Source organism: Marinobacter salinexigens (assembly GCF_008370345.1).
In the GTDB taxonomy this organism is placed as follows: domain Bacteria; phylum Pseudomonadota; class Gammaproteobacteria; order Pseudomonadales; family Oleiphilaceae; genus Marinobacter; species Marinobacter salinexigens.
On sequence record NZ_VTUU01000010.1, the window covers coordinates 1 to 57,671 of the forward strand.

Here is a 57,671-nt window from a genome sequence, read left to right on the forward strand (position 1 = left end):
TTGAAGAAACTGAAAAGCGTTTTCTTCAATACTTTCAATCAGTTACTACCAACAAATCGGGCCGCTTCAAGCGCCGTCCCCGTCAGAAGAGGTGCGCATTCTACAGACCTCCCCGACGGTGTCAACGACAATTTTGAAAAAACTCAAACTTGGTTGAACCAAGCACCTAGCCACCCTTCCACCCACAACCAGGCGGACACAAAAAAAGGCAGCCGAAGCTGCCTTTTTGGCGGTTGCGCCTGAATCCTTTAAGGATTACAGAGCAACAACGTTCTCCGCCTGAGGACCTTTCTGGCCCTGGGTAACGGTGAACTCAACCTGCTGGCCTTCTGCCAGGGTTTTGAAACCGCTGCCCTGAATAGCGCTGTAGTGAACGAATACGTCCGGGCCGTCTTCACGAGTGATAAAACCAAAACCTTTAGCTTCGTTGAAGAACTTAACAGTACCGGTAGTAGTAGACATACTTAAACTTCCTGAAATCAATCATTTAATCTGCGATCTGCCCCAACATTGGCGCAGTCATCGGTTACGGAAAAACAGAACTCGCGGAATCAAAAACAGGACGGTCACTACTTACTGCGAAGGTACGTCTTATTCATGAAGTGCTTTGCTAATCTTTCCTACAGGATTCACTCTACTCTGGAATTCAGGGCTTGCCAAGCTGAATTTCAATAATTTATGTAGGTACAGGTACACACACCGTCGCCGCCAGGGACAACCTTAACCCCGTACCATTCCAAAGGTGTAGATACCCACTGCAGTCATAATTAGCGAACCGGCCACATGAGCCAATATGCCAACCAGCGCCATGGCAAATTTCCCTTCCTGGATAGCGGAAAGCATTTCCAGGGAGAAAGTGGAGAACGTCGTCAGCGCTCCACACAATCCAGTAATGGCGAAGAGGCGCCATTCCGGTGCCAGATGGCTGCCATGGGTGAAGAACCCTATGAGGAAACCGATCAACCATCCACCACACAGATTGGCAATCAGAGTCCCATAAGGAACAACGTGGTATGTACTGTTAAGCCAGAGTCCAAGAAGCCAACGCAGATTTGCTCCAATGACCGCTCCTGTACTTACCGCCAATACTGATAACCACATCCCACCACACCCACGTCAGATTGAGACTTTACTTTGAAAGCTTACCGGCAGCCCGCCATCCCTGGGCCACCGGCTACAGCATCCCACCAATACAGGGGCGTATCACACTGGATTATGGTCGATAACCGTTTCCTTCGAGCGTGCAAACTCGTCAAACGGAAAATCGTCCACAGTCAGCATTTCAAGAACAACTGCCTCATACTCCTTCATAAAGCCGGCTTCTTCCTTACTGAACACACCCGCTTCCAGCGCCGCATCAAAGCGCTCCTCCGGATGCAGGGCAGTCATCGGCAACTCGCCCTTGGCGTAGGCTTTGGTCACTTTCCTGTAGAGCTGCTCAGCCTTGTCATAATCTTTCAACAGGCTGTTATAGCGTGCAACCGGATTGACCACACCTTCATCGCCCTCCGTACTCCACACGCTGGAGGTCAGCTTGCTCCGAACCGGCGTATCCGTCGATATTGCACGAGCCAGCTTGCGAGCCAGTTCATCACCGGGCGCATGCCAGCAGCGCCCCAACGGCATCGTAATCGTTTTTAAAGCGAATGCGACGGGCCGACTGGGAAGATTCTGAAGAAACTCTGCCATCGCCGTTTCGGTACGATGCAACAGCAACTCGAGACTGTACTCCATGACGTCCCGCTCACCGTCCACGGGCTGACTCTCATGCCAGTTCTTGAGGACCATCGAAGCAAGATACAGATTGGAGAGCATATCTCCGAGACGCGCCGAAACAAGTTCCCGCATCTTGAGTTCACTGCCCAATGTTGTCATGGCCGCGTCCGAGCACAGCCCAAAGGCCGCGCTGAATCGGGCGACCGCCTGAGCGTAGCGACGACTTGCACTGTCAAAAGGAACATCAGCTCGGCCAAGCCCCAAAGCCTGGGTGAACGCTCGCGCGGCATTGCCGAAGATCAACCCGGCATGATTGAAGAACGCCTTGTCGAAGGCATTGATATCGTCATTATCTTTGGCGCCCAGTTCCTCCAGCACGTAAGGATGGCAACGAATCGCCCCCTGACCGAAGATCATCAGGCTACGGGTCATGATATTCGCACCCTCAACCGTAATTGAAACCGGAGTGCCGCTGTAGCTGATACCCAGATAATTGCGGGGCCCGAGAGTAACCGCTTTGCCACCATGAACATCCATGGCATCTGCCAGCACCCCTCTCTGGAACTCAGTCAGGTGATATTTCAGGATCGCGGAAGGTACGGCGGGCTTCTGGCCGCCATCAATCATGTTGGCGGTATGATTGACTGCAGCCTGAGCGATGTAGGTCTTCGCGGCAATTCGAGCCAGTGGCTCCTGTACGCCTTCCATGTCTGCCACAGGAGTGTTGAATTGACGCCGGATACGGGTAAAACCTCCCGCAGTCGCGACCGAATAGGCGGAGGCACCTGCCGCCCCTGAAGGCAGAGTAATACAGCGGCCAACAGACAGACATTCAACCAGCATACGCCAGCCCTGCCCCGCCATTTCCTGACCACCGATAATGTAATCCAGAGGAATAAAAACGTCTTTGCCCCTGATCGGCCCGTTCAGGAACGGCGAACCAATAGGGCAATGCCTGCGCCCGATTTCCATGCCGTCGGTGTTCCGGGGAATCAGCGCGCAGGTGATTCCGTAGTCTTTCGTGTCCCCAAGCAGACCGTCCGGATCAAACATCCTGAACGCCAGGCCAACCACCGTCGCAATCGGAGCAAGAGTGATCCAGCGTTTTTCGAAATTAAGCCGGATCCCCAATACTTCCTTGCCTTCAAACTCACCTTTGCAGACGATTCCGGTATCCGGCAGGGAAGTCGCATCCGAACCAGCCCTTGGCCCGGTCAGCCCGAAGCAGGGAATCTCCCGACCATCCGCCAGCCGCGGCAGGTAATGCTGCTTCTGCTCGTCGGTACCGTATTTCAGCAGCAGCTCACCGGGACCGAGGGAGTTGGGAACCCCCACTGAAACCATCAACATTTCGTTGGCAGCGAGCTTCTGCAAAACAGCCGTCTGTGCCTTTGCCGAAAACTCAAGGCCGCCATACTCCTTCGGAATAATCATCCCGAAGAACCGTTCCTTTTTGAGGAAGTCCCAGAGTTCCCCCGGCAGATCAGCCCTTTCCACGGCCAGATCCCAGGCGTTGCACATGGAGATAGCCTGGGTACATTGGTTATCCACAAACGCCTGTTCTTCTTCCGTCAGGCCGGTGTTTCGGTTGATCAGCAGGTTATGCCAGTCCGGGCGGCCACTGAACAGCTCTCCATCCCAGCCAACCGTACCGGCTTCAAGGGCGACCTTTTCGGTATCAGAAACCCGGGGAGCCACTTTCTTGAAGGTGGCGAAGATGCGCGGAGTAAGCCAGCTTCTGCGAAAACCGGGGAGGCCTGCGGCAGCGGTCAGCGCAGCACCGGCAAAGAGCAGCAGAGCCAGCCCGCCAGCACCGAAGATGAGAGACAGCGCGCCCACAATCACCATCACAGCAATCGCAGACGAAGCACCGGCTTCACGGCGCAGAACAATAAGCAGGCCCGCCAGAGCGATCAGAAACAGAATCAAAGTCGTCATAGGTTTTCTCTGTCATCCATGGATGGGAAGTTCGAAGACTACAATTCGTTACGTTCACGGTATCGTATCGGATGATGCCTGGCCAGCGAATCCCTTACGGCCAGGCATATACTGCGATATCGCTCACGGATCAGGCGGTTACGATAACCCGAATCCCCTCCAGAGCCAGGCTCGCATGACTGATCGCCTCCCGGGCAGCGGCCAGCTGGTCGCGGAAGTATTCGATTTCCTCATCACGAATAGCCGGGTTAACCTTCTGCAAAGCCTCCAGACGCCGGATTTCCGGATTCAGCAGCGCTTCTACCTGCTCCAGAGCCTGATTCTTCATGGGTTCCAGATGCGGCTCCGACAACTGTTCCGCATGCCCGACCATGGTTTCCACCTCGGAGCGGATCTGGGGCACGATGGCTTGTGCAGTCCGGCGCCTGATGTTCGAACACAGGTCATTGAGCCGGTCATGAGGCAAAGCCCGAGACAGATCCTTCCCGTTCACATCCACCAGCAAACGTAACGGCGACACCGGCAAATAACGAGTTAGCTGCAGCGCATCAGGTGCCGGACAATGCACACTGAACATGGCCTCCATCAGCAAGGTCCCCGGAGGTAGAGCCTTCACAGACAAACTCGCCAATGCGGCCTTGCCCAGCCCGGAAGCGGTCACAGAATCCATAACGCCGGTCACCATCGGGTGCTCCCAGCTCATGAAAGCCAGGTCTTCTCGCTCCAGAGCCTGCTGCCGGCTCCAGGTCACGGTAATGCCGTCCTCCGGCAACTCCGCCACATGTCCAGCCTGATACTGCTCACCCGGGCGCAACACATCAGATTCCTCTGAGTGGTCTTCCACATCCACTCCCAGGATATCGAACGCCTCGATCATATAATCGCGAACCTGAGCGGAAGACTCCTCAGTTTCTATGCCATCGATCAATTGCTCTGCGACGTCCCGGCGACAGGAATTGAGCTCAATCAGCGCATCCCGGCCATTCTGCAACAGAGTACGAAGCCTGGTTGCTTCATCTGAAGTTGAAGCAACCAGGGCATCCAGGGATGCCAGGTCTCCCCCAACAACTTTCTCCCAGTCCGGACGAACGGCGTCCTGAACGGCGACACCCACGGCACAACTTTCTGAAAATGCATTCAGACCCTCGTTGAACCATCGATACTGGGCTTCCTGAACCGTGCTTTCGAGGTACGGTATATGAATGTCGATAGTCTCGGTCTGGCCGATCCTGTCCAGGCGGCCAATACGCTGTTCAAGGAGATCAGGATTTGCCGGAAGGTCGAAGAGCACCAGATGGTGTGCGAACTGGAAGTTGCGGCCTTCACTGCCGATCTCGGAACAGATCAGCGCCTGGGCACCCTGTTCGTTGTCTGCAAAGTAGGCGGCGGCCCGATCCCGCTCCACCAGACTCAGATGCTCGTGGAATGCCGTGCTGCGGATTCCAGCCCGTAGCTGCAGATGCTGCTCAAGAGCCATGGCGGTTTCTGCGCGGGCACAGATCACTACAACCTTCGCGGGGCGCAGGCTTACCAGCTTTTTCTCGAGCCAGGCCACGCGAGGATCTTCCGCCAACCATTGATCTTCGGACACAGACTGCTCTGGAGACAGACCTGTCAGCCCCCAGTTTTCGCCTTCATACATAGACGGGCAAGGCAGCGGCTCAGGAACCGGTCGGCGTTCAGGAAAGCCCTGAATGGCGGCCCTGGTATTGCGGAACAGCACACGTCCAGTGCCATGGCGGTCGAGCAATGCATCGATCACTGCCTGGCGAGCGTTATCACCGGCCAGCAGTGGTTCAAACTCATCGCCAAGCCAGCCTTCGAGCGCCGAACGGTCGCCCTCGGAAAGCTCCGCGTCTTCCACCTGCAAACTCCGCACAACATTATTGATGGCCTCGTACTGAGCTTCTTCCTGCCGGAAGGTTTCGAGGTCATGAAAACGGGCAGGATCCAGCAAGCGGAGACGGGCAAAGTGGCTGGCAACACCGACTTGCTCAGGAGTAGCCGTCAACAGCAACAGCCCCCGACTGACCGCTGAGAGAGACTCGACAATCTGGTATTCCTCGCTAACCTCATCGGGGCTCCAGGCCAGGTGATGGGCCTCGTCAACGATCATCAGATCCCAGCCGGCAGCCTGCACGTCTTTTCGGGCCTGCGCGCTGCTGGTCAGAAAATCCAGACTGCACAACACCAACTGCTCGGTTTCAAACGGGTTTACCGCATCATCATCACCAAAAATGTGGTTTACCAGCGCATCGACTTCATCCACATCAGCTTTCAGTGCGTCATAACGACCCTGATCAACAATCGAGAAGCGCAGATTAAACCGGCGCAGCATTTCGACCAGCCACTGATGCACGAGAGAATCCGGGACCACAATCAATGCCCGCTTTGCGCGGCCAGTATGCAGTTGGTAATGCAGGATCAAACCAGCTTCGATGGTTTTACCCAACCCAACCTCGTCCGCCAGCAATACTCGTGGCGCATGACGCCGGGCCACTTCCTGAGCAATATAGATCTGATGCGGCAGGTGCTGAGTACGGGCACCAATCAGCCCCTGCGCAGGGGAAGCCCGCAGGCGATCCATGTGCTGCAGGGTTGCTACTCGCAACCGGAAAGCCCCGTTGCGATCAAACTGACCCGCAAACAGACGCTGGTGCGGCGCCGAGAAATTCACCGAACTGCTCAGTTTTACTTCAGATATCTGCTGGATACTTTCGCCATTGTCAGCGTGATACACGAGCACGCCGCCGATTTCTTCCACAGAACGCACGATGTACTTATCGCCGTCAAAGGTCTCGATTTGTTCTCCCGTCTGATAAATGATCCGGGACAGGGGTGCGTTGCCAATGGCGTATGTACGCTCTTCATCAGCTGCGGGGAAACCCAGGGTCACCCTGCGGCCGGATATATCAGTAACGATACCCAGACCCAGGGCTGTATCGCTGTGACTGACCCAGCGCTGACCAATGACAAAATCCGATGTATCCAAGAAACCTCCGAACGATCTTTTAATTGCGGGTCGCGCCGTTCTCGCGCACCCAGTAAGCCGTAGCGCCACACACTGCCGCGGGCACCACAATAAGATTCAGAACAGGCACCATGGCGGCCAAAGCTACCGGAAGACCAAAACCAAAGGCAGACAGCCGGGTATCGCCCAACAGGCCGCGCAGAGCAGGGAAACTGACCTTGTGGTTATCTGCCGGGTAGTCGACGTACTGCAACGCCATCATCCAGCAGTTGAAGAGGAACCAGAGCAATGCGGCAACCAGATTCACAACCGGAATCAATCCAATAACAATCAGACCGATCGCCCGGGGCAGGTAATACAGGATTTTCTGAACTTCCCGCCATAGTGCCCGGGGGATATCCCGAATAATGGTGGCCCACCCTTCATCCGTGCTCACTTCCTGGCCAGTCAGATGCTTTTCGGTCAGCTCAGCCAGATAACCGTAAAAGGGGGAACCAATAAGGTTGGCGACAATCACGAAGCCATAGGCGAGCATGAGCAGAATCACGCCGCCATAAAGTATCCAAAGTAACCAATCCAGGGACTGCAGCCAGGCCCAGTCAGGCAGCCACCCCATAACCGTGGTGATCAGGATGCCGAACATTTCTGCCAGAAAATAGAAGAACAGGCCGAAGAGGACGATGTTGATAATCAGCGGGATAACAACGAACAGGCGCAGGCCAGGCTGTCGAATCAGACGAAAGCCCTCCCCCAGATAGCCCAGTCCACGAAAAAAATTTCCCTTGAGCATGGCCGGAAGGCCCTCCGTTTCAATGACATTGACGGGGCGCAAAGCATATCATGTTGCAGACATTCCCACAGCCCGGAGCCAGTTTCGGAATATCCCCATGGCATCCCTGAAACACCTTATTCGTACATTGCTAAACACCCGCCCGATCTGGCGACTGGCCCTGCTGACGTCACTGATCGCGATCATTTATCTGGCGACGACCAGCCACAGCTACCCGATTCCTGCCTCGGCGAACGACAAAATCAACCATCTGGTTGCCTTTCTCGAACTGACCATCCTCACTCGCCTGGCCTGGCCGGAACTGAGGGCCTGGTGGTATGCACCGTTACTTCTGGCCTTTGGCCTTGGCATTGAAATCGTTCAGGCCAACCTGCCTTATCGGGAATTTTCGCTTCTTGACCTGGCAGCAGATGGCTTCGGCATCGTTCTTGGCCTGCTGCCTTGGCCGTTCCTGACTCGCCTCAAACATGACTCGCTGCGAAATTCCCCCAACTCTTTGTGAGAAATTTCCTACAAGGCTGTGCGATCTAACAACTCGTTAGCGTGCGCAGCATCAGCTTTGACGCACACAATCTCCGTAACTCGTTGATAAACATGTCCGCCCCTTCAGAAACCGTTCTTTCAGTTCACAGAACCGTGCATGAGTCACATGTTTGTAAGATGGCCGCTGGTATTATTGTTTTCAGTCAAGGACGACAGGGAAAAGGACGACGCACCGGACGCACCCCGGCATGGAATTGCAGGGAGAGGCAGGGAATCATGGACGCCTCGCTTTAGGGAGAATATTCGGATCGCCGGCTCGGAAGCCGGCACCAGGGAGCGGCATCAAGGAACTCGCAACACGGCTGTTGCCCAATGCGCAAGGACGCGCCGACCTGTTTCGATTAGGGTAGTCTTCGGGCTACCCTTTGTTTTTTCTGGTCTCCGTTTTCAACTCCCCGTTTGGCCCTCACAGTTTTCGTCAGACCTGATAAATCCTCACCCGGTTAAACTCCTCGAACTCATTCAGATCCGGCCAGGTGCGCGCCTCGGTCACTGACTGCAATACATAGCAGTCGTCGCCCAGATCCCGAACCCTGGAATCCGCCAACAGTACACTGGGTGCCGCAGCCCTGAATTCGGCCAGCAACGGCCGGTTCTCAGGATCGTACAACACATCCGCAGCGGTAATGACCTCGACTCCCTCCGGGCGCCGGTTCCAGTCATCGCACAGCGTTACCTCAACACCGTTCAGCCGGGCATTGGCTGCCGCCGCATCGAGAGCGGCCGAGTCGATGTCGCAGGCTATCGCCTCACACGCCCCTGCTTTCGCAGCCGCTACCGCCACAATTCCGGAGCCGGAACCAAAATCCAGTACCGTTTTACCCGCCACCGATTCAGGATTTTGCAGAATCCAACGCGCCAGGACCTGGCCACTGGCCCAGCAGAACGACCAGTAGGCAGGTTCAGCCACCACCGCCTGAGCCTCATCGTGACTGAGCGGCCCTTCCAGTACCGAGGGGTCGAACAGGTACAGAGAAAGCTCTGGACACCCCGCCGGACGGGATTCCGCCACACGCCCACGACTGAGGGTTTTGCGGAGATGTTCATTGAGGCGATCGGGGGTCATCGGTTGCTCCAGCGTGTTCTTGGTCATAAGCGCCAGCCATTGTAGCCGCGCACTCGCCGGGAATCAGCGTTCTCCGGGCAAAAAACAGCCGCTTCAGCTATACTGCCGCCTCATTCTGGCAACCGGTTAAACGCTGAAATGGCAAGCAGACCCGATACCGAAGACTTCCTTTCCCTGTTCCTGAACGACACACCACTGATGGATGTCCGTGCTCCCGTGGAGTTCACCAAGGGCAGTTTTCCCGAGGCCATCAATGCGCCGTTGATGAACGATGAAGAGCGGCACCGGGTTGGCATCTGCTACAAGGAAAAGGGGCAGGACAAGGCCATCGAACTGGGCCATCAGCTGGTATCCGGCGACATCAAGGCCCAACGCATTGAGGCCTGGAAACGTTTTGCCGCACAGCACCCGGATGGCTACCTGTTCTGTTTTCGTGGCGGCCTCCGTTCACGCCTGACCCAGCAATGGATTCGTGACGCCGGTATCGACTATCCGCTGATCAAAGGTGGCTACAAGGCTCTGCGCCGGTTCCTGATCGATAGCCTCGAAGAGCTGGTTGAACACAGCGAGTTCCGGATTCTTAGCGGCCGCACCGGTACCGGAAAAACCCGGGTTCTGCAGGCGCTCCCTAACCCGGTTGATCTTGAAGGTCTGGCCAATCACCGCGGTTCCAGCTTCGGTCGCATGGTGACGCCTCAGCCTTCCCAGATCGATTTCGAGAACCGGCTCGCGGTATCCATGCTCAAGGCCCACCACCTCAAAGGAGGCGTCATCTATCTCGAGGATGAAGGCCGGCTGGTTGGTCGCTGCGCACTGCCGGAAAGGCTGCGGGAGAAAATGTCGGTCTCGCCACTGATGATTCTGGAGCAACCCATGGAGGAGCGGGTCGAGATCATCCGCCAGGATTATGTGGAACATATGGTCCGTGACTACCGGGATCGGGATGGCGAGGAAGCCGGCTGGCTCAATTTCCACGACTACCTTCTCAGCGCCCTGGACCGCATCCGTAAGCGGCTGGGCGGCGAACGCCATAAGCAGTTGCGGGCATTGATGGAGCTGGCCCTGCAGCGCCAGCAGCAGGGCGACCTGTCGGGACACGATGACTGGATACGGTCTCTGCTGGAAGATTATTACGACCCCATGTACGACTACCAACTCAGCCAGAAGAAAGGCACCATTATGGTACGCGGAGGCCCGGACGAGATCATTGAATGGGCAAACAACGCCAACTGATCGCGATTACCCTTCATCCGCTATACCTCTGACACTGTTGTCTGCTATATACACAGACAGGCACATCCCGGGGCCGGGTCCGGCCCCAACTTCAATCTGAAAAATACCAACGAACAAGGAGTCCCTTATGGAAGATCTGTTTGGCGCTGACGGAAACGCCTCACAATTGATGGAACAGGCCATCTCACTGGTCATGACTTACGCTCCCAAGGTGGTACTGGCCATCGTGACATTGATTGTCGGCATGTGGCTGATCAATCGCGTCATTTCGGTATTGGACAAAAAGCTGGGCGCCAAAGACCCCACGCTCAGCAAATTCCTCGGCGGCCTGATCGGTGCAATCCTCAAGATCCTGCTGCTGATCTCCGTAGCTTCCATGGTCGGAATCGCCACCACATCCTTCGTTGCCATTATCGGTGCCGCCGGCCTGGCCGTCGGTCTGGCACTCCAGGGTAGCCTGGCGAACTTCGCCGGCGGTGTGCTGATTCTGATCTTCAAGCCTTTCAAAGTAGGCAATGTAATTGATGCGCAGGGCTACCTCGGCTCCGTGCGCGAGATCAGTATCCTCTATACCATTCTGGATACCTTCGATAACCGTCGGATCATTATCCCCAACGGCCAGTTGGCAAACTCCAGCCTGACCAACCTGAGTTCCTATGAAACCCGCCGCTGTGACATGACTTTTGGCATTGGTTACGGTGACGATATCGACAAGGCCAAGGCCATCATCAAGGAACTGATCGAGAAGGACGAGCGCACCCTGTCCGACCCGGCACCACTGGTTGTGGTGGGCGCTCTGGGTGAAAGCTCCGTTGATCTGACGGTACGGGCCTGGCTGAAAGGTTCCGATCTGTGGCCCTTCTACTGGGACATGCAGGAAAACGTCAAGAAAACCTTCGACGCCCAGGGCATCAGCATCCCTTTCCCACAACGGGACGTACATATGATTAAGGGCGAGTGAGACGAGAAGAACCGTTTCTCTTTGATACAAGCTGTTACTCGCAAACTGAGCATCCTCAACTAAGCTAGGAATCAGGAGGGGCTGACCCAGCCCCTCCTTTCCGCGGGAGCCCTGAACTCAGACCATGTATGGCTCCGGAACGCTGTCATTGCTGGTAGGAGGTTCCCACTATGCCGGTACAGCAGTTGAAGGAATACCTCGATCAGGCCGGTGTAGAATACATGTGCCTGACCCACCCCCCGGCCTTCACGGCCCAGGAACTCGCTCACCACGTTAAAATTGCCGGCGACCGTGTCGTCAAGACCGTCATCATCGAACTTGACGGCAAGATGGCCATGCTGGTGATGCCTGCCACCTGGCGAATTCGCTGGGACCGGCTATCCAACATTCTCGACACTGACTTCGTAGATCTTGCCGATGAGCAGGAATTCCAGGATAGCTTTCCGGACTGCGAGGTCGGCGCCATGCCACCATTCGGAGGCCTCTTCGGTATGTCAGTGTATTGCGCCGAAGCCCTGACGGAACAACCGGAAATCGCCTTTGCCGCGGGTAGCCATACAGAATCCGTGCACATGAAAATGGCCGACTTTCTGGAGCTGGTTCAGCCCATGGTGCTCAACCAGGGATTTAACAAACCCGGCGCCCAGAAGCCGGCCTGGCTCCTCAAAAATCGCCGCCAACCGGAGGAGGGCCGACGCCAACGGGTATCCGGAATGGCTGGATACTGACCTCTCAACCCACGGATTGATCCGGGTCGCTTGTCTGATCCGCGCCATCGCGTAAACTGATGGCATCAGACAGGAACCCAATATGACGCAAGCATTTGATATTGTTGTTGTCGGCGCCGGCATGGTCGGCGCCGCGCTGGCAACCGGACTGGGTCAGGAGGGCTTCAGGGTTGCCGTGGTGGATCGTGCTGCCGCTCCCGCCTATGAGCCCTCCTCCGCGCCGGACATCCGGGTATCGGCTCTGAGTGTCGGCAGCGAACGCTACCTGCGTAGCCTGAATGCGTGGCAATCCATTCAGTCCATGCGTGCTACGCCCTACCAGCGACTCGCCGTGTGGGATGACACCCAACACCCACTGACCAATCTGATTCCCGGACGCATGGCAAGGGTGGAATTCGACGCCAGCGCACTCTCTACATCACACCTCGGCCATATTGTCGAAAACTCGGTAACCCAGCAGGCACTCTGGCAAACAGCCGACTCAGAGGCGAATGTCACCATCATTGCGGGTCATGGTGTATCCAGACTAGAGCAATCGGAGCAGCACGCCACCCTCACCCTGGACGACGGCAGAGAACTTGAAGCAAAGCTGGTGATTGGCGCAGATGGTGCCAACTCACGGATTCGGGATCTCGCTGGCATTGGTGTTAACCGCGACCAGTACGGGCAACAAGCGATGGTGGTTTCCATACGCTACCAGGGCCCCGTTGAGGACATCACCTGGCAGGGCTTTCAGCCAAGCGGTCCCCGGGCCTTTCTGCCGCTCCACAGTGCAGGAGCAAAATATCCGGGCGAAAGCTGGGGATCACTGGTGTGGTACGACGCACCGGAGCAACTGGCACGGCTCAAGTCACTGGAACCATCTGAACTGATGGCTGAAATCCAGAGCGCATTCCCGAATGAACTTCCACCCCTGACCCATATCGACTCTGTGGCCAGTTTCCCCATCGCCCGCCAGCACGCCAAACACTACGTTTCTGGCCGCGTGGTACTGGCAGGCGACTCGGCTCATACCATCAACCCTCTTGCCGGCCAGGGAGTTAATCTGGGCTTTCAGGATGCCCAATGCCTGCAGTCGATTCTCAGAGAGGCCTGGCGTGCTGGTGATGATCTGGCCAGCCCGTCCCGGCTTGCCCAGTATGAACGTATGAGGCGCCCCGCCAACAGGCGAATGATGCTCACCATGGATTTGTTCTACTATCTGTTCAGCAACCGCGTCCCGCCCGCGCACCTGATTCGTAATCTCGGCCTGGGCGCCGCACGAGCTTTGCCTTTTGCCCGCAACCAGGTTGCCCGCTATGCCATGGGGATAGATACCGAACTACCTGCCGTGCTTCGCGAGCTGACTACCCGACTGCCCGGTTTCAACCGTCTTTAAACCCAGGAATTCAAACCAAGGAGCCACCATGTCAGAAACCATTTTCACCAAGATCATCAACCGGGAGATCCCCGCCGACATTCTCTACGAGGACGATATCAGCCTGGCATTCAGCGACATCAACCCTCAGGCACCGGTACACTTCCTGGTGATTCCGAAAAAAGCGATCGCCACGATCAACGACATTGAAGAAGCAGATCGGGAACTGGTGGGGCACCTTTATCTGGTCGCGGCGAAGATCGCCAGGGAAAAAGGTTTTGCGGATGACGGCTATCGGGTCGTCATGAACTGCGGTGAAAATTCCGGGCAGACGGTGTTTCATATCCATCTGCATGTTCTGGCAGGCAAGCCTCTCGGGTGGCCACCTTACACTGACAAGATGAAACAGGCCTGATCAGCCTGGCGGTGAAAAAATAAGGGGGCTCATGCCCCCTTATTGCTGTGCTCAGGAGTTATCCTGTGTAACCAGCTTTTCCATGTCTTCAAGACTGGTATGACGGACGTCTTCGCCTTCCACCATAAAGATCACATTTTCTGCAATGTTGCAGGCGTGATCACCAACCCTTTCCAGAGCCCTCAGAACCCACATCAACGACATGCAGCGGGAAATGTTACGGGTATCTTCCATCATGAAGGTCAGCAGGGTCCGGGCAGCGGCCTGGTATTCAGCATCAACATTCTTGTCTTCTTTCTTCACCCGCAGAGCCTGACTCGCATCCAGGCGGGCAAAGGAGTCCAAGGCCTCGTGAAGCATACCCAACACATGATTGCTGATGTGCCTGACTTCAATATACCCGCGCGGAGCCTGCCCTTCCTCAGACAGTTGCAGAGCCAGCTTGGCAATTTTCTTGGCTTCATCGCCAACCCGCTCCAGATCCGCCACCATTTTGATGACTGATACCACAAGGCGCAGATCCCGGGCAGTCGGCTGACGACGGGCAATGATCAGGGTCGCCACTTCGTCCAGATCCATCTCCATCTGGTCTACTTCTCTGTCCCTGGTTCTTGTTTCATCTGCCAGGTGACCATCACTGTCCATCAGCGCCTGGACTGCATTTTCGACTTGCTGCTCAACCAGCCCCCCCATTTTGAGAAACTGGGCCTTGAGCTCCATCAGTTCATCATTAAACGCGTGGGAGGTATGATCTCCGTAAGTCTCATCCTTCGTATGAGGCATAGTACTTGTTCTCCAATGTTACCAGAGCCCGGAATTAACCGAAGCGGCCAGTGATGTAGGATTCCGTCATGTTATGCTCCGGAGAAGTGAACACCTTGTTGGTTTCATTCACTTCTACCAGATGACCGAGATGGAAATAGGCTGTGCGGTGGGAGACCCGGGCCGCCTGCTGCATTGAGTGGGTCACGATGACAATCGTATAGCTCTCAGACAACTCGGCAATCAGCTCTTCCACTTTTGCGGTAGCAATCGGGTCAAGCGCAGAACAGGGCTCATCCATCAGTACCACTTCCGGGCTCACGGCAATGGTTCGCGCGATACACAGCCGCTGCTGCTGGCCACCAGACATACCGGTTGCAGTTGCATCCAGACGATCTTTCACCTCGTTCCACAAACCCGCCTTACGCAGACTGTTCTCGACGATGTCATCCAGGTCGGATTTGCGATTGGCCAGACCATGGATGCGGGGACCGTAGGCTACATTGTCGTAGATCGACTTGGGGAACGGATTCGGCTTCTGGAACACCATACCCACACGCGCACGCAGCTCCACCACATCCCGGGAGGGGTCATAAATGTCGTTATCGTCCAGCTGCAGGCTGCCTTTGACCTTACAGATATCGATACTGTCATTCATGCGGTTCAGGCAGCGCAGAAAGGTCGATTTACCGCAGCCGGATGGCCCGATAAACGCAATAACCTCGTTACGGGCGATATCCAGGCTGATGTTCTTGATGGCCCGGGACTCACCGTAGAAAACTTCAACATTCCGCAATTTGAACTTGGGATCGTCGGAATACGGCGTACCAACCGTTACACCTTCCTCAAGTTCAGCTTCCGCAGGGCGCTCCTCTTTCACCGGAGCTACTTTATCTTCCACCACACCTGCACCTGTTTCGCTGGTTACTGTTGGGTTCATAGTATTCATAATGTGCTCCTTACCAACGGCGCTCAAGACGTTTACGCAGCCAGATGGCCAATGCATTCATGGAAATCATAAAGGCCAGCAGGACCATGATTCCGGCGGAAGCCAGCTCAATAAAGCCCTGTTCGGCGCTACTGGCCCATAGGTAAATCTGTACCGGCAACACAGTGGCTGAACTGAAGAAACCATCTGGCACCTCAACAATGAAGGCCACCATACCAATCAACAGCAGCGGTGCGGTTTCACCCAGAGCCTGAGCCATACCAATAATGGAACCGGTCATCATGCCAGGCATCGCCAGGGGCACAACGTGGTGCAGTACCACCTGCATCTTGGATGCGCCCATGCCCATCGCCGCTTCGCGAATGGAGGGCGGCACACTCTTAATGGCCGCTCGACTGGAAATGATAATGGTCGGCAGGGTCATCAGCGCCAGCACCAGACCACCGACGACCGGCACCGAACGGGGCATGCCGAATAATCCGATAAACATCGCCAGGCCCAACAGGCCAAAGATGATGGATGGAACCGCCGCCAGGTTATTGATATTCACCTCGATAAAATCCGTCAGGCGATTCTGAGGCGCGAATTCCTCCAGGTAGACCGCTGCCGAGACCCCCACGGGGAAGGCAATCACCAGGGTAACGATCATTGTCAGCAGTGATCCCATGATCGCGCCGAGAATACCCGCGTTAGTGGGCTCCCGGGAGTCGCCACGGCTGAACAACACGTCGTTGAAGCCGGTATCGATTACCCCTTTCTCTACCAGTTCATCCACCCAGCCTTTCTGCTGATCAGACAAACGCACACTGTAGGCTTCATCCCCGGCGTGTTTGACATACACCGACACGGTGTCGTGCACCAGGAATTCCAGAGTCTGGGTCGACCCCAGCAAACCGGGATTATCCACCAGCAGATCCTTGATCTGGTTTCCGGCATAGCTGCCAACCAGGCGGCTCAGCTGTCGGACGTCACTACGCTCGGTGGCCTGAGGGAAATAACCTTGCAGCGAGGCAATGATCGGTGCCTGAAAATCCGCCATGGACATCTGATCCTTGTCCGTGGGGTCATCCAGGTACATGGCCTCACCATCGAGAGTCACGTCCAGAGTGATTGTTGTCTTGATAAAGCCGGTGTAACCCTTGCCAATGATGTCGACAAACAGCAGCAGCAGTGAAGCCAGAGCAACGGCGATAGCCACCCGGCCATACATCCGGAACCTACGCTCCTTGCGGTAACGTTTCTTCAGCGACTGGCGAACAATCTCCGCCTGTGAACCTTGCTCAATCATACTGTTCCCTATACTTGCGAACGACGTGCAGCGCGATGATGTTGAGGATCAGGGTGACAATAAACAGCATCATACCCAGAGCGAATGCGGCCAGTGTCTTGGCACTGTCGAACTCCTGGTCACCCGTCAGCAGAGTGACAATCTGAACCGTCACGGTGGTTACCGAGTCCAGCGGATTGGCGGTGAGGTTGGCCGCCAGGCCCGCTGCCATAACCACGATCATGGTTTCGCCGATTGCCCGGGAGGCGGCCAGCATGATGCCCCCCATAATGCCCGGAAGGGCTGCCGGGAAGATGACATTCTTCATGGTTTCGGCCTGGGTTGCCCCCAGAGCCAGCGAGCCATCACGAAGATTCTGAGGTACCGCGTTAATGACGTCGTCCGAAAGCGAGGATACAAACGGGATAATCATGACCCCCATCACCAGGCCTGCAGCGAGGGCACTCTGCACAGAGGCATTCAAGCCAATCATGTCAGCCACACCGGCTATGAACGGCGCCACGGTCAAAGCTGCAAAAAAGCCGTAAACAACCGTCGGAACACCCGCCAGCATTTCCAGCAGCGGCTTGATGATGGCGCGGCCACGCTTCGAGGCGTATTCAGATAGGTAGATGGCAGACATCAAACCAACCGGCACCGCCACCAGCAATGCAATCGCAGAGATCAGCAGAGTCCCGGTAAACAGCGGGATCATGCCGAAAGCCCCGTCCGAACCGACCTGATCTGCGCGCAGGGCTGTTTGCGGACTCCAGCTAGTGCCAAACAGGAACTCGGTGATCGGCACCTTGCCAAAGAAACGCACGGTCTCGAAGATGACTGACAGGACAATGCCCACGGTAGTCAGGATGGCCACAGCCGCGCAGGCGAAGAACAGCCAGCGTAACGTTCGCTCAACATTCTCCCGGGCATTGATGTGTGGCTGCACCCGTGTCCATGCAAACGCAGACCCCAGAACGGCGATCAGGATCACCAGAGTCGTTTTAAAGTTGCTGCTTTCTGCCCGGAGGTTTTGCAGCAAGTCGGCCGCACCGAGCACAGCTTCAGGTACCCGAGTCGGATCCAGCTTGCCTTCTGCGACGTTGCTGATCTGAGACACGATCAGGCTCGCCTCTCCCGGAGACTGTGGAGCCACTTCCGCAGGCAACGAAGACACCACCATGTTCTGGATAACCTTGCCTTCAAATGCGGCCCAGGCACCCAGTAGAATCAAGGCTGGAATGGCGCACCACAATGCTGCCCGGGCAGCATAGTAAAACGGTAGCGCTTTGAGATTGCGGATTCCTCCCAGTGGCTCGGCCACCGAACGCGACCGGGTATAAGCCAGCGCGTAGGCGACGACGGCAATCACCAGAACCAGGGGAAGCAGGTTGGCCGTTTGCATAGAAATCTCTGTGTCGTGTGAGTGTTGAGGTTAAGCCCGCTCAACGTTTTTTTCCGGGCCAGATCGCAGCCCATTTTATCTCTTTCAAAAGCGACAAAAGAACGCGAACCTTCAGGCACGCGCTCTCTTGTTATCATCCATGATTGATTCAGCCGCTATTACAGATCAGCAGCAGTCATCGGAGTCAGGCTCTTAACACGCTTAACTACTTCCATGCGAGTTTTGCGCGGGTTCGGGATCAGGCCTACGTCTACCAGGTAGCCGTTGTCACCCCATGCACCTTCGCTGGTGAACTCGCCAACGTACTCTTCGATGCCAGGAACAACACCAACGTGGGCGTTCTTGATGTAGAAGTACAGGGAACGAGCAACCGGGTAAGCTTCGTCAGCGATGGTTTCCGGAGTCGGGCTCACACCGTCAATAGTAGCAGCCTGGATCTTGGAAGCATTTTCCATCAGGAAGCTGTAACCAAAGATACCAAATACGTGCTTGTCCTGCTCCAGACGCTGAACGATCAGGTTGTCGTTCTCACCCGCTTCGATGAACGGACCATCTTCACGCATGCTGTGACAGATGCTCTTGTACTTGGACTTGTCCTGCTTCTTGACTGCTTTGATCCAGTCGTAGCTCTTACAGCCACCTTCCATCGCGATCTCAACGAAGGCGTCACGGGTACCGGAAGTCGGCGGCGGACCCATTACGATAATTTCTTCGTTCGGCAGGCTGGAGTCGATGTCGCTCCACTTCTTGTACGGGTTAGGAACCAGCTTTTCGCCGCCCTTGGGATCAGGAACGTCCTTGGCCAGGGCCAGGAAGATTTCCTTCAGAGTCAGGTCAACCTTGGCGCCTTCTTTGGAGTTGGCGATAACGATGCCGTCAGAACCGATCTTGACTTCAGTGATCGCTTCAACACCGTTGCTGGCACACAGCTCGATTTCGCTCGACTTGATGCGACGGGAAGCGTTGGTGATGTCCGGGTGCTGAGTACCAACACCGGCACAGAACAGCTTCAGACCACCGCCGGAACCGGTAGACTCGAGCTTAGGAGTCGGGAAGTCGGTGTTGCGACCAAAACGCTCGGCAACAACGGTTGCGAACGGGTAAACAGTGGAAGAACCCACGATGTTGATAGTATCGCGAGCCATAGCCGGGGCGGACACAGCTGCAATGCTGCCAGCCAGGGCAACAGAAGCAACAACTGATTTAAGCTTCATCACGTCAAGTCTCCATATATTTGGTTTGGACGTTGTCTTGATCTCGGATCTGCTTTACCGATGGATGCAGACTAATGACTCTCTATGACAGCTTTGTTACAGCCCCTGAAATATAGTCACGATTGAGGAAAATAGCTTGCAGCGCGGCCTCAGGCCATTAACATGCGGGGTTAAAACAATTCCAGACTCTTAAAAGGCACGTTCCATGACAGCATTAGACGACGATAAACCCGCCCCCCGTGGCGAACTGACAATCCAGGTCATCCCGCTTCCTTCCGACACCAATGCCAACGGCGACGTTTTTGCCGGATGGCTGGTCAAACAGATGGATATTGCCGCAGCCACCATGGCCGGGCGTATTTCCCAGGGCCGTAATGCAACGGTTGCTATGGATCGTATGGAGTTCCTGTCGCCACTGCGAGTTGGTTCTCAGGTAGGCTGCTATTGCGAATTGGTGGACATCGGTCGGAGTTCGATGAAAATCAGCGTAGAAGTATGGACTCTGGACCGCACCGCCAAAAACCCGCGGAAGGTTACCGAAGGTCTGTTCGTCTATGTTGCCATCGACGAACACGGACGCATCCGCGAGGTTCCAGAGCAGAACCGTTAAGGCAAGATCGCCAGTTTTCAAAGAAGGACGCCCGGATCAGCTTGCCCGTCGCAACGACCACAAGCCGAACACCGGTCCGGGCACCAGCAGTAACACCACCCAGACACCCCACTCCGCCCAGAGACCGCTGGTCAACCATATAGCGGGCAATGTCAGGCCAAATCCTACCGCATTCATGACCGCCAGGGATGAACCGACCGATTCTTTCGGAGCAGCAGCCGAGGCCAGGGCAGAAAACTGGGGAGAATCCGTCACCACGGCCACACCCCAAACCAGCAGCATAACGATAAGCAAACCCGCGGGCAGGCTATGCAACCAGGGATAAACAATGCACATCCCCCCGGACACCGTCAGTGCCCATCGGGCCACCCATGCACTACCCTTTCTACGGCTCAGCCATCCACCGAAGAAACAGCCGATACCGCCAATACCGATAATCGCAAAGGAGAACCAGGGGATAAGATCATTACCTATTCCCAGGCGCACCAACTCCCTTCCGGCCAGCAACGGCACCAGAGTCCAGAACGCATAGAGCTCCCACATATGCCCGAAATACCCCCCGGCAACTGCCCGGAAGTCGGGTATACGCAATGCTGCCAGCCCTTGTCGTAAAGGAATCGGGCCACGGCTGGCCGGCAGGTGCGGTCCATCTCCCAGCAGGAATACCAGGGCTCCACCCATCAGCGCGAGAATAGAGGCTCCAACCATTGGCCATTCCCAGGGCATCCCGGGAGTCGCCCCGCGCATCAGGTGAGGCAGAGCTGTGCCCAGTGTCAGCATGCCAACAAGCCAGGCCAGCGCGGAACCGGCATACTTCGGCGTCCAGGCGATCACCATTTTCATACCCAGGGGATAAATTCCGGCAAGGCAGAGACCGGTTATAAAGCGCAGAATCAGGGAGAGCTGCGGTTCTCCGGCAACGGAAACAAACACAGCGTTGGACAGCGCCCCCACCAGGCACGCCACGGCAAACATACGGCTGGCGCCGAACCGGTCAGCCAGGCCCGTCACCGCGAGGGTCAGCGTTCCGGCAATGAAACCGGCCTGAACAGACAGCGTCAACTCGCCCAGAGACTCTTCCGTCAACCCGAACTCCGCCGCCAGTGACAACCAGACACCATTGATGCTGAACCACAGCGAGGTGCCAAACAACTGGGCCAGTACGATAACCGGCAACGGGTAGCGACGCAGGAATGCCATCATTGTTTTTCTTCTGTTAAAAGGTAATACCTCCACTCTAAAGGTACAGGGGCCGATTTACCCATGCTACTTTGGTGTCTTGCTTCAGATCAGGAAGTGATCCTGCAACCGCGTATATCATTCTGTCGAGCGGATCATATTTCCAGCGACTTGTCGCTTACGCCATAGGGGTTACCGCAAGGATGTTGTCCATATTTACCCATCTCGCCACCTGGCTCACCTACGATCTGATGGGATTGTCCCCGACGACCCGTCTTGGCAGTGCCATTCATTTTTTTATAGAAGACACCACCAAAATTCTGTTCCTTCTGGTCGCAATGATCTACGTGATTGCACTGGCCAGAGCATCCCTCAACCTGGAGCGGGTCCGCGCCTACATCCAAAGAAAAAACCGCCTGCTTGGCTATATGTTCGGTTCAGCGTTCGGGGCCATCACACCATTCTGCTCCTGCTCCAGCATTCCACTGTTCCTCGGGTTCACCAGTGCCGGCATTCCCCTGGGCATCACCATGGCGTTTCTGTTCACCTCCCCCATCATCAACGAAGTCGCGGTGATCATGCTTTGGAGCCTGCTTGGCTGGAAGTTCACCATCGCCTATATCGTGGTTGGCATGGCAGTGGGCATTGTCGGCGGCATGCTCCTCGATGCGTTCCGGGGCGAACGCTGGCTGAAGGACTTTGCCGCCAAGGCCTACCAGAATGCAACCAGGAACAATGACCCCCGGACTCCCCTGGAAGACATACCGGAAGCACCAAAACTGACCCTTCGCGAAAGACACCACTTTGCAAAGGAAGAACTTAAGGAGATTGTTGGCCGGATCTGGAAATGGGTATTTATTGGCGTCGGCCTCGGCGCCGCCCTGCATGGTTTTGTTCCAGACAACTGGTTTGCCGAAAACCTGGGCTCCGGCCAGTGGTGGAACGTACCCGCTGCAGTCTTTGCAGGCCTGCCTCTATACTCCAATGCCACAGGTGTTATCCCGGTAATGGAAAGCCTGATTATCAAAGGGTTGCCTGTGGGCACCACCCTGGCGTTCTGCATGAGCACCGTAGCAGCCAGCTTTCCGGAATTTGTTATGCTGAAACAGGTGATGACCTTCCGGCTCCTGGCCACAATATTCGCCATCCTGCTGACCAATTTCATGATCGTGGGCTGGATCATCAACACCATCAGCCCCTGGCTGTTTACCGGCTTATGATGCCTGACCCAAGGAATGAGGAAACAGAATGACTACTGTCGAAGTGCTCGGTACGGGCTGCAAGAAATGTGTAAAAACCGCAGAGAAAATCTCGGCCGCCGCAACAGAGTTGAGCCTGGACGTTGACGTGATCAAAGTAACCGACCCGGTAAAAATCATGGAATATCAGGTCATGTCGACGCCGGCGGTGGCTGTAGATGGCAAGCTCGTGCATTCCGGCTCCATCCCCGAGCACGACCAGATCATCAGCTGGCTTACCCCGTAAGTCTCAGGCTAGTGCAGGTCTCTGGTCGGGCAACAGCACTGACAGTAAAGCCGCTGTTGCCACCAACCCAGCCGAAATCCATAAACAGGCTTCCAGTCCGTAGGCCTGATACACCCATCCCGACAGAACAGTCCCTAACAGCCTGCCTGCCGCATTCGACATATAGTAGAAGCCCACATCAAGTGACACCCCGTCGCCTCTGGCATAGCTGACAATAAGATAGCTGTGCAGTGAAGAATTGATAGCGAAAACCACGCCGAACAGCAACAGCCCGCCAATCAGCACCACCTGCAATGACCAATCCGCCGTCAGCCCGACAGCTATGCCTGCAGGAATCAGCGCCAACACCGTCGCCCAGAATACCGCCGACTGCCGGCCCTCCCGGTTTCCGGTAATACGCGGTGCAACGGCCTGGATAAAACCATAACCAATAACCCAGCAGGCCAGGAAGCCGCCGACTTTCCAGAAATCCCATCCGAACACAGTATGCAGATACACAGGCAACGCCACCACAAACCAGACATCCCGGGCCCCGAACAGAAACATCCGGGCAGCAGAGAGCACATTAATGGCGCGGCTCTTGGAGAACATATCTGTAAACTTCGGTTTGGCCTTGCTCTTGCCCAATTCCTGCTTGAGCAGGAACAGACTGACCAGCCAGACGCCGCCAAGCGCAACAGCCATTGCCACCACGGCACCGGCAAACCCGAGCGTCATCAGCAACACGCCGCCGAGGAAAAAGCCCACACCCTTCAGTGTATTCTTGGAGCCAGTCAGGATCGCTACCCATTTGTAGAGCTTTCCCTGCTGTTCGTCCGGCACCAGCAATTTAATGCCACTTTTGGCGGACATCTTGTTCAGATCCTTGGCGATGCCCGAAAGCGCCTGCGCAGCCATGACCCAGGGCACCGTGAGCATCGCCGCCGGCACCGCCAGCATGCCCAACGCCACAATCTGCAGGAACAGGCCCAGGTTCATGGTCCGGTTCAGTCCGATACGAGCGCCCAGGTAGCCACCCACAAGGTTAGTGACCACCCCGAAAAACTCGTAAAAGACAAACAGCAGCGCAATCGCCAGTGGCGAATAGCCCAACTGGTGGAAATGCAGGACCACCAGCATCCGAAGAGCACCATCCGTCAGGGTGAAGGCCCAGTAGTTGCCAGTGATAACAAGGTACTGACGGATGGCAGCTGTCATATCAGGCGAGCCCCACCCGACGGGCAAGCTCGGCTGTGCGGTTGGCGTAGCCCCACTCATTGTCATACCAGGCGTAGATTTTCACCTGGGTGCCATTGACCACCAGCGTTGAAAGCGCATCCACAATGGACGAACGCGGATCAGTTTTGTAATCAATGGAAACCAGAGGCCGCTCTTCATAACCGAGGATGCCTTTAAGCTCGCCGTCCGCAGCTTCCTTGAGCAAGCGGTTCACTGTCTCGCTATCCGTTGGCTGATCGACTTCAAAAACGCAGTCCGTCAGGGACGCGTTGGTTAATGGAACACGAACAGCGTGCCCATCAAGGCGCCCCTTCAGCTCAGGAAATATCTCAATAATGGCTGTGGCAGAACCGGTGGACGTGGGAATCAACGAACTACCGCATGACCGCGCCCGGCGCAGGTCTTTATGAGGCGCGTCAATGATGGTCTGGGTGTTGGTCAGGCTGTGGATGGTGGTGATTGAGCCGTGCCTGATCCCCAGTTTCTCGTGGATCACTTTTACAACTGGCGCCAGGCAGTTAGTGGTGCAGGATGCAGCCGTTACAATCCGGTCGTTCGCCGGATCGAAGATGTCATCATTCACCCCTACCACGATGTTTTTCGCGCCAGCTTCCTTGACCGGTGCGGTAACAACAACCCGCTTTACCCCCTGATCCAGATAGGCCTGCAAAACACTCACCTTCTTGTTCACACCGCTGGCCTCAATCACCAGGTCGCAACCGGACCAGTCTGTGTCGCTGATGGCTTTGTTACGAGTGACCCGAATGCGCTGATCACCAATAACGATGTCCTCACCATCAGCATTCGCCTGTTGAGCCCATGTCCCGTGGACACTGTCAAAATTGAGCAGATGAGCGAGAGTACCCGCATCCGCACCTGGGTCGTTGATGGCCACAAACTCCATCTCAGGCCAGCCCCAGGCTGCACGCAGTGCCAGACGGCCAATACGGCCGAATCCGTTGATTCCTACCTTGATCTTACTCATGACGTACTCCCGTCAGATACCATCTGTCAATCAAACACAAAAACATTACGGACATGGGACACCCGGGCGCTCGGACATTGCCTCAAGACGCCGCAACGGAATCTCTACCAACTGTCGACTGTTATCGGCGGCCGCGTTGACAATCTGCGCCACCCAACCGGGCATTTCCGAGTCGATCGAGTAATAAATCCATTGCCCACGGCGCTCCGCATTGAGCAGGCCAACTTCTTTCAGTGTAGACAGGTGCCGGCTTACCTTCGGCTGCGGTACATCAAAGGCCTCTGTAAGTTCGCAGACACAGAGGCTTCCCTGATCACGGATAAGCAACAACGCCGCCAACCGGAACTCATCCGACAGCGCCTTAAACAGTGCGACAGGATTCTCAGCCGAGAGTTTCCGCGTGACTTTTTGATGCACTGTGGCGAACAGCTTGATGCGTTCTTTCAGGTCTTTGAGTGTTAAAACGAAGGTGCCATGACGGTTAGTCGCTGCGGGATCGGGAAAATCCCACGCAATCTGTTGGGCAGGCTGACAGATGGAACCACATTCCCGAGTTGCTCGCTCGCAAAGCATGATGACGTAGTCCCAGTGTTGATTTTCAACCTCCTGCAGAGGCTTGCTGCTCAGGCCTTCAGTGGGAATACCCGCTTCAGACAGAACCTGCAAAGCCAACGGGTGAGGAGCGGCAGGTTCCGTACCGGCACTAGCCACTTCAAACTCGTCCCCTGCCATTTTCCGGAGCAACGCTTCAGCCATAAGAGAGCGCGCACTGTTGGCCGTGCAAACAAACAATACTCTGCGCTTCATATTCGACTCCACGAATATTCTATTTTTCGAATATCTATTTTGATGCATAATAGTTGTGCTCAAGAATCAAGTAAAGGACCCACACCACAATGAACCCGGACGACATTCCGAATATTGATCCCGGCCTGTTTTCAGCTCCGACCTCTGAACAGGTATTTGCCAAGACAGCATCCAGCCATCCGCCTCGAATTCTCCTGCTCTACGGATCGCTGCGGGAACGTTCATTCAGCCGTCTGGTTGTGGAGGAGGCTTCCCGCCTGCTGGAAGCAATGGGCGCGGAAACCCGCACCTTCAATCCGTCGGGTCTGCCGCTGGCAGATGCAGAGGACGCTTCCCACCCCAAGGTTCAGAAGCTTCGTGAACTGACTCAATGGTGTGAAGGCATGGTCTGGTGTTCCCCGGAACGCCACGGGGCCATGACCGGCATCATGAAGACCCAGATTGACTGGATTCCACTCTCTCTGGGCGCCGTTCGTCCCACTCAGGGCAAAACCCTGGCGGTGATGCAGGTGTGCGGTGGTTCCCAGTCATTCAACGCGGTCAACCAGCTCAGGGTATTGGGCCGGTGGATGCGGATGGTGACTATTCCAAACCAGTCCTCCGTACCCAAGGCGTTCATGGAGTTCGACGAAAACGACCGAATGAAACCATCGCCCTATTACGATCGCATCGTCGACGTGATGGAAGAGCTGGTAAAGTTCACTCTGTTGATCCGCGACCGCAGCGATTACCTGACGGACCGCTATTCTGAGCGGAAAGAAACGGCGGAAGAGCTTTCTCGCCGGGTTAACCAAAGGTCCATCTGACAATTTCGCGGAACAAGGAAGAGAACATGGGAGTTTTCGAACGTTATCTGTCGGTATGGGTCGCACTGGCCATCGTTGCTGGCGTGGCAATTGGCCAATGGGCACCGTCAGTACCCGAAACCCTGTCCCGGTTCGAATACGCCCAGGTTTCCATTCCCATCGCCATCCTCATCTGGGCGATGATTTTCCCGATGATGGCGCAAATCGACTTCAGTGCCGTGGTTGGCGTTCGAAGAGAGCCCAAAGGCCTGGCGATTACCACCATCGTAAACTGGCTGATCAAGCCCTTCACCATGTTCGCCATTGCCTGGTTTTTCCTGACCGTGGTGTTCAGCCCATGGATAGCACCTGATCTCGCGCGGGAATACCTTGCTGGAGCCATCCTGCTGGGCGCAGCGCCCTGTACCGCTATGGTTTTCGTCTGGAGTTATCTGACCCGGGGCGATGCCGCTTATACGCTGGTTCAGGTTTCCCTGAATGACATCATCATGCTGTTTGCCTTTGCCCCGATTGTGGTTTTCCTGCTGGGAATTTCCGACATTCAGGTGCCCTGGAATACGGTGATCCTATCGGTGGTTCTTTATATTGTCATTCCACTCACTGCCGGCTACCTGACCAGGCGCATCCTGATCGCCCGCCACAATCAACAGTGGTACGACGACGTTTTCATGAAACGGCTGGGCCCGGTTACGCCGGCCGCGCTGATCGTGACACTGGTACTGCTGTTCGCCTTCCAGGGCGAAGTTATTCTGAACAACCCACTCCATATTGTGCTAATCGCAGTTCCGTTGATCGTGCAGACGGTGTTTATCTTCCTGCTGGCCTACGGCTGGGCAAGGCTGTGGAAGGTTCGCCATTGCATTGCCGCCCCCGGCGCGATGATTGGCGCCAGCAACTTTTTTGAGCTGGCCGTTGCCGCCGCTATCGCGCTCTTTGGGCTTCAGTCCGGAGCGGCACTGGCCACCGTAGTCGGCGTTTTGGTGGAAGTCCCTTTGATGCTGGCACTGGTACGAATCGCAAACCGGACCCGAGACAAGTTCCCATCCTGATCCATGTACCCCTCGCCATACAGGGAGGGCTACATCCCTGTAACTGTTCAGCCTGCGGGCGCCCTGCTAATATCCAGCCCAGTTTTTGGCTCCAGGCACCGGCTCCAACCCACGAAACCAGACGGAAACGCACATGGATCTTTTCCAGGCCCTTTTTCTTGGCCTCCTTCAGGGACTGACCGAATTCCTTCCTATCTCAAGCTCTGCCCACCTGATCCTGACACCAGCGTTTTTTGGCTGGACCGATCAGGGCGTTGGTTTTGACCTCTCGGTTCACGTGGGCACGCTGCTGGCTGTGGTTCTGTATTTCCGAAGGGATGTCTTCGGGATTGCGAAAGATGGCCTGATTTCCATGGCCCAGCGCAAGATTGTCGGCCAGGGGGCTCTGGCCTGGTATCTGGTGATCGGCACCATCCCCGCAGGACTCGCGGGCCTGGCATTGCTGGATATGATCGACAATGAGCTGCGGGGCGCCGGGGTTATTTTCATAACGACTCTGGTATTCGGCATCCTCCTGGGCATTGCCGACTGGCTACCAAGACGGGAACGGTCACTTGATTCCCTGAGCTGGAAAGACGCCCTTGTTGTCGGTATTGCCCAGGCCTTCGCCCTGGTTCCCGGCACGTCCCGTTCCGGTGTAACGATCACCGCGGGCCTTTTCCTCGGCATGACCCGCGAAACCGCGTCCCGTTTCTCTTTCCTGCTGGCAATTCCGATTATTGTTCTGGCTTCAGGCGTAAAACTGCTGGAAGTAGCCTCTTCCGATGTCATCGTCGACTGGAATGGTTTCCTGATTGGCGGAATCACGTCCTTTGTGATGGCCATTACGGCGATCCACTTCTTCCTGAAGTGGCTCAATACTGTGGGAATGTGGCCTTATGTTATCTATCGAATAATTCTGGCTGCCGTGATTTACGCAGTCTTGATGTGAGGCCCGGTGGTTTGGCCCGATTGGCTGGGGTGATTTAAAAACCGCTCCTTCGGCACGTCCATGTGACGCTTGGGCTCCGCCATCCATGGCTCCGCACATTTTTAAATCACCCCAGCCAATCCGGCCTTCTATCACTCGAATGGCCTAACAGCCCACCCAACAAAACCTGTACCAACGCCACAGTTTCAGCAGGCCTCCAGCGGCGCATAAGCCAATACCAACCACTTGGGTCCTTCGTCGAAATTCACCTGAACCCGGGTATGATGCCCCGATCCCTCGCAGTTCATGACGATACCCTCGCCGAACTTGGGATGACGAACCCGCTGGCCAAGGCTGAAACCGGCCTGCTGGGCAGAGTCCTGGCTGAACATACTTTCATTAGGGCGCTCCACCATGGCCGGGCGGGTCACGGTATTACGCAGGCGCACTTCCTGAATACAGTCCGCCGGGATTTCGCGGGCGAAGCGGGACAGGGCATTGAACTTCTCTTGCCCGTACAAACGGCGGGATTCTGCGTAAGTAAGCACCAGCTTCTTCATCGCACGGGTGATACCCACGTAGGCCAATCGGCGCTCTTCTTCCATGCGCCCGGGCTCTTCCAGAGACATCCCGTGGGGGAACAACCCTTCTTCCACACCCGCCAGGAACACCAACGGGAACTCCAGGCCCTTGGCCGAGTGCAGGGTCATCAGCTGTACACTGTCCTCATGGGCTTCCGCCTGGGATTCTCCCGCATCCAGTGCCGCCTGGGCGATGAACTCGGAAAGCGGGTCCACGCCCTCTTCCACCTCAAAGTCTGACAACGCATTCACCAGTTCCTCAAGGTTTTCGACGCGGGCCTGCCCTTTTTCGCCTTTTTCACTGGCGTGGTAGTCCTTCAGGCCACTCATTTCGATGGTCTGTTTCATCAGGCCGTGCAGGGAGGCGTCGTCCACCATCTCCGACAAGGCTTCGATCAAACCAATGAACGACTGCAGCCCGGTCTTGGCCCGGCCTTTAACCTGCCCGGCTTCCAGCAGGCGCTCTGCGGATTCCCAGAGGGAAATGCTTTGGGTTGTGGCGTACTCCCGCAGTTCCCCAAGGCTCTTGGCGCCGATACCCCGGGTAGGTACGTTCACAACCCGCTCAAAAGCGGCATCATCCCGGCGATAATGAACCAGCCTCAGATAAGCCAGTGCGTTACGGATTTCCTGGCGGTCGTAGAAGCGCAGGCCACCATAGACTCGGTAGGGTATGCCCTGTCTCATCAGGGCTTCTTCCAGCACCCGGGACTGGGCATTGGAACGATAGAGAATCGCGGACTCACTGCGCAGGTTACCTTCCTGAACCCAGGCAGAAATGCTGTCGGCGATGTAGTTGGCTTCATCCTGCTCATTGAAGGCCGCGTAGAGACTGATCGGCTCACCCTCCGGACCGTCTGTCCACAGCTCTTTCCCCAAACGCCCCTGGTTGTTGGCGATCACTGCGTTGGCGGCTTTCAGGATGGTCTGGGTGGAGCGGTAATTCTGCTCAAGGCGAACTAGCCGGGCATTAGGGAAATCCCGCTGGTACTGCTGGATGTTCTCGATCTTGGCCCCGCGCCAGCCGTAGATGGACTGATCATCATCTCCAACGACCGTCAGCGGTACGCGGTTGGAAGCCAACACCTGCAGCCAGGCGTATTGAATCGTGTTGGTATCCTGGAACTCGTCCACCAGAATGTGCTGGAAGCGTGTCTGGTAATGGGCCAGCAACTCGGGCCGGTGCAGCCAGAGCTCGTGGGAACGCAGCAGCAGTTCACCGAAATCCACCAGGCCACTCTGCTGGCAGAGCTGTTCATACTGGCGATAGATTTTGAGCATCACAGACGTGAAGTGATCCCCGGGATTGTCCTGGATATGATCAGCCCTCAGGCCTTCATCTTTCTGGCTGTTGATAAACCACTGGGCCTGCTTCGGCGGCCAGCGGCTCTCGTCAATCTGGTTTTCCCGCATCACGCGCTTGATCAGGCGAAGCTGATCATCGCTGTCCAGTACCTGAAAGTTCTCCGGCAGCCCTGCATCCTGCCAGTGGGATCGCAACAGTCGGTGGGCAATGCCATGGAAGGTCCCGAACCAGAGCCCGCGCGCCGGGATCTGCATCATCTGCTCAATCCGGAAGCGCATTTCCTTGGCCGCCTTGTTGGTAAAAGTCACCGCCAGAATGCCGGTCGGCGGCACTCTGTCCACGGTCATCAACCACGCGATCCGATGCACCAGCACCCGGGTTTTACCGCTGCCAGCGCCGGCCAACACAAGCAAATGATCGTTCTGTGCCGTTACAGCCTCACGCTGGGCGTCATTAAGGGGATCGATGATATGGGAGACGTCCATAGGAATAGATTCGCTACTGGTTAAATAAACAGGTCAGGAAGTATAACAGGACTTAGGAGGGGTTGTCGGGGGCGTCAATAGCTCTCGCCTTGTGGAGTTAACGCACAGGGGAGGTGACGCTGTTCAGGACACGCTACGAGCACGTCCGTGTGCGCTTGGGTGTGGCCGTCCTTGGCCACACACAGTCCTGAACAGCGTCACCTCCCCTGCGCTTTCATGCTGGGGCGCGAGCTTTTCTGATTTAGAAACCTCTGGGAACCGTTTGAGCTTCGACGAATTCAAACAGTCCCTCAAGACCACCCTCGCGGCCAATGCCGGAGGCTTTCATGCCGCCAAACGGCGCTTCCGGCGTTGGACCGGTGCCAGTATTCCAGCCGACGTGGCCGAAACGGAGACCGCCTGCGACTCGCTGAGCACGCTCAGGGTCCGCAGTGAATACGTAAGAAGCCAACCCGAACTCAGTGTCATTACCGGCTGCGATGACTTCGTCTTCAGAAGAGAACAAAGCCATCGGAACCAGCGGCCCAAAGGTTTCTTCCTGATAGCAGCACATATCGCGGTTAACACCCAACACCACGGTCGGAGGGAAGAACAACCCATCTCCCAGCTCGGCAGGGGGTTTGCCCGCAACCAGGCTTGCGCCCTTGTCCAGAGCGTCTTCGAGGTGTCGTTTAACTTTGTCGAACCCCTGTTTGTTAACCAACGGTCCGATGTCGACACCCTCAATCATCCCGTCGCCGACGGTCATTCTGCTGACCCGATCCGCCAGTTTTTCACCGAAAGCATCAGCCACTTTCTCGTGCACGAATATGCGGTTAGCACAGACGCAGGTCTGGCCACCGCCACGGAATTTGTTGGCAATCAGGTTGTCAGCAGCCGCATCTAGATCCGCATCGTCAAACACGATGTACGGGGCATTGCCGCCCAGTTCGAGGGCCAGTTTCTTGATCTGCGGAGCGGAGTCCACATACAACTGGCGGCCGACCTCGGTGGATCCGGTAAAGCTGATCATCGGTACGTCCGGATGCTCACACAGCACTTTACCGATCATGCTGGCCTTGCCCATTACCAGATTGACCATGCCATCAGGCAAATCGAGTTTGTCCATCAGGCTGAAGAAAGCAATCATGGTAAGCGGCGTTTCGCTCGCCGGCTTGATCACAGACGGACAACCCGCCGCAAGGGCCGCAGAAAGCTTCTTCGCAATCATGCCGATGGGGAAGTTCCAGGGCACGATCAGTCCCGTGACGCCTATCGGACGATAGTGAACCGTCCACGTGCAGTCTTTGGGCTTTTCGGGAATCGTATGGGCGTCCAGGGCCTGAATGTGCTTCGCGCAATAGTCGAAAAAGCCCGCGGCATAGTCCACTTCCCCCTGGGCCTCAGGCCAGGGCTTCCCATGTTCCATGCACAGAATCCGGCCGACCTCCTCTTTGTTTTCCCTGAGGACATCGCGAATATCTTCCAACCATTTTCTTCGGGTTTCTATGGGATAGGGCGAGGTGAGTTTCAACGCGGACTTTCCCGCTTCAACTGCGGCCATCACGTCACTTTCCGGCATTGAAGCTACTTTCGCGATTACATCTCCCGTCGCCGGGTTGTATACGTCGAAAGTGGTTCCCTGTTCATTGCCCGTCCAGCGACCGTTGATATAACCAGTCAGCTTTCCCAGCAGTGGTGACTCGATCATCTCGACTCCTCTTCTGTCTCAGCTGCATCCCCTGCGGGATCAGGTTTGCGTCAATGGGTTATGTCTTCCATAGTGGATGCAGAACCTCTTACTGTAAAGTCGGTGGCCGGGCTTTTGACCATCACCTGACGGCACCTATACTCGGAGAATCAGAAACCCAGGAGGCCGGATTCATGAAAGCATTTTTTCATCCCGCGCAAGACCAGCACATTCCCAAAACCTACTTCACCCGTGGTCAGATGCGCGAACCCCAGGAGGTTCCTGATCGCACAGCCCACATGCTGGAAGGGCTGAGACAGATGGGAGTTCAGGTGCTACAACCTTCCGACCAGGGGGCGGGGCCAATATCGGACGTTCACGATCTGGGCTACCTCCGTTTTCTGGAATCCGCCCATCGGCGATGGATGGAAATGGGTGACTGGGGCGACGAGGTTATGTCGAACATCTTTGTGCGTTCACCCAATCATTTGACCGGCGTGCTGGCGGAGGCCGCCCGCTACCAGGCCGACGGCAGTTCACCGATTGGCGCCAATACCTGGAACGCTGCCTACTGGTCGGCCCAGACCGCCTTGGGCGGCGCGGATGCGCTGATCGCAGGAGAGCGCACGGCCTACGCCGTTTGCCGTCCGCCGGGCCATCATGCCCGCAAGGATGCCGCGGGAGGGTTCTGCTATCTGAATAACTGCGCCATCGCTGCAGAACATCTGAAATCGCGCTTCCCGAAGGTTGCCATTCTCGACACCGACATGCACCACGGCCAAGGCATTCAGGAAATTTTCTACGACCGAAGCGATGTGCTTTACGTGTCGATCCACGGCGACCCGACCAACTTCTATCCAGTAGTCACAGGCTATGAAAATGAACGCGGTGAAGGGGATGGTTTCGGCTACAACATCAACCTGCCGATGCCCCACGGTTCGACGGAAGATGATTTCTTTAACCGGCTGGATGAAGCTCTCGCCGCCCTGAAACTGTATCAGCCGGATGTGCTGGTGCTGGCTCTGGGTTTCGACATTTACAAAAACGATCCCCAAGCCAAAGTTTCCGTCAGTTCCGAAGGGTTCTGCCGTCTCAGTACAGAGATCCGCAAGCTCGGTTTGCCCACATTGGTGGTTCAGGAAGGGGGGTATGATCTGGACGCCCTCAGTGAGAACGTCCAGCAATTCTTCAAGGGACTGGCAATCTGAATCAGGAGGCGGGTGCGTACACTTTGATGTTGTCGTGCCCTTCCGCTTTCAGGTGAACTGCATGCATGCGGCTCATGGTGCCCCGATCGCAATACAGCAGGTATTGCCGGTTCGCCGGCAACTCTTCGATTTTCTGGTTCAGCTCGTAGAACGGAATCTGGAGAATTTCGTTATTGGTAAGCGTCAGCGGTGACTGTTCCCCCTCACTGGGATGGCGAACATCAATGATGACATCATCCACGCCCGGGGTCTGAACCAGTTCCACCTCTTCCGGCGTTACCGTGGTATCCATCAGTTTGGTCAGCGGGGTTTCTTCCCGGGTTTCAATGGCCCGCGCCAGAACCTCGGGGTCCATCTGTGCTTCATCTTCCTCTACGCGATGCAGTTTGGCCCTTGTCGCCGGTTTCTGGGAAATCACGCCACAGTATTCCGGCATGGTGCGGGCAAATGGCTCCGTGCCAATTTCCTTGGCGATGCCGATGATGGTTTCCTTATCCATGGAAATGAGCGGACGTAACACCACTTCGTCGCTGGCCCGATCCACCACATTCAGATTGGTCAGGGTCTGGCTGGATACCTGCGCCACAGCATCACCGGTTACCAGGCCGTTGGCATTGTTGGTCTGAGATATTTCACAGGCAGCCTTGAGCATCTGGCGCTTCAGAACCACACCCCAATGACGGTGATTCACAGACTTCATAATCTCGGCGATCACACCGTCAAAAGGCACAGAAATAAACTTGGCGTTGTGGGAAGAGCCATAACGCTCCCAGAGGTAATGCACCACCTGCCGAACCCCGACTTCGTGGGCGGTGCCACCAAGATTGAAGAACAGGAAGTGGGTACGAAGGCCCCGGCGCATCATCAGGTATGCGGCAACGGTCGAGTCGTATCCCCCGGATATCAGGGTCATCACGTTTTCAACGCTGCCGAGAGGGAAACCGCCCAAACCACGGTGTTTGCGATGGGCAATGTGGAACTGATTATCCTGCACGCCGATGCGCACTTCCACTTCGGGAGCTTTCAGGTTCACACCGGCCGCGTTGGAATTCATGAGCAAGGCAGCGCCCACGGACCGCTCCATATCCAGGGAGCGGAATTCATGCTGCCCCTGGCGCTTGACCCTCACAGCGAAGGTTTTGCCTTCAAGGCGATCAGCAAAGGCTGCTATTGCTTTCTCAGCAACATCATCAACACTGACAAGCGGGAAGACCGCAATCTCCTGGATCGATGAGATACCCGGAATGCGTGTCAGTTCGTCGATAACGGCACCGGCCAGGCCACGGCCATCCGGAAAGTCCACATTGACCCTGTCCCAGCTGCCTTCAACCACGATTTCGGGGTCGAGACGGATAAGGATTTTGCGAACATTCTGGCGCAAATGGCGCATCTGTTGGCGGCGAACGGGCTTACTCTTGATTGCGACCTCAGCGGCCGGGCGGATAAGAAGTTTCATATAATCGGAATAATGTCGGCTGGCGTATCAGGCGGAAAGCGCCTAGTGTACCTTTTTGCATCAGTGCCTCAAAATCAGGCGTTGCCGAAACAAACGACGAATACCCGCGGCAGCCAGCACTACCAGCAACAATCAGGAGCTCTACCGTTCATGCAAGAACCCACCACCAATGCCCTGGTCTCACCGGAAGGGAGCCTGGAAATCCTGTCAAACTATGAGGTTAGCCGCCTCAAGGACCGCAGTGAAGGCGGTCTGTACCGCTTGTTCCGGCAGTGCGCCCTCGCGGTTCTCAATACCGGTGTAGAAACTGACGACTGTAAGACCCTGATGGAGTCCCACGCCGATTTTGATGTCCGGCTGGTGCCACAACCCCGGGGGCTGAAACTGGAGCTGGTCAACGCTCCGGCTCATGCGTTCGTAGACGGCGAGATGCTGCGAGCTATCCGTGAACACCTCTTCTCGGTTCTTCGGGACATTATTTACTCGAACACCATCCCCCAAAGCCTGTCCGGTTTCCGCCGTGACAACTCCGAGGACCTGACCAATCTGGTCTTCCACATCCTGCGCAATGCCGGGGTTCTGGAAGCCGGCCGGCAGCCGGACCTGGTGGTCTGCTGGGGCGGGCATTCCATCAGCCACGCCGAATACCAGTACAGCAAGGAAATCGGCCATCAGCTCGGTTTACGGGGGCTGAGCATTATTACCGGATGCGGCCCCGGCGCCATGAAGGGCCCAATGAAGGGTGCAACCATCGGACATGCCAAACAAAGGGTGAAGAATGGCCGGTATATCGGCATGACCGAGCCTGGCATTATTGGGGCCGAAGCACCCAACCCGATCGTCAACGAATTGGTGATCATGCCGGATATCGAAAAACGCCTGGAGGCTTTCATCCGCTGTGGTCATGGTGTCATTGTGTTCCCGGGTGGTGTCGGAACGGCTGAGGAAATTCTCTACCTGCTGGGCATTCTGTTACATCCTGACAATGCCGACCTGCCCTTCCCGGTCGTTTTTACAGGCACCAGGGAAAACTCGGAATACTTCGAGATGATCGACAAGTTTATCCGCACTGCCCTCGGTGATGCCGCCGCCAGCAAGTACGAAATCATTATTGATGACCCTGCCCGGGTGGCACAGGCCATGAAGAAAGGCATCAAGGAAGTGGAAACCTTCAGGCGCGCCATGCAGGATGCCTACTATTTCAACTGGATGCTGAAAATCGATGCCGTCTTCCAGCTACCGTTCGAGCCGGATCACGACAACATGCGAGCGTTGGAACTGCACAGGGACCAACCGGTTCATCTGATCGCCGCCAACCTGCGAAAAGCGTTCAGCGGTATTGTGGCAGGTAACGTGAAAGAGAGCGGGATCCGCCGCATACAGGAAAAAGGGCCGTTCGAAATCGCCGGGGACCCGAGCCTGATCAAGCCATTGGAAGCCATGCTTGAACAGTTTGTTGCTCAGAACAGGATGAAACTACCTGGCTCGACCGCCTATAGCCCCTGTTATCGCATCGTCAGTGGAACGGCCTGAGGCCATTCCACTGATCGAACCGGGCTTACTTGCCGCCAGCAGGAAGGCTGGCGAAGTAGGCCGCCAGGTTTGCGATATCGGTATCGCTCAGTGCAGCAGCCTGGCCTTGCATGATGGCCGCCTGGCCGCCATTGCGCTGTTTGTCCTTGTAGGCTTTCAGGGCTGACACCAGATACTGCTCATTCTGACCCGCCAGATTCGGGTAAGTCGGGATCTGGGCAACGCCGCTCTGCCCGTGGCAGGCAGCACAGACAGCTGCCTTGGCCTTGCCTGCAGCAGCGTCTGCGGCAGAAGCGACCGCTGGAACTGCAGCGCTCAGTGCAAAAATTCCTGCAACAGCATAGTGTTTCAGAGTCATTGTCATTAACCTCTCATCATCGTTTTTAGCATTTGCAAACCGGCTTGTGTAACCGGACAGTACCCTGATTTGCACTTATAGCACAGCAAAAGCCTGCCTCAAATGCGATTAATCAAGGCTTTTTGTTCGACGTTCGTCCTCTTTTAATCACACGAGTATAGACCGAGAGTACGAAGACGTCCGAGGCCCGGATTAGCTAACAATAACGGAAAGTTGCTTGGAGAATCACTTAATGTCCATAGAGGTTCGGGAACTTGCCTGCCAGGAAGGCCACATCGGCCTACTGACACTGAATTCACCCGGCACCCTGAATGCGCTGACCGAAACCATGGTCCATGAAGCCCAGGCTGCCCTTGACCGCTGGGCGGCAGATGACCGTATCTGTCTGGTGGTGTTGCAAGGCAACGGTGAGCGGGCATTCTGTGCTGGCGGCAACATCCGTCAGCTGCACAGTGCCATGACCGGTAATGGTGACCCCGAGGCCCCGGCGCGCTTTTTCCGAACGGAATACCGCCTGGACTACGATCTGCACCGGTTTCCCAAACCGGTGATCGGCATCGCCCATGGGGTAGTGATGGGCGGAGGCATGGGTTTGCTGGCAGGCTGCCGCTATCGTCTGGTAACACCGGATATCACCATGGCCATGCCGGAAATTTCCATTGGCCTGTTTCCCGACGTGGGTGCCAGCTGGTTCCTCAACCGTCTGCCGGGCCGTATCGGACTGTTCATGGGGCTGACCGGCGCCCGCCTGAATGTCACAGACGCCATCCGGATCGGGCTCGCGGATATGGTACTGCTTCCCGAAGATCGTACCCCCCTGCTTGAACAATTGCAGGAACAACGCTGGACCGGAGAGGCGGCTGCTGACGATAACAGGCTGTTCCGGCTACTGAATCAGATGCACTCCCCCGACTACCGGGCTCTCGAAACAAGCCACCTGGCCCAGCATGAGCAGCAGATCGCACGCTTGAGTGCAGGCGATGATCTGCCAGCGATCGTCGAGCAGCTATTGGCTGCCGATATCAGCAGCCCCTGGTGGCAGGCCTGTATGGATAATCTCCGCACGGGCTGTCCAGTGACCGCCTGGCTGGTCTGGACACAACTCAAGAAAGCCCAGCAGATGTCGCTCAAGGATGTATTCAGAATGGAGCTCGCCATGGCACAGGAGTGTGTACGCCGCCCAGACCTTCCGGAAGGCATTAGGGCCCGACTGGTGGACAAGGACCACAACCCGTCATGGTCCTATGCCAATGTATCAGACGTTCCTCAGGAAATCGTCGATGCTCACTTCCTGCCGGAATGGGATGATGAAACCGACCCGATGCAGCTGGGCTGACACTCAGAGTTCTGCACCCGCCTGTACCAGCAGCATTTCCAGGTCCCGATAGTGACGGGATCTGGCTATGTCCAGTGCGGTGCTGCCGCCGTGCCCTCTGAAATTGACATCCGCGCCTGCCGACAACAGCATCTCCGACGTCAGCAAATCCCCGTTGGCGACGATCTTCATCAGCAATGACTCCCCGCCCTGGCTGACATTGACGTTGGCTCCAGCCGTCAAAAGCAGCTTCACCACCGACAGATTACCTCGCTCCGCCGCGCGGATGACCGGCGTTGAGCCGTTGACGTCCTCGGCGTTGACGTCCGCACCGGCAGACAACAGCAGCTGCACCAGCCGACGACTGCCGGCTCCGGCTGCGACCATCAACGGGGTTTCACCGTTGCCGGCAGACAGCTCCGGATTTGCGCCCCCGGCCAGCAGATACAAGACCACCCTATCCTGACCGGAAACAACCGCCGCCATCAGAGGAGAACCCTGCTCAGTCAGGGTATTCAGAGATACTCCGGCCTCTGCAAGCACCGTTACCTGCTCCAGATCACCAGAACTCGCCGCTTCAAACAGCGGTGTAGCCGAGGCCGTGCCGTTTTGCCGGGACAGGTTGGTGGACTCCGGGCTCGAAGAGCAGCCGGACAGTCCGGGTAATGCCAATACAAAAGCAGTCAGTACAAGCGGGTAGACGCCGGTTCCCTTGGCCATATTGAACGATCTCTGTTTTTTTAGTTTGGCCTATTCTGGGCAGCAGTCAGCCACAATTAAATCGAGTCGTTCACAACTCCAGTGCATTCTCCCGCATCTTACAGCTCAGCCGTCTCAGACGATCCTCACCATCCCGCTGCCCTGTACACAAACCGGCATGCTGAAGCGCCGCCCAGTCCCACTGCAAAAGAACGGAAGCACACCACAGCGCAGCATCCTGATGATCCAGTACCTGCTCCATGGCACCCGGCACCAGACAGAGCTTCTTCAGCACAGGAAGGCTGAGCAGGAAACCTCGATGCCCCTCACCAAAACTTTCAGCATCGCGGGTATCATCCTCACTCAGCACGGCGGTAGCAGGCAGGGCTGATGTCAGTTCGCCCAGCAGGACTGGCTCCATGGCCGGCCAGGCAAGCGGAGCCAGTGTCAGCCAGTGTTCGGCCAGGCGAACCTGTAAACGTTCCACCAGCTGCCCCCCCGGCGCTGTCTTGCCCGCCATCATCTGGACCGGATATTCGCCACTGCTGGCCTCCTGCTGCAAGCCAACACGAACCAGGCGCAGCCCACACTGGCGCCAGAAAACCAACAGATCGCTGGAACCACCAAAACTGGTTCCGACTGAGTCCAGCCCTTCCGCTGCCAGATGTTCGCTGGCTGCTGTCACCAGACGTTTGCCAATGCTCTGGCGCCGTACATCATCGGCAACAGCTATACGCACCACACGAAGACAGCGCTGGCTGGCCGCTTCGGGAAAGCCACTGTGACTGGCCAGGGACTGAGGCAGGAGATGACCTCTCACCCTTCGCCTTCCGAGCAGAACCTGCCGTGCCAGATCGGGTTCCAGTCCACCTTCGATCGCCCCCCACAACAGACCTACGGTGCGATGACCAAGCCGAGCCCGCCAACTCCTCGCAGCCGGATCGTCCAGCCATTGCCGGAGATCCGCTGGCGTGGTCCGGTAATGGGCATCAACCAGTAATCCAAACGCCTGGGACAAGTCGTCTTCTCCGGACACGGACGGGGACCAGGGCTCAATCACCAGCTTGGTCGAGTCGCAAGACGTATCAGGCCCAGCAGCCAGGTCGGACATGCTGTCGGAGGCACTGTCAGAACCAAGCAGGAAGAGACTCGATATCACCTGCTCCAGCGGATCACCCTGCACCCAGCGAATGGGCTGATCCATGGAAAGGGCCCGCCACTGAGGCGTTTCCAGGTCAAGAACCTGACGAAAGCGGATGGAGAAACCCCGACCAGCCCCTTCATAACCGTGTACCGTCGATACAAAAGCCACTCTGGGCCAGCCCAGCAGGATTTGTTTGAGCAGCGCAGACGGAATGGCTGCCGCCTCATCCACCAACACCACTTCGGCCGCCGGTTTGCGGGCAAGCATTTCCCGCACAGGCAGGTATTCGAGGATGGCACCCGTAGCGGTTTCCAGCCGGTTCCCGGCGACCGAAGCCAGGCCGCCTCCAAGCGACTCCCGGGCGTGTCGAAACAACGTCTGCACGTTATCCTGCTCCGGCGACGTCACCAGAATGTGCTGTCTGCCCCGACGCAACAATTCAGCAGCTGCCAGTCCAAGTGCCGCGGACTTCCCCCGGCCCCGATCAGCGGTGATAACCAGCGGCCGTCTGCGCCGCCCAGTCCCGAATCGGACAAGCTGGTCGACTGCCCGCCGTTGGTCCTCTGTCGGCCCCACCTCAAAGTCGCAGCCGGGTTCCGAGAGCAACGGGCAGTCGCCACCATCCACCGGCGATATCCTGATCACCCCTGGCGATGATGCCACTATGTCAGCCATACGCCCTGCAAACGGATGATCTTGAGCACTGTCCAGTCCGGTGCGGTGATAATCCGGATCCTGGAACTTTCGCCACTGCGACAGCGGCGGCATCATCCAGAACATCAATCCACCGGCCCTGAGAGCTCCGGACAGTGCAGCAAAGGCATCCGGCGGATTGCCCTGCCAGCCGTCCCAGACCACCACCGACAGCTCCCGCCCCAGCCACGTATGGGTTTTATTGGAAGAAATTTCGTTCAGCCGTGTATCCGGCGAAGTGTCCGGATCACCCACCCAGACACCCTCGTCCACCTGAAGCGCAGGTAACAGTGTGCGGAGCCATTCGACACTCAGTGCCCTGTCACCTGTCAACAAAACCAGCCGACGCTCCCCCCTCCGGGCCAGGCGCTCCTGTAGTTGGACCCACTGGGCGACATCGGGATTTGGCAGATTGGCGTCGGTCATTACATCAGGTCCATATAAACGTGGCTGCGAGCAATTATGCGGGACAGCTATCGGCTCTACCAGTTGGCCGCTACAATACGCGCCATGCCTTCAGAAGCTCCCAACTCTCTTCTAGCCGACCTGCCCGGTTTTCTCACCGATGAGCAGCGGGCCATTATTTCCTCGGGTTTCGAACACTCGGTGATTACCGCTGTCGCGGGCAGCGGAAAGACCTCGACGCTTGCATGGCGTATCCGCTACCTGCTTCAACAAGGCCATGACGCGGACCGTATCCTGGTGCTGATGTTTAACCGCAGTGCCCGGGTGGATTTCGAGCGCAAACTGCAGGAGGTCTGCCATCAATCCGGGCTCGCCTTACCGGAAGTCCGAACCTATCACGCCATGGGGTTTCGCCTGTACAAACGCTTTGTACGGGAGGGCTACCTGCCGGATTTCTCCGACAGGATTCTGACCGAGCAGGAAATCGGCTTTCAGGCATGGCAGTTGACTCGAAGGCTGGCTCCGGAAGATCTGGCCGATGAAATACGGCGCAACAAGAAAGATTTTGTGGAAACCGCCACCGGGTTCATTGACCTGGTGAAAACCACCCTGTCTCCGGCGGAGGTCGTCTTTGAGGAGCTGGGCTATGGTGACAAGCACCGCTACCTGATCGACCTCTTCCATGCCTTCGAGCAATGGCGCAAGGGGCAGGCCCGGATAAGCTATGCCGACATGCTGTATGAACCGGTCATGGCCATCCACCAAAACCCGCCACTGCAACGCCTGGTGGGCAACAAAATGGACCTTATCCTGGTGGATGAGTACCAGGACACCAACGAGATCCAGCACCTGCTGCTGCGCTATGTAGCCGGAGATCGCGCGCGGGTGACCGTGGTCGGAGATCCGGACCAGACCATTTACGAGTTCCGGGGTGCCCGGCCTGAGTTCATTCTCAAACGCTTCAGCGACGAGTTCGAAAGCCCGCTGGAGCAGACCCTGAGCTACACCTTCAGGTATGGGCATCAGGTCGCCCTGCTTGCCAACCACCTGATCTGCCACAACACCGGTCGCAAGGATGTGCTGTGCCATTCTCATCCCTCTACCCCCGCCACGCAGGTCACCCTGCATCGCAATGAGAACGATAGCGAAGTCATTCTCGGGATTCTGGGCAACGCGACCAGCCAGGAATTAAGCAACACAGCCGTTCTGTTCCGGGTCTGGAGCCAGAGTGTGCCCATCGAACTCAAGTTGCTTGCCCGGCATATCCCTTATCGCATTGACTCCGGGAAAGGTGCCCTGTTCAGCCGGGAAGTGCAGTCAATCACAGCTCTGCTGATGATCGTGACCGGCCGCCTGGAAAACGTGCCGGATGACGACCGGCTGGACATTGCCCGCCAGATCCTGCGTTTCCCCCATGTTGGCCTGAAAGAGCCGGAACTGGAGCAACTGGCACGCTTCCTGGCGGGGTTCAGCAAGTCCTGGCACGAACGAATCCTGTCCATGGACTTCGACGCCATGGCGCCGATGGCTGCCCGCAAGCTAAGAAAGCTGGGAGATGTACTGGCCCAGCTTCGCGGCTACTCTGGCTCCGTTGCTGGCCTGATCACGGTGTACGTGGAACACACTGATCTATACGAAGGGGTTCGCAGCCTTGCTCTGACTCATGAAAGCGCCGAAGAGCGGATTGATACCATTCAGGGCTTCCGTCAGTACCTGAAGAGCCTGAACATCAGCGCCAATGAAACACTCGACCACCTGAAAGCGCTGAAAAAACAGGCCGGTGAATCCCGGGAAGAAGGGGTGTTGTTGTCCACCATCCATCGCACCAAGGGACTGGAGTGGCCTCGGGTCATCATTCCGGGCCTGCAGGAAAAATACCTGCCCTACAGTCCGCGTCCCCAGAACGACGCCCGGGCTTTTCTGGAAAGCGAACGACGGTTGCTCTACGTGGCAATGACCCGGGTAAAGAACGACCTGCACCTGATCAGCCGTCCCGCCTCCAGCCAGCCTCACCTTGATGGCGACCAGGGGCCGAGCCGGTTTGTGGGTGAGATCTGTTTTGACCTGTCCCGGGAGTTCGGACACTGGCTGGACACCCGTATGCGCGACCGCGACTCAAACATTGAGCTAACAACACCCCTGACGGCAATAAGCCAGCGCTACGGTCAGAGAGAGGGGGTGACTCTTGCGGGAGAGATACCTGAGATCACCAATACGATGGAACCTGTTTGGCATCAACAACGTGTCAGCCATGTGATCTTCGGTTCAGGCTATGTGACCACAGAGGACGAAGCCTCGTTCGAGGTCAGGTTTGATAACGGCGATTCGCTCAATTTCAGCAAGAAAAGTGCGCATCTCTACTTCACGCCTTTGGCCTGACGGGACTAACTACCGTTAACAGATCCCGGCTTACATTGTACGCTGTAACGGTAAGTAACGATTTTTTGTCTTTTTTTGCATGTTAGCCTACATTCCGCGTATATACGCAGGAACGAATCCATCCCCAAACGAGAACAGAACAGGAGGTTCCGCATGAACATCATGCGTCCGCTCGCGATGGCTGCCATCGCCACGACACTGGCAACTCCGGCCCTGGCTGCCGAGCGTCAGGAAATCATCTACATCAACCCTTTCGCAGCCTACCAGTTGTTCGACGACGATAGGGACCTCAGCGAGTCCGGAACCTTCGGCGCGGGTGTGGAATACCGCTTCAAACCGAACTGGGCCATCGAAGCCCTCTACTCCCGTGCAAATGCTGACCGCAAGTACGTGGCCGGTGAATCTGACTTTGAAGAAATCCGTGTTGACGGTACTTACTACTTCGCAGGACCGGAAGAAAGCTGGAACCCATACGTTTCCCTGGGTGCCGGCAACGCCGACTTCGGTACCGATCCTGCCGGCCCCTATACCGCAGGCACCAACCACGATGAGACCCGCGTCAACGTAGGTACGGGTATCCGCTACAACGTCAGCGACAGCATCTCCCTGCGCGGGGATCTCCGTGAATTCCACGGTATCGATGAAAGCACCTTCGATACCCAGGTGTCGCTCGGCATCAGCCTGGCCTTCGCCCGCACAGTCGGTGAGTCTGCACCGGCCAAACCGGCGGACAGCGACAATGACGGTGTTGCCGACGGCCAGGACCAGTGCCCGGGCACTCCGGCTGGCACCACGGTAAACAGCCAGGGCTGTGAGCCGGACTCCGACATGGACGGCGTTGCCGATTCCGCAGATGCCTGCCCGAACACACCAACTGGTGCGGACGTGGACAGCCGCGGCTGTGAGCTCGACAGCGACAACGATGGCGTGGTTAACAGTGCCGATCAGTGCCCGAATACCGCTGCCGGTGCAGACGTCGATGCCAACGGCTGTGAAGGTGTCACTGAAACCATCCAGACCTTCGAAATCGAAGTTCAGTTCCCGACCAACAGCTCTGTTATTGGCGACGCTTACGACGACGAAATCCGCCGTGTAGCGGACTTCCTGAACGAAAATCCGGGAACCAGCGTCGAGATTGCCGGTCACTCTGACAGTGTTGGGAACGCTGACTACAACCAGGCCCTGTCACAGCGCCGTGCAGAAGCCGTTGCCTCCCGTCTGACCGACGCCCTGGGGGTTGATGCAAGCCGCGTTAGCTCCATGGGTTACGGTGAAGACGAGCCGGTGGCATCCAACGATACCGCCGCAGGCCGAGCTGAAAACCGTCGCGTTGAGGCTCGCATCCAGATCATGCGTTGATTCGTAACAACGTATATCTGATGCAGTAAAAGGCGCCTACGGGCGCCTTTTTTATAACAACGGGCACGCCATGATCAGACCACTGTTGCTGACCACCATGCTATTACTGATACCCGGCATTACCTGGAGCAGTGAAGTGTTTCGCTGCCAGGGACCGGATGGCGTAATATTTTCTGATCAGCCCTGCGGCAAAGACGCCACCCGGGTTAACGTCATCGACAACCGAATTGGCGGCAGGCTGAACCAGAATCTTCCCGAACCGGAACCCGAGCCTGAAACCAGCGACGTCCCGGATGACGTCCCGGATGAAGAGAAACAGGCTACAGTTCAGGATTCCGGCACTTGCCGGTTCATCAACTCGACAGATCTTCGCCGCTACATCGTCCGGGAACAGGTGGTTCGGGGCATGACCCGGGACAACGTCCGCCGGGCCTTCGGCAATCCACCGGAAACCTACACTGCCCCCCAGGAAGTCTGGATCTACCAGACCCGATACTACGGTGCTCTTTACGAACTGACGTACGTCTATTTCAGGGATGGCTGCGTGGAACGGGTGGAGTATCGTAAACCCTGATTGCATCAATCAGCAGGTTTCTCGGGGTCAGTGTCCTCGAACAGAACTCACCGACGCGAACCTGATACCCCTGCTCTTCCAGATAAAGCACGTAATCAAACAGCATCCACAACTCTAGTGGGCGGCGAAACAGATGTCGCAGGAGTTCGTACCGGCGCACAGACTTCATACGCCGCTCGCCATAATCCAGCCAGTGCTGAAAGTCCGTGTCTTCCGGAAGCACCAGCTCTCGCTCACATGCAGCCCAGCGGCAGAATGCTCCAAACCCCTCATGCAAGAGCCGGGTCGGGCTGGAAGGTACCGGAAGGTATTCATCGACACCCCTGAGATGGCGCTGAAGTCCATCAAACCCCAGGCGCCACAAAGTCATCCGCTTTGTCTGCTCCCGTACCCGGGTCGGCGCGGTGACGGTTTCCCGGACTGCCAGCCGAAGATCCGACGCGGTCACCGACAACTCAGGTCGGTGACCGCGACCGCTTTGAGACATTGGCTGATAGCGGCCCTTTGTTGTCAGGTGATAACAACAGGGGGACAGACTGATTCGGGACAACCCGGCTTGCGCGCCGCGCCTGAGTAATTGCCGGTGCAGGTCTCCGCAGGCGTGGAGAGCCACCCCGTGACGACTCTCATCCAGTGCCAACCCATCGTCCATGACATCCTGACAATGTACTGTCACCGGATCACCGAACCGCTCTGCCAGCCGATTGCCTTCCCGCACCAGTTCCGGATTCCACTCAAGCCCCTGCACATCAGCAGGACACCGGGCAGCCAGGGTCCGCGAAAGGTGACCTTTGCCACAGCACCAATCCAGAACCGGCTTGTCCAGCGGGCTGATCGCCGCGGTAAACGCACCGGCCTGGAGGCGTTTTCGCCCCGGCATATCGGTAGCACGAACCTCCGGCAGCGTCGCACCGGCCACCTCGTCATCAGCGGGAGCAAGCTCTTCCAGAGAGACCAGCTGAGGGTAGGCCGCCAATGCTGGCAAAGCCTCCGCCACCAGAGCAACCAGTGTTACCGCATCCTCTTCCAGATCAGAGCACTGTTCGTCGGACAACCCGGCCATGAGTTCCGCCAGCTCTGGCCATACCCGGGTCCACGCTGGTTCCGGATCCATGAACGGTGCCGGCAGCCAGAGATCGCGAAGCTCGAAAAGCCAGTCATTGAGCTGCTGCCAACGGCTATTCACTGAAACGCCCCGGCCGGAAAGCGTCGAGACAGACCGAAGGCGTTTCACCATCGATCACCTGGCCAATCACGCTGGCGCTGCCCGCGGACAAAGTCCAGCCGAAGGTGCCATGCCCGGTGTTGAGAAACAGGTTCTGCCGCGGCCCCCGGCCGATGATCGCAGGGCCATCCGGCGTCATTGGCCGGAATCCTGTCCACGCTTCGGCGGCTTCCATATCGGCACAACCGGGGAAACGGGACGCTACAGATCTGCGGATGGTGGCCAACCTTGCCTCGGGAATATTCCGGTTGAAGTCCGCCAGCTCGACAAACCCTGTCGCCCGAATACGATCACCCAGGCGGGTGGAAACAACCTTGTAGTTGTCGTCATGAATCGTCGACGCAGGTGCACGGCTGGCATCTTTGAGAGGCGCTGTCAGGCTGTAGCCCTTCACGGGGTAGATTGGCAGTTTCAGGCCCAGCGGTGCCACCAGCGGATCAGACCAGCATCCGGCACTGACCACAAAGGCATCGCCTTCAATTGTCTCCCGTTGGCCGTCTTCCCGTTCAATCACCACGGCGTTCACCCGGGTATCATCGGCCACCAGACGCTTCGCCCGCACATGGTACCGGAACGTCACCCCGGCCTTTGCGCAGGATTCTGCCAGAGCCCCTGAAAACAGATGGCAGTCGCCAGTAGCGTCTGTGTCGTAACGGATCGCTCCACACAGAGGCCCATCACCCACCATTCCCGGCTCAAGCTCCCGAACCTGGTCCGGAGTCAGCAGGCTGGCAGAGACACCGAGTTCCGCCAGCATCTGCCTGATGGTGCGGTACCCGGTCATGGCTTCCGGGGTACTGGCCAGATGCAACACGCCCTTTTCCTGTCCGTCAAAAGACAGTGAGAGCTCATCCTGGAGAACACCAAAACGTTCACGACTGTGGATCCCCAGTCGCACCATCGCTCGCCGGTTCAGACCAAAGAGCCCGGGGGACCAGGCATAGCGGAGCGTGGAGAACATGAAACGAAGGGTATCCAGCGACGGCGGCATGCGCATTTTCAGGGGGCCATCCTGCTTGACCAGCCACGGCAATGCCTTGAACACCATCGTGGGGTCTGCCCACGGGTAGACCACCCCGTAGGAACGCTGCGCCGCATTGCCCTTACTGGTTTCGTTACCGGCGATGCCATGGCGTTCCAGCACCGTAACCTCATGCCCGCGACGGTTGAGCTCCCAGGCGGTCGTCACACCTACAACCCCGCCACCCACGACTACAATGCGCATGCCTGCCTCCCTGTTTCTGTCGAAAACCGTTTCCGATTGATCTATTTCACACCATTTCTGGCGAGCAATCGTCGATACTCATCCAACACCGCCTGATCTTCCTGCGGGTACTCCGGTGCCAACCGCTGTAACTGGTCCGCCAGGATGGCAGCAACAATGGCACGAGCCTCGGGCTTACGGTCACCCGGCACCACAAACCAGGGCGCTGCATCAGTGTGGGTGTTAGCCAGAGCCTCCTCTGCAAACAATTCATACTGCTGACGTTTATCCCAGCCATCAATATCGGATTTATCGAATTTCCAGCGTTTTCGAGGTTTGTCCAGACGTTTGAGCAAGCGCTGGCGATGCTCGTCTTCCGACAGGTTCAGCCAGATTTTAACGACCGTTGTCCCCTCCTCCACCAGATGCCGCTCGAAGCTCCGGATGGAACGGTAACGGTTATCCCAGTTGTACTCACTCTCGTTCAACACCGGCCAGACCCGCTCGCCGATCACCGCCTCGTGATGGCTGCGGTTGAACGCGACCATTTCGCCAAACCCGGGCAACAGCGGTACAACCCGCCAGAGAAAGTCATGGCGGGCTTCAGCCCCTTGGGGCCGCGAGAACGACCAGGCGTGAAACCCGGCCGGATCGGCGTAGGTAGCCAAAGTGCGGATCAGACTGTCCTTGCCACTGGTATCCGGACCATGGATAACCACCAGCAGGGATCGCCGGCGGTTGGCCCAGAGTCGTCTCTGGAATTCGCCGATCTGCTCCAGGCTTTCTTCCAGTTCAGGCAGGTCCGGAGCATCTGCCAGCGAGGTCTGGTAGTCCCGAAAGTGGCGTTTGTCCGGATCATAACGCCATTGCTTTGCGAAATCGGAGAACTGCATGAAGGAAACTCCCTATCATGGATGTTTGGGGCGACTGTGGCACAAAATGGTAAACTTGGCTGAGATACATTCTCAGAGTAGCAGCCTCACCATGGCTGTGATGGAGTTAAACGGTCGCCAATGAGTAAGAAACGTCGCGAAATTCCCGTCTTCGATCACCCGATCATCGAGACCCACTGCCACCTGGATTACCTCAAGGATCGGCCATTGGAGGAAACCCTTGAGTTAAGCCGGGGTGTCAACATCGAGAAAGTGATCACCATTGCTGTATCGCCGGATAATCTCGCCAGTGTTCGCGAGCTTACTCAGGCAGCGCCCTGGATTTATGGCACTCAGGGCATTCATCCACACGATGCCGAAAGCTATTCCGATGAAGTCGATGAGGAAATCCGGGCTCACGCCAGCGATGACAAGATCGTGGCGATCGGCGAAATCGGTCTGGACTATTTTTACGACAATGCGGATCGGAACGTCCAGCGGCAGGTCTTCCGCCATCAGCTGCAAATCGCCTGCGACACGGATCGTCCGGTCGTTATCCACAGTCGGGACGCCGACGATGACACCATCGAGATTCTCCGTGAATTCGAAAGTACGCTGTCCCGTCGCGGTGTCATTCACAGCTTTACCTCAGGCCCGGGACTGGCCAGGTACGCCCTGGACAATGGCTGGTGCCTTGGCTTCAATGGCATTACAACATTCAACAAAGCCGAAAATGTACGCGATATTGTCCGAATGACGCCAATCGAGCAGATTCTGCTGGAAACGGACTCGCCATTCCTGACACCGGTTCCCTATCGTGGTCGTGAAAACGCACCGTTCTACCTGCCTTTCGTTGCTGAAAAAATTGCGGAAGTGAAGTCTCTCGATCTCGAAGAGGTGTTGGAAAAAACCTACAACAACAGCATAAGGACGTTCTTTCCACAACGATGACAGCATCCATTTTTGAGATCTTCGGTGGCCTGGCGTTGTTCCTCCTGGCCATGGAAATGATGACCGACGGTCTCAAAAGCGCCGCGGGCCATCAGCTCCGGCATTTGTTGGGCACCTGGACCCGAACACCTCTGAGAGGGTTCGCTGCCGGCGTGCTCATCACCGGCATCGTGCAATCCTCCAGCGCGGTAACCGTCGCCACCATCGGTTTTGTGAACGCCGGATTGCTGACCCTCGGGCATTCTCTTGGCGTAGTATTCGGGGCAAATGTCGGAACCACCATGACCGGCTGGCTGGTCAGCCTGGTCGGGTTCGGCATCAAGATTGAAGCTTTTGCCATGCCACTGCTGGCACTGGGCATGGCTCTGCGCCTGATCGCTTCAGAGCAGAGACTGAAATCCATTGGCCAGGCCCTCGCCGGTTTCGCCCTGTTTTTCCTCGCTCTGTCGCTGCTCAAGGAATCCCTGGAAGGACTAACCGGGGGACTGGATGATTCGGTTTTGCCTGGCTCCCGCTATGGCCTGCCGGTCTTCATTCTGGCCGGTTTCCTCGCCACCGTACTGACCCAGTCGTCCAGTGCAGCTCTGGCCATTATCCTGAGCGCAGCGGCAGGCGGCCTTCTCCCCCTGGAAAGCGCGGCGGCTGCTGTGATTGGCGCCAACCTGGGCACTACGTCCACCGCTGCCATTGCGGTTATGAGCGCCACCGCCAACGCCCGGCGCCTGGCGCTGGGGCACGTACTGTTCAACCTGGTAACCGGTGCGATTGCCGTTATCATCCTGCCGCTGATGCTCTGGACCGTTGAAGCTGTCACTCATTGGCTGGAACTGGATACCCATGCGGCTATTTCCCTGGCGTTGTTCCACACCCTCTTCAACATACTGGGCGCCTCAATCATGCTGCCACTGGCCCCGCGGTTTGCCCATTTTCTCAGCCGGCGTTTCCGCAGCCAGGAAGAGGATCATGCCGAACCACGGTTTCTGGACAACACGCTGGTGAGCACCCCCGAGCTGGCAACAGGCGCGGTCGATCAGGAAATGAAACGACTGATTGGTCACGTCAGAGGCCTGTTGCGCGTCTGCATCGACCGGGAAGGTCTGAGACCTGCGCAGGTGCGCGCCACGGCAGAAGCCGCCCGCACCCTCAACCAGTCAATCAATGACTATGTATCCCGCGTCAGGGCCGAACAGATGCACTTGAGCATCGTGGAAAGCCTGAGCCTCAGCATTCGTACATGCCGCTATCTGGCAGAGGTGACCAGCCTGGCTCCGTCACTGATTCAGCTGCGAGACAGCCACAGGAAACCGGAGCTGGAATCCCTGTCAGCAACCTTTGAACATTACCTGGCAACCTTGAGGTCACTGTTCTCCGACACGCCACCTTCCCCGGATACCTTCAGCGAAGCGGAACATTGTTACCACACATTGAAAAACGAGCTGTTAGGGATGATTGTCAGAACGGACATTTCCACCTCCCTGGGAGGGCAGGTGCTTGATGACCTGAGCGCAGTGCGCAGGTTATCCGACCAGTGGTTCAAATCTCAGCAGTGGCACGAAACTGGCGCCCTGTAACCCGGAACTCAGGCATCCGACTCCGCGTAACGGCATGATTGGTTTTTACCCAACCGCTTAGCACGGTACATCGCCTGGTCTGCCTGTCGAAGAAGCTGGTCACCGTCCAGATCCTGAGACTGGGGATACAGTGTATAGCCAATACTCACCGATACCTCAACGCTGTGATCACTGACCCAAATCGGAGCGGACACCATCTCCAGGATCCGGGAATGCAGGCGCTCCAACGCCGTCTCATCCTCGACGTTAACGATGATCGCAGAAAACTCATCGCCGCCAAGGCGAGCCAGGGTGTCTTCCTCCCGCAGAGCCTTACGCATACGCCTCGCGACTTCAACCAACAAACGATCACCGGCCTCGTGGCCAAAGGCATCGTTAACCGGTTTGAATTCATCCAGATCAATGTAGAGAACAGCCAGTCGGAACCCCTGACGGCGGGCATGGGCCATCGACTGCTGCAAACGGTCAGCAAACAAGACACGGTTTGGCAGACCGGTCAACGCGTCGAAGTGCGCCATCAGACGCAGCTCTCTCTCCTGAGATTTCGATTTGGTGATGTCACTGAAGATACCGACAAAGTGGCCAATGTCTCCGTGCTCATCCCGAACACCACTGATGGTCAGCGTTAGAATAATACTTTCGCCATCGTCTTTCCGGGTAGTGAATTCGCCAGTCCAGAATCCATCCTGCCGGGCACTCTGAAATACCCCGCTGCCCTCCTCAACCGGCAACGGGGGCAAGCGGTCAATAGCATCCTCACGATATTTCCCGGTAATGCCCACAAACGCGTCGTTAACATCAATCACGGCGCCATGGGCATCCGTGATGAATATCGCCTCCCGGGCATGATCGAACACGCTGGCTGCGAGACGCTGCCTCTGTTCAGCAAGCCGGCGCCGTGTCACGTCATACCAGGAGCAGAGGATGAGAGGTTCTGTTTCCCCTTTCTCGTGAATGGGTGCCAACGTCATATCCACCCACACTACAGAACCATCCGACCTGGTCAGTGTCCACTCGCAGCTCTGTACCTCTCCCTGAACCACCTGTTCGATCAGAGAGTTGAATTTCTGCTGGGAACTCAGACCATCGGGCTGGGTGGCGGGAGAGACAGCCGACATATCCTTCCCGACCAGTGCACCCTCCGAGGTGTACCGCAACAATTCGATGGCAGCACGATTGCTGTCCACAAACCCCCCGCGACGAATGACCAGCATCGGCTGAGGCCATCCGAGTATCATCCTGCGCTGCCGCCGCTGTTCCACACCAATTAACCGTTTGCGTCTGCCCAGCCAGAGTGATGAGGCAATCAGCAGCAGAACCAGAATAGCAACGGTGAAAACCCATAGACGATATTGCTGGAGAACGTCGACCCAGGTCACCCGTGGTACCTGATCATAAGGAGGAACGCGAAGGGTCCGGGCCAGATCCTCCACAGACTGGTAATCCATCGGCGGTGCAAAGCCGGCAATGCCTGCGGCTAGCGCTGCGGGGTTATTAGGGTCAAGAGCAAACAGGGCTGATGCCACTTTGCGCACGACGACGCTGTCAACATGAGGCAGTGCCGCCAGAGGCCACTCGGGATACAAACGGGTGGACAGCTGGAACGGAAAACCGGACAGGTCCTGCGGGTTGAGAACTTTCAAACGTTTTGGCAGCCCCGGATCGCTGAGCGCCATTTGCTCGATGATCCCGGTGCGCACGAAACCCACGTCGACCTCACCGGCCAACAACGCCTCAATGACCCGGTCATGCCGGTTCAACTGCCGGACGCGGCCAAAATCCCTGACATGAACACCGGCCTCACGAAGCTCCAGCATCTGCGCCTGGTACCCGCCAAGAAAGAACATCCCGGGCGTAGCGACCGTCTTGCCCTTCAGATCTTTCAGAGTCGCGATGTCCTGCCGCTCAGCCAGAGTCACCACCACGCCACCCAGGCTGGATGTCTGCGCCTGATCCCACTTGCGTACCAGGGTTGCCAGCACGCCCGTCAAACTCCGCTCGCTGCGAATAACAAGAAAATGACTGGGGTTGGTGAGCACAAAGTCCAACCGGTTCGTCGATAGCGCGCGATTGAGATCTGGCTGATCGAGAATCTCCAGCTCCACCGGGTGATCGATCGCTTGGGAAAGGTATTCCGCCAGTGGCTCATATTCCCGCTCCATGACTGAATCCGGACGGTAAGCGAACACCCCGAAAGTCAGCGGATGTTCTGCCCAGGCATCGGAGGTAACGCCGGTCACCAACAGTAACATCAGGCGGAGCAGTAGCCTCAAGTGATACTCCTGGGCAGAAACGAAGGATTGCTGAAACGGTGGTCAACCGGAATCGAGGAAATCAGTCCTTCGGACGACATAACGTGGGCCAGTTTGAGCACAACAGCCTCAATTCGTCCGGTGGATGCCAGGTATCGGTGATTGGCAGACAGGTCTGGCAAGGCAACGGTAGACAGAGCCTTGCGCACGGCACTGACCGAGATACCCTGACGGGTCGCTACCCGGTAGACCGCATCGTGCTGGTTACGAACCAGATGATTGAGCCCGGCGAAGTGGGCCTTGAGCAGATCTTCAATCGCTTCTTCATGGCTACGGGTCCGTTGCTTACGCACCACGATCACATCGAAGATGGTTTCCGGCAACTGGCGGCTGTCGAACAGCCGCTCTGCACCCAGGCCTTCGAGGGTGGAGGCTATTGGCTCATAGCAGATAGACGCATCCAGCTCTCCATGGCGCCAGGCTTCTGCATGTTCGTTGACAGGCAGATTGATCTCGACGACTTCTTCCCGATTAAGTCCGGCTCGCTGAAGCATCTCCACAAGAATAACGCCCGAAACCCCTGAAAGCTCAACCGCGATGCGTTTACCTTTCAAATCCCGAAGCGATCTTATTGACCGCTGTGCCATCACGACATCAGCCCCTACAGACACATCGACCACGCCTACCACCTCTACATCCAAACCCTGATCGTACAAACGGAGTGCTTCGTCGAGCGTGAGTGCAGCTCCATCCAGCTGACCCTGCAGAAGCCCGTTCATTGAATCATTGGCCGAGCGGCCTTTGATCAGGGACACCGTGTCTGGCAGCCAACCAAATTCCTCGGCCAGATAAAGCGGTTCATACCCGATCCAGGGGTGGAGACCAATACGAAGGGGAGTTGCACGACCACAGCCGCCCATACCACCCAGCGCCAGGCCGGCAGCAATGGAAAGACCCAGAAATTGACGGCGGTGCATTGAGAATCCTACGGGAGAGCAGGTTAATTTCCGTTAATGAAGCATTCTACCGATAACAATAGTAGTCAAAAAGGGACCATTGGTATTGCATTGAGTCAATTTATCCCAGGGACAGGAAAACGCCCATCAAAATCGGGGAGAGGAAAGACAGCAGAAAACCGGAAGCGATCGCAACCGGAACGCACTCAAGGCCACCACTACTACGGATAACAGGCAGGGTAAAATCCATGGCTGTCGCGCCGCCATAGCCGATGGCCATTGCGGGCCGGGTAGCGATGACCAGCGGAATAATAGCCAGCGCAATGATTTCACGCAGGACATCGTTGAGGAAGGCCACACCGCCCCAGGCCGGGCCCAGCGCATCGCCGATAACAATACCGGACAACGAATACCAGCCAAACCCGGATACCAGTGCCATAACATCATGCCAAGGCAACGCCAGTACAGGAATCAGAGCAAGGCCAGCTAGCAGAGAACTTGCCGTCAGCGCCATGGCGATCCCCAGACCCTGGCGATTCATCAGCAACCGGCGCAGCGAAAGCCCGGCATTGCGAAGCTGCACACCAATCAGGAACAACAGTAACATCAGCGACCAGGTCGCCACCTGTTCCGCCATCGGCATCTCTGGCAACAGGTAATAGCCTGCAAGCAACCCCGCCAATACTGCCAATAACGGCTTCAGACCCGCCATAAAGAGACGACGGTAACCAGTGGTCCCGTCTGTGGCGTTCTTCGCCACCACCAGGGGCTGCCAGCGATGAAATGCCCACAGGCCCAGCATATTGAACAGGAACAGCATCATCACAAGTATGAGTACCTGAACGGCCATTCCGCCAAGCTGGCTTGCCAGCCCATCCATCTGGCCCAGGCCCAGGCCCAGCAGAGCAAGAATGAAGTACACCAGCACTTCCACCCCATGATGGATAACGGTCATGATCCGACGGTTCTCCAACATAAGCGCAAAACCCAGAAACAAAGGCGCAAGAATGAGCAGCGCTCCAGTCAGCATAAGGGGCCTCGAACGATCGGGATAGTCAGATCAGAAAATGAAGGGATAGAAGACAGTCAATGCAGCTTCTGGTCAGAGCGATCCTGAACCAGTACCCAGGGCGCAATCACCACAGCCCAGAGCTCTGCATTCTGGTCATACCAGGCTTGTGCCAGCTCAGGGGGGATATCACCCACTTTGCCCGCCAACATCCACTGTTCGAATTGGATTTTGTTGTCGGCCGCAAGCTCCGCTGCAACATCGAGCAGATCCAGATCAGACGCCACCCGGACAACCTGTCCGCGGGCGAAATAAGTCTGCAATTCGTGCCAGCGAATGCGCGAGGTTTCCAGGTTCAGTTTGGACTTGAGCTCATCCGGAGAGGAACTTGACGACATGTAGGCCTCGGTACAAAAATCAGGGCGGACTAGGTTAACCGAATCGACCACATCTGTGCCAGCGCCTGGAACATCCGGCTCACTGCAGGCTGTCCCAAATTTCCCGGATACGATCCGATAACGTCATCGGGTCAAAGGGCTTGGGAATGACCGCGACTGCACCTTCCGCAAGATACTGACTCACTTCGTCAGGCTGCACTTTGGCTGTCATGAAGATAGCAGGAACATCTGCGAACTCATCGGTTTGGCGAATCGCATGGAGCGTTGAGGGCCCGTCCATGACCGGCATCATAACGTCCAGTAAAACGAGCTGGGGCCTGAACTCAGCCAACTGATCAAGGGCCACTTGCCCGGAGGCGCAGGTTTTCAGGGTGAAACCACCCACCGCCTCCAGCGCCAGCTCGGCAACCGCTCTGATATCTTCTTCATCCTCTACCAGCATAATGCGCTGAAGTGACAATTTACCCTCGGTCATTATCCGACTCCTCGTGCCCGGATGGCTTCGCCTTCAGGCTCTCAAACCAAGCCTCCAGCCCCAATTGGCGCATCAATCTCTCGCACTCCGTGCTGAGCCTTTCCGGACCTGCCAACAACGCAGCCCCCCTCATCACCAGATGCTGTTGAGTCACGTTCTCGCGAGACAGATGGTGCACAGCCCCAATAAGCTGACGAAGATCCAGGGGCAATCGCCACTGAACCTTCAGCCGGTTGCCGTAGGGCTGGGCCCAGTCTTCCAGTGCCTGTTCAATATCGGCATTGCTCAGGGAACCACCGCCCTCTCTGACAAAGCGATCCATGACACTCAGCACCGCCAATTCCCCCATGCGGCTTAACAGGCCTGCGGTCTGGAACAGGCGCCCCCGCTTACCCATAGCGGCAGCAATTTTCTGAGCCTCACATGCAACGGCCTCAGCCAATGCGTGATACTCCAGAGCCCTGGAGCGGATCACTCCGGAGGTGAATGAAGTTCCTACATCGAGCGCCAAAGCCAACCCCTGGTTCAGTGCCATGGGTACCCCCATAACGGATATGGCATCACGGACACTGGTCACCGGCGCACCACTTCTACGAAACGAGGAACGATTGGCCACCTCCAGCAATCGCGCACTCAGGGCAACCTCTTTCTGCCAACGCTCAGCCAGGCGGGAGCCTGAGAGTTGATCAGCCTCTTCGATCAAGGCGAGAATACCGGCGACATCCATGTTTCCGGGGATGTGGACCCCGGAATCCAGTCCCTCAGCCAGCATCTCCGGGAGGGATCGGCTGGACGCTTCATCCGGGAGACTGTCACCAATCATGGAAACCAGACGCCCGTGCAGCAATTCAACATCGAAAGGCTTGCTGATGTAGCCACTGATACCGTAATGGGCCGCCTTGAGGATAGAATCCCGGTCAGCACGGGCGGTGATCATAACCACCGGTACGTCCTTGTCCTTCGCCCGGATGTCACGAAGCAACGCCAGCCCGGAACCGTCGGGCAGCATCCAGTCCACAATAAAAAACTTCGGGTTCATGGATTCCCACAGGCGCTTTGCGTCGCCGACAGAGTGGGCCTTGGATACCCGGATAGCGGGGTTCAAGCCGGATACAACCGTCTCAAGAAGGTCTGCCATAAGATCATCGTCTTCCACAATGACCACATTCATACAGCTTCCCGTCCTGTACCGTCTGTTTGACCCGCTCCGAAAACCGTCACGCCGTTCCGCCC

At 56.8% G+C, this 57,671-nt stretch carries 52 protein-coding genes (1 of these 52 running past the window's edge); 21 read left to right on the forward strand and 31 right to left on the reverse strand.

What is annotated here, in order from left to right; all coding sequences use genetic code 11:
• A partial coding sequence (locus FWJ25_RS19760) for a hypothetical protein (protein ID WP_223163263.1) occupies positions 1–243 on the forward strand: 243 nt, incomplete at its 5' end.
• A gap of 12 nt (positions 244–255) precedes the next feature.
• Here the strand turns inward: FWJ25_RS19760 and cspE are convergent.
• From cspE to cysZ, 5 genes are all read right to left on the reverse strand, one after another.
• Complete coding sequence (gene cspE / locus FWJ25_RS16280) at positions 256–462, reverse strand: transcription antiterminator/RNA stability regulator CspE (RefSeq protein ID WP_036132879.1); 207 nt, start codon at positions 460–462, stop codon at positions 256–258.
• Positions 463–720: 258 nt separating this feature from the next.
• Positions 721–1,101: a fluoride efflux transporter CrcB gene (crcB, locus tag FWJ25_RS16285; protein ID WP_149601326.1), complete on the reverse strand. Its 381-nt coding sequence runs from the start codon at positions 1,099–1,101 to the stop codon at positions 721–723.
• A 102-nt stretch (positions 1,102–1,203) separates the two neighbouring features.
• A complete protein-coding gene (locus FWJ25_RS16290) occupies positions 1,204–3,654 on the reverse strand; it encodes an acyl-CoA dehydrogenase (RefSeq protein ID WP_149601327.1) in 2,451 nt (816 codons plus the stop codon).
• A gap of 130 nt (positions 3,655–3,784) precedes the next feature.
• Positions 3,785–6,646, reverse strand: a complete 2,862-nt coding sequence (rapA, locus tag FWJ25_RS16295) for an RNA polymerase-associated protein RapA (RefSeq protein WP_149601328.1) — start codon at positions 6,644–6,646, stop codon at positions 3,785–3,787.
• A 19-nt stretch (positions 6,647–6,665) separates the two neighbouring features.
• Positions 6,666–7,415: a sulfate transporter CysZ gene (cysZ, locus tag FWJ25_RS16300; protein WP_149601329.1), complete on the reverse strand. Its 750-nt coding sequence runs from the start codon at positions 7,413–7,415 to the stop codon at positions 6,666–6,668.
• A 97-nt stretch (positions 7,416–7,512) separates the two neighbouring features.
• On the opposite strand from cysZ, the gene FWJ25_RS16305 reads away from it, so the two are divergent.
• Positions 7,513–7,917 carry a VanZ family protein gene (locus FWJ25_RS16305; protein WP_149601330.1) on the forward strand — a complete coding sequence of 135 codons (405 nt, stop codon included), beginning with the start codon at positions 7,513–7,515 and terminating at the stop codon, positions 7,915–7,917.
• A gap of 459 nt (positions 7,918–8,376) precedes the next feature.
• Here the strand turns inward: FWJ25_RS16305 and FWJ25_RS16310 are convergent, their stop codons facing one another.
• Complete coding sequence (locus tag FWJ25_RS16310) at positions 8,377–9,051, reverse strand: class I SAM-dependent methyltransferase (protein WP_246166863.1); 675 nt, start codon at positions 9,049–9,051, stop codon at positions 8,377–8,379.
• A 111-nt stretch (positions 9,052–9,162) separates the two neighbouring features.
• On the opposite strand from FWJ25_RS16310, the gene mnmH reads away from it, so the two are divergent.
• From mnmH to FWJ25_RS16335, 5 genes are all read left to right on the forward strand, one after another.
• Positions 9,163–10,257: a tRNA 2-selenouridine(34) synthase MnmH gene (gene mnmH / locus FWJ25_RS16315; protein WP_149601331.1), complete on the forward strand. Its 1,095-nt coding sequence runs from the start codon at positions 9,163–9,165 to the stop codon at positions 10,255–10,257.
• 127 nt (positions 10,258–10,384) lie between these two features.
• Positions 10,385–11,218 (forward strand): mechanosensitive ion channel family protein, encoded by an 834-nt coding sequence (locus FWJ25_RS16320; RefSeq protein WP_149601332.1) that lies wholly within the window; start codon positions 10,385–10,387, stop codon positions 11,216–11,218.
• A 170-nt stretch (positions 11,219–11,388) separates the two neighbouring features.
• The gene (locus tag FWJ25_RS16325) at positions 11,389–11,946 is read left to right on the forward strand and encodes an aminoacyl-tRNA deacylase (protein WP_149601333.1); all 558 of its coding nucleotides are present in this window, start codon (positions 11,389–11,391) and stop codon (positions 11,944–11,946) included.
• An 82-nt stretch (positions 11,947–12,028) separates the two neighbouring features.
• Positions 12,029–13,324: an FAD-dependent monooxygenase gene (locus FWJ25_RS16330; protein ID WP_149601334.1), complete on the forward strand. Its 1,296-nt coding sequence runs from the start codon at positions 12,029–12,031 to the stop codon at positions 13,322–13,324.
• Between the two features lie 28 nt (positions 13,325–13,352).
• A complete protein-coding gene (locus tag FWJ25_RS16335; protein WP_149601335.1) occupies positions 13,353–13,718 on the forward strand; it encodes a histidine triad nucleotide-binding protein in 366 nt (121 codons plus the stop codon).
• 51 nt (positions 13,719–13,769) lie between these two features.
• Here FWJ25_RS16335 and phoU read toward each other — a convergent pair whose 3' ends face one another.
• The 5 genes from phoU to FWJ25_RS16360 all read right to left on the reverse strand — a co-directional run bounded on the left by phoU (position 13,770) and on the right by FWJ25_RS16360 (position 19,312).
• Positions 13,770–14,501, reverse strand: a complete 732-nt coding sequence (gene phoU / locus FWJ25_RS16340) for a phosphate signaling complex protein PhoU (RefSeq protein ID WP_149601336.1) — start codon at positions 14,499–14,501, stop codon at positions 13,770–13,772.
• 34 nt (positions 14,502–14,535) lie between these two features.
• Positions 14,536–15,429, reverse strand: coding sequence for a phosphate ABC transporter ATP-binding protein PstB (gene pstB, locus FWJ25_RS16345; protein WP_149601337.1), 894 nt, complete (start codon positions 15,427–15,429; stop codon positions 14,536–14,538).
• Between the two features lie 10 nt (positions 15,430–15,439).
• Entirely contained in the window at positions 15,440–16,717 is a 1,278-nt protein-coding gene (pstA, locus tag FWJ25_RS16350; protein WP_149601338.1) for a phosphate ABC transporter permease PstA, read from the reverse strand.
• Entirely contained in the window at positions 16,710–18,098 is a 1,389-nt protein-coding gene (gene pstC, locus FWJ25_RS16355) for a phosphate ABC transporter permease subunit PstC (RefSeq protein WP_149601339.1), read from the reverse strand. Before pstC ends, pstA begins: the two co-directional genes overlap by 8 nt.
• Positions 18,099–18,256: 158 nt before the next feature.
• A complete protein-coding gene (locus FWJ25_RS16360; RefSeq protein WP_149601340.1) occupies positions 18,257–19,312 on the reverse strand; it encodes a substrate-binding domain-containing protein in 1,056 nt (351 codons plus the stop codon).
• Between the two features lie 205 nt (positions 19,313–19,517).
• Here FWJ25_RS16360 and FWJ25_RS16365 point away from each other — a divergent pair, with 205 nt between their 5' ends.
• Positions 19,518–19,922: an acyl-CoA thioesterase gene (locus tag FWJ25_RS16365; RefSeq protein ID WP_149601341.1), complete on the forward strand. Its 405-nt coding sequence runs from the start codon at positions 19,518–19,520 to the stop codon at positions 19,920–19,922.
• A gap of 36 nt (positions 19,923–19,958) precedes the next feature.
• On the opposite strand, the gene FWJ25_RS16370 is transcribed toward FWJ25_RS16365, so the two are convergent.
• Positions 19,959–21,125 carry an MFS transporter gene (locus FWJ25_RS16370; RefSeq protein WP_149601342.1) on the reverse strand — a complete coding sequence of 389 codons (1,167 nt, stop codon included), beginning with the start codon at positions 21,123–21,125 and terminating at the stop codon, positions 19,959–19,961.
• 179 nt (positions 21,126–21,304) lie between these two features.
• On the opposite strand from FWJ25_RS16370, the gene FWJ25_RS16375 reads away from it, so the two are divergent.
• Positions 21,305–22,321: a permease gene (locus tag FWJ25_RS16375; protein WP_149601343.1), complete on the forward strand. Its 1,017-nt coding sequence runs from the start codon at positions 21,305–21,307 to the stop codon at positions 22,319–22,321.
• Between the two features lie 28 nt (positions 22,322–22,349).
• A complete protein-coding gene (locus FWJ25_RS16380) occupies positions 22,350–22,586 on the forward strand; it encodes a thioredoxin family protein (RefSeq protein WP_149601344.1) in 237 nt (78 codons plus the stop codon).
• Between the two features lie 3 nt (positions 22,587–22,589).
• Here FWJ25_RS16380 and arsJ read toward each other — a convergent pair whose 3' ends face one another.
• Genes arsJ through FWJ25_RS16395 form a run of 3 tightly spaced genes read right to left on the reverse strand, consistent with a single transcriptional unit; the run spans position 22,590 to position 25,596 of the window.
• A complete protein-coding gene (gene arsJ, locus FWJ25_RS16385; RefSeq protein ID WP_149601345.1) occupies positions 22,590–23,783 on the reverse strand; it encodes an organoarsenical effux MFS transporter ArsJ in 1,194 nt (397 codons plus the stop codon).
• A gap of 1 nt (position 23,784) precedes the next feature.
• Positions 23,785–24,789 (reverse strand): ArsJ-associated glyceraldehyde-3-phosphate dehydrogenase, encoded by a 1,005-nt coding sequence (locus FWJ25_RS16390; protein ID WP_149601346.1) that lies wholly within the window; start codon positions 24,787–24,789, stop codon positions 23,785–23,787.
• Positions 24,790–24,834: 45 nt separating this feature from the next.
• Positions 24,835–25,596 carry a metalloregulator ArsR/SmtB family transcription factor gene (locus tag FWJ25_RS16395; RefSeq protein ID WP_149601347.1) on the reverse strand — a complete coding sequence of 254 codons (762 nt, stop codon included), beginning with the start codon at positions 25,594–25,596 and terminating at the stop codon, positions 24,835–24,837.
• 89 nt (positions 25,597–25,685) lie between these two features.
• Here FWJ25_RS16395 and arsH point away from each other — a divergent pair, with 89 nt between their 5' ends.
• The 3 genes from arsH (at position 25,686) to FWJ25_RS16410 (ending at position 28,382) form a co-directional block, all read left to right on the forward strand.
• Complete coding sequence (gene arsH / locus FWJ25_RS16400; protein ID WP_149601348.1) at positions 25,686–26,402, forward strand: arsenical resistance protein ArsH; 717 nt, start codon at positions 25,686–25,688, stop codon at positions 26,400–26,402.
• 26 nt (positions 26,403–26,428) lie between these two features.
• Positions 26,429–27,451: an ACR3 family arsenite efflux transporter gene (arsB, locus tag FWJ25_RS16405; protein WP_149601349.1), complete on the forward strand. Its 1,023-nt coding sequence runs from the start codon at positions 26,429–26,431 to the stop codon at positions 27,449–27,451.
• A 133-nt stretch (positions 27,452–27,584) separates the two neighbouring features.
• The gene (locus FWJ25_RS16410) at positions 27,585–28,382 is read left to right on the forward strand and encodes an undecaprenyl-diphosphate phosphatase (protein ID WP_149601350.1); all 798 of its coding nucleotides are present in this window, start codon (positions 27,585–27,587) and stop codon (positions 28,380–28,382) included.
• A gap of 185 nt (positions 28,383–28,567) precedes the next feature.
• On the opposite strand, the gene uvrD is transcribed toward FWJ25_RS16410, so the two are convergent.
• On the reverse strand, positions 28,568–30,733 hold the full coding sequence (gene uvrD / locus FWJ25_RS16415) for a DNA helicase II (RefSeq protein ID WP_149601351.1): 2,166 nt from the start codon (positions 30,731–30,733) through the stop codon (positions 28,568–28,570).
• Between the two features lie 241 nt (positions 30,734–30,974).
• Entirely contained in the window at positions 30,975–32,423 is a 1,449-nt protein-coding gene (locus FWJ25_RS16420; protein ID WP_149601352.1) for an NAD-dependent succinate-semialdehyde dehydrogenase, read from the reverse strand.
• A gap of 173 nt (positions 32,424–32,596) precedes the next feature.
• Here FWJ25_RS16420 and FWJ25_RS16425 point away from each other — a divergent pair, with 173 nt between their 5' ends.
• Entirely contained in the window at positions 32,597–33,610 is a 1,014-nt protein-coding gene (locus FWJ25_RS16425) for a histone deacetylase family protein (protein ID WP_149601353.1), read from the forward strand.
• 1 nt (position 33,611) lies between these two features.
• Here the strand turns inward: FWJ25_RS16425 and thiI are convergent, their stop codons facing one another.
• Positions 33,612–35,066, reverse strand: a complete 1,455-nt coding sequence (gene thiI / locus FWJ25_RS16430) for a tRNA uracil 4-sulfurtransferase ThiI (RefSeq protein WP_149601354.1) — start codon at positions 35,064–35,066, stop codon at positions 33,612–33,614.
• A gap of 150 nt (positions 35,067–35,216) precedes the next feature.
• On the opposite strand from thiI, the gene ppnN reads away from it, so the two are divergent.
• On the forward strand, positions 35,217–36,599 hold the full coding sequence (gene ppnN, locus FWJ25_RS16435) for a nucleotide 5'-monophosphate nucleosidase PpnN (protein ID WP_149601355.1): 1,383 nt from the start codon (positions 35,217–35,219) through the stop codon (positions 36,597–36,599).
• Positions 36,600–36,624: 25 nt separating this feature from the next.
• Here the strand turns inward: ppnN and FWJ25_RS16440 are convergent, their stop codons facing one another.
• A complete protein-coding gene (locus FWJ25_RS16440) occupies positions 36,625–36,957 on the reverse strand; it encodes a c-type cytochrome (RefSeq protein WP_149601403.1) in 333 nt (110 codons plus the stop codon).
• A gap of 232 nt (positions 36,958–37,189) precedes the next feature.
• Between FWJ25_RS16440 and FWJ25_RS16445 the strand changes: the two genes are divergently transcribed.
• Positions 37,190–38,293 (forward strand): enoyl-CoA hydratase/isomerase family protein, encoded by a 1,104-nt coding sequence (locus tag FWJ25_RS16445; RefSeq protein ID WP_149601356.1) that lies wholly within the window; start codon positions 37,190–37,192, stop codon positions 38,291–38,293.
• 3 nt (positions 38,294–38,296) lie between these two features.
• Here FWJ25_RS16445 and FWJ25_RS16450 read toward each other — a convergent pair whose 3' ends face one another.
• Both FWJ25_RS16450 and FWJ25_RS16455 read right to left on the reverse strand, forming a co-directional pair.
• Complete coding sequence (locus tag FWJ25_RS16450; RefSeq protein ID WP_149601357.1) at positions 38,297–38,992, reverse strand: ankyrin repeat domain-containing protein; 696 nt, start codon at positions 38,990–38,992, stop codon at positions 38,297–38,299.
• Positions 38,993–39,062: 70 nt separating this feature from the next.
• Positions 39,063–41,234 (reverse strand): tRNA(Met) cytidine acetyltransferase TmcA, encoded by a 2,172-nt coding sequence (locus FWJ25_RS16455; protein WP_149601358.1) that lies wholly within the window; start codon positions 41,232–41,234, stop codon positions 39,063–39,065.
• 36 nt (positions 41,235–41,270) lie between these two features.
• Between FWJ25_RS16455 and FWJ25_RS16460 the strand changes: the two genes are divergently transcribed.
• The 3 genes from FWJ25_RS16460 (at position 41,271) to FWJ25_RS16470 (ending at position 45,525) form a co-directional block, all read left to right on the forward strand.
• On the forward strand, positions 41,271–43,592 hold the full coding sequence (locus FWJ25_RS16460) for an ATP-dependent helicase (RefSeq protein WP_149601359.1): 2,322 nt from the start codon (positions 41,271–41,273) through the stop codon (positions 43,590–43,592).
• A 153-nt stretch (positions 43,593–43,745) separates the two neighbouring features.
• Positions 43,746–44,951, forward strand: coding sequence for an OmpA family protein (locus FWJ25_RS16465; RefSeq protein WP_149601360.1), 1,206 nt, complete (start codon positions 43,746–43,748; stop codon positions 44,949–44,951).
• 70 nt (positions 44,952–45,021) lie between these two features.
• Positions 45,022–45,525 carry a DUF4124 domain-containing protein gene (locus FWJ25_RS16470; RefSeq protein ID WP_149601361.1) on the forward strand — a complete coding sequence of 168 codons (504 nt, stop codon included), beginning with the start codon at positions 45,022–45,024 and terminating at the stop codon, positions 45,523–45,525.
• Here the strand turns inward: FWJ25_RS16470 and FWJ25_RS16475 are convergent.
• The 3 genes from FWJ25_RS16475 to FWJ25_RS16485 are packed head-to-tail and all read right to left on the reverse strand — an operon-like array spanning position 45,482 to position 48,847.
• On the reverse strand, positions 45,482–46,711 hold the full coding sequence (locus tag FWJ25_RS16475; protein WP_246166864.1) for a methyltransferase: 1,230 nt from the start codon (positions 46,709–46,711) through the stop codon (positions 45,482–45,484). The genes FWJ25_RS16470 and FWJ25_RS16475 overlap by 44 nt on opposite strands.
• Positions 46,704–48,020, reverse strand: coding sequence for a D-amino acid dehydrogenase (locus tag FWJ25_RS16480; protein WP_281292556.1), 1,317 nt, complete (start codon positions 48,018–48,020; stop codon positions 46,704–46,706). The genes FWJ25_RS16475 and FWJ25_RS16480 overlap by 8 nt, the downstream gene beginning before the upstream one ends.
• Positions 48,017–48,847, reverse strand: coding sequence for a polyphosphate kinase 2 family protein (locus FWJ25_RS16485; RefSeq protein ID WP_149601364.1), 831 nt, complete (start codon positions 48,845–48,847; stop codon positions 48,017–48,019). The genes FWJ25_RS16480 and FWJ25_RS16485 overlap by 4 nt, the downstream gene beginning before the upstream one ends.
• 120 nt (positions 48,848–48,967) lie before the next feature.
• On the opposite strand from FWJ25_RS16485, the gene FWJ25_RS16490 reads away from it, so the two are divergent.
• Positions 48,968–49,777: a TatD family hydrolase gene (locus tag FWJ25_RS16490; protein WP_149601365.1), complete on the forward strand. Its 810-nt coding sequence runs from the start codon at positions 48,968–48,970 to the stop codon at positions 49,775–49,777.
• Complete coding sequence (locus FWJ25_RS16495) at positions 49,774–51,348, forward strand: Na/Pi cotransporter family protein (protein WP_149601366.1); 1,575 nt, start codon at positions 49,774–49,776, stop codon at positions 51,346–51,348. Before FWJ25_RS16490 ends, FWJ25_RS16495 begins: the two co-directional genes overlap by 4 nt.
• A gap of 8 nt (positions 51,349–51,356) precedes the next feature.
• Here the strand turns inward: FWJ25_RS16495 and FWJ25_RS16500 are convergent, their stop codons facing one another.
• From FWJ25_RS16500 to FWJ25_RS16530, 7 genes are all read right to left on the reverse strand, one after another.
• Positions 51,357–53,621, reverse strand: coding sequence for a diguanylate cyclase domain-containing protein (locus tag FWJ25_RS16500; protein ID WP_246166865.1), 2,265 nt, complete (start codon positions 53,619–53,621; stop codon positions 51,357–51,359).
• Positions 53,618–54,577, reverse strand: a complete 960-nt coding sequence (locus FWJ25_RS16505; protein WP_149601367.1) for an ABC transporter substrate-binding protein — start codon at positions 54,575–54,577, stop codon at positions 53,618–53,620. Before FWJ25_RS16505 ends, FWJ25_RS16500 begins: the two co-directional genes overlap by 4 nt.
• A 100-nt stretch (positions 54,578–54,677) precedes the next feature.
• The gene (locus tag FWJ25_RS16510) at positions 54,678–55,586 is read right to left on the reverse strand and encodes a LysO family transporter (RefSeq protein ID WP_149601368.1); all 909 of its coding nucleotides are present in this window, start codon (positions 55,584–55,586) and stop codon (positions 54,678–54,680) included.
• 56 nt (positions 55,587–55,642) lie between these two features.
• Positions 55,643–55,963 (reverse strand): DUF2288 domain-containing protein, encoded by a 321-nt coding sequence (locus FWJ25_RS16515; RefSeq protein WP_149601369.1) that lies wholly within the window; start codon positions 55,961–55,963, stop codon positions 55,643–55,645.
• Positions 55,964–56,042: 79 nt separating this feature from the next.
• Positions 56,043–56,438, reverse strand: coding sequence for a response regulator (locus FWJ25_RS16520; RefSeq protein ID WP_149601370.1), 396 nt, complete (start codon positions 56,436–56,438; stop codon positions 56,043–56,045).
• Entirely contained in the window at positions 56,425–57,609 is a 1,185-nt protein-coding gene (locus FWJ25_RS16525; RefSeq protein WP_246166866.1) for a response regulator, read from the reverse strand. Before FWJ25_RS16525 ends, FWJ25_RS16520 begins: the two co-directional genes overlap by 14 nt.
• Positions 57,606–57,671, reverse strand: partial view of a diguanylate cyclase gene (locus FWJ25_RS16530; RefSeq protein ID WP_149601371.1) — the 3' end only. The gene runs 1,608 nt beyond the window's last position; the window shows 66 of its 1,674 coding nt (coding positions 1,609–1,674); the start codon falls outside the window, past its right edge — the gene reads right to left on this strand; the stop codon is at positions 57,606–57,608. Before FWJ25_RS16530 ends, FWJ25_RS16525 begins: the two co-directional genes overlap by 4 nt.

What these genes read in the sequence shown, in the direction of transcription:
- cspE (WP_036132879.1), bottom strand. Translation starts at nt 462, where the DNA reads ATGTCTACTACTACCGGTACTGTTAAGTTCTTCAACGAAGCTAAAGGT.
- crcB (WP_149601326.1), bottom strand. Translation starts at nt 1,101, where the DNA reads ATGTGGTTATCAGTATTGGCGGTAAGTACAGGAGCGGTCATTGGAGCA.
- FWJ25_RS16290 (WP_149601327.1), bottom strand. Translation starts at nt 3,654, where the DNA reads ATGACGACTTTGATTCTGTTTCTGATCGCTCTGGCGGGCCTGCTTATT.
- cysZ (WP_149601329.1), bottom strand. Translation starts at nt 7,415, where the DNA reads ATGCTCAAGGGAAATTTTTTTCGTGGACTGGGCTATCTGGGGGAGGGC.
- FWJ25_RS16305 (WP_149601330.1), top strand. Translation starts at nt 7,513, where the DNA reads ATGGCATCCCTGAAACACCTTATTCGTACATTGCTAAACACCCGCCCG.
- FWJ25_RS16310 (WP_246166863.1), bottom strand. Translation starts at nt 9,051, where the DNA reads ATGACCAAGAACACGCTGGAGCAACCGATGACCCCCGATCGCCTCAAT.
- mnmH (WP_149601331.1), top strand. Translation starts at nt 9,163, where the DNA reads ATGGCAAGCAGACCCGATACCGAAGACTTCCTTTCCCTGTTCCTGAAC.
- FWJ25_RS16320 (WP_149601332.1), top strand. Translation starts at nt 10,385, where the DNA reads ATGGAAGATCTGTTTGGCGCTGACGGAAACGCCTCACAATTGATGGAA.
- FWJ25_RS16325 (WP_149601333.1), top strand. Translation starts at nt 11,389, where the DNA reads ATGCCGGTACAGCAGTTGAAGGAATACCTCGATCAGGCCGGTGTAGAA.
- FWJ25_RS16330 (WP_149601334.1), top strand. Translation starts at nt 12,029, where the DNA reads ATGACGCAAGCATTTGATATTGTTGTTGTCGGCGCCGGCATGGTCGGC.
- FWJ25_RS16335 (WP_149601335.1), top strand. Translation starts at nt 13,353, where the DNA reads ATGTCAGAAACCATTTTCACCAAGATCATCAACCGGGAGATCCCCGCC.
- phoU (WP_149601336.1), bottom strand. Translation starts at nt 14,501, where the DNA reads ATGCCTCATACGAAGGATGAGACTTACGGAGATCATACCTCCCACGCG.
- pstB (WP_149601337.1), bottom strand. Translation starts at nt 15,429, where the DNA reads ATGAATACTATGAACCCAACAGTAACCAGCGAAACAGGTGCAGGTGTG.
- pstA (WP_149601338.1), bottom strand. Translation starts at nt 16,717, where the DNA reads ATGATTGAGCAAGGTTCACAGGCGGAGATTGTTCGCCAGTCGCTGAAG.
- pstC (WP_149601339.1), bottom strand. Translation starts at nt 18,098, where the DNA reads ATGCAAACGGCCAACCTGCTTCCCCTGGTTCTGGTGATTGCCGTCGTC.
- FWJ25_RS16360 (WP_149601340.1), bottom strand. Translation starts at nt 19,312, where the DNA reads ATGAAGCTTAAATCAGTTGTTGCTTCTGTTGCCCTGGCTGGCAGCATT.
- FWJ25_RS16365 (WP_149601341.1), top strand. Translation starts at nt 19,518, where the DNA reads ATGACAGCATTAGACGACGATAAACCCGCCCCCCGTGGCGAACTGACA.
- FWJ25_RS16370 (WP_149601342.1), bottom strand. Translation starts at nt 21,125, where the DNA reads ATGATGGCATTCCTGCGTCGCTACCCGTTGCCGGTTATCGTACTGGCC.
- FWJ25_RS16375 (WP_149601343.1), top strand. Translation starts at nt 21,305, where the DNA reads ATGTTGTCCATATTTACCCATCTCGCCACCTGGCTCACCTACGATCTG.
- FWJ25_RS16380 (WP_149601344.1), top strand. Translation starts at nt 22,350, where the DNA reads ATGACTACTGTCGAAGTGCTCGGTACGGGCTGCAAGAAATGTGTAAAA.
- arsJ (WP_149601345.1), bottom strand. Translation starts at nt 23,783, where the DNA reads ATGACAGCTGCCATCCGTCAGTACCTTGTTATCACTGGCAACTACTGG.
- FWJ25_RS16390 (WP_149601346.1), bottom strand. Translation starts at nt 24,789, where the DNA reads ATGAGTAAGATCAAGGTAGGAATCAACGGATTCGGCCGTATTGGCCGT.
- FWJ25_RS16395 (WP_149601347.1), bottom strand. Translation starts at nt 25,596, where the DNA reads ATGAAGCGCAGAGTATTGTTTGTTTGCACGGCCAACAGTGCGCGCTCT.
- arsH (WP_149601348.1), top strand. Translation starts at nt 25,686, where the DNA reads ATGAACCCGGACGACATTCCGAATATTGATCCCGGCCTGTTTTCAGCT.
- arsB (WP_149601349.1), top strand. Translation starts at nt 26,429, where the DNA reads ATGGGAGTTTTCGAACGTTATCTGTCGGTATGGGTCGCACTGGCCATC.
- FWJ25_RS16410 (WP_149601350.1), top strand. Translation starts at nt 27,585, where the DNA reads ATGGATCTTTTCCAGGCCCTTTTTCTTGGCCTCCTTCAGGGACTGACC.
- uvrD (WP_149601351.1), bottom strand. Translation starts at nt 30,733, where the DNA reads ATGGACGTCTCCCATATCATCGATCCCCTTAATGACGCCCAGCGTGAG.
- FWJ25_RS16420 (WP_149601352.1), bottom strand. Translation starts at nt 32,423, where the DNA reads ATGATCGAGTCACCACTGCTGGGAAAGCTGACTGGTTATATCAACGGT.
- FWJ25_RS16425 (WP_149601353.1), top strand. Translation starts at nt 32,597, where the DNA reads ATGAAAGCATTTTTTCATCCCGCGCAAGACCAGCACATTCCCAAAACC.
- thiI (WP_149601354.1), bottom strand. Translation starts at nt 35,066, where the DNA reads ATGAAACTTCTTATCCGCCCGGCCGCTGAGGTCGCAATCAAGAGTAAG.
- ppnN (WP_149601355.1), top strand. Translation starts at nt 35,217, where the DNA reads ATGCAAGAACCCACCACCAATGCCCTGGTCTCACCGGAAGGGAGCCTG.
- FWJ25_RS16440 (WP_149601403.1), bottom strand. Translation starts at nt 36,957, where the DNA reads ATGACTCTGAAACACTATGCTGTTGCAGGAATTTTTGCACTGAGCGCT.
- FWJ25_RS16445 (WP_149601356.1), top strand. Translation starts at nt 37,190, where the DNA reads ATGTCCATAGAGGTTCGGGAACTTGCCTGCCAGGAAGGCCACATCGGC.
- FWJ25_RS16450 (WP_149601357.1), bottom strand. Translation starts at nt 38,992, where the DNA reads ATGGCCAAGGGAACCGGCGTCTACCCGCTTGTACTGACTGCTTTTGTA.
- FWJ25_RS16455 (WP_149601358.1), bottom strand. Translation starts at nt 41,234, where the DNA reads ATGACCGACGCCAATCTGCCAAATCCCGATGTCGCCCAGTGGGTCCAA.
- FWJ25_RS16460 (WP_149601359.1), top strand. Translation starts at nt 41,271, where the DNA reads ATGCGGGACAGCTATCGGCTCTACCAGTTGGCCGCTACAATACGCGCC.
- FWJ25_RS16465 (WP_149601360.1), top strand. Translation starts at nt 43,746, where the DNA reads ATGAACATCATGCGTCCGCTCGCGATGGCTGCCATCGCCACGACACTG.
- FWJ25_RS16470 (WP_149601361.1), top strand. Translation starts at nt 45,022, where the DNA reads ATGATCAGACCACTGTTGCTGACCACCATGCTATTACTGATACCCGGC.
- FWJ25_RS16485 (WP_149601364.1), bottom strand. Translation starts at nt 48,847, where the DNA reads ATGCAGTTCTCCGATTTCGCAAAGCAATGGCGTTATGATCCGGACAAA.
- FWJ25_RS16490 (WP_149601365.1), top strand. Translation starts at nt 48,968, where the DNA reads ATGAGTAAGAAACGTCGCGAAATTCCCGTCTTCGATCACCCGATCATC.
- FWJ25_RS16495 (WP_149601366.1), top strand. Translation starts at nt 49,774, where the DNA reads ATGACAGCATCCATTTTTGAGATCTTCGGTGGCCTGGCGTTGTTCCTC.
- FWJ25_RS16505 (WP_149601367.1), bottom strand. Translation starts at nt 54,577, where the DNA reads ATGCACCGCCGTCAATTTCTGGGTCTTTCCATTGCTGCCGGCCTGGCG.
- FWJ25_RS16510 (WP_149601368.1), bottom strand. Translation starts at nt 55,586, where the DNA reads ATGCTGACTGGAGCGCTGCTCATTCTTGCGCCTTTGTTTCTGGGTTTT.
- FWJ25_RS16515 (WP_149601369.1), bottom strand. Translation starts at nt 55,963, where the DNA reads ATGTCGTCAAGTTCCTCTCCGGATGAGCTCAAGTCCAAACTGAACCTG.
- FWJ25_RS16520 (WP_149601370.1), bottom strand. Translation starts at nt 56,438, where the DNA reads ATGACCGAGGGTAAATTGTCACTTCAGCGCATTATGCTGGTAGAGGAT.
- FWJ25_RS16525 (WP_246166866.1), bottom strand. Translation starts at nt 57,609, where the DNA reads ATGAATGTGGTCATTGTGGAAGACGATGATCTTATGGCAGACCTTCTT.